Source organism: Pseudoflavitalea sp. G-6-1-2, assembly GCF_012927185.1.
Lineage (GTDB): Bacteria > Bacteroidota > Bacteroidia > Chitinophagales > Chitinophagaceae > Pseudobacter.
In genome coordinates, this window is the sequence record NZ_JABBGB010000003.1 from 230,687 (window position 1) to 288,357 (window position 57,671).

General features: G+C 46.0%; 49 protein-coding genes and 5 tRNA genes (2 of these 54 running past the window's edge). 34 read left to right on the top strand and 20 right to left on the bottom strand.

What is annotated here, in order from left to right; translation table 11 throughout:
* Positions 1-123 carry the beginning of an alpha/beta hydrolase gene (locus HHL16_RS18180; RefSeq protein ID WP_169426777.1) on the bottom strand. The gene continues 804 nt to the left of window position 1, outside the view, so the window shows 123 of its 927 coding nt (coding positions 1-123); the start codon lies at positions 121-123; its stop codon lies beyond the left edge, outside the window.
* A 180-nt stretch (positions 124-303) separates the two neighbouring features.
* On the opposite strand from HHL16_RS18180, the gene HHL16_RS18185 reads away from it, so the two are divergent.
* Positions 304-729: a hypothetical protein gene (locus HHL16_RS18185; RefSeq protein WP_169426778.1), complete on the top strand. Its 426-nt coding sequence runs from the start codon at positions 304-306 to the stop codon at positions 727-729.
* A 290-nt stretch (positions 730-1,019) separates the two neighbouring features.
* Here HHL16_RS18185 and HHL16_RS18190 read toward each other — a convergent pair whose 3' ends face one another.
* The gene (locus HHL16_RS18190) at positions 1,020-2,153 is read right to left on the bottom strand and encodes a glycosyltransferase family 4 protein (RefSeq protein ID WP_169426779.1); all 1,134 of its coding nucleotides are present in this window, start codon (positions 2,151-2,153) and stop codon (positions 1,020-1,022) included.
* A gap of 117 nt (positions 2,154-2,270) precedes the next feature.
* Positions 2,271-3,320 carry a tRNA preQ1(34) S-adenosylmethionine ribosyltransferase-isomerase QueA gene (queA, locus tag HHL16_RS18195; protein WP_169426780.1) on the bottom strand — a complete coding sequence of 350 codons (1,050 nt, stop codon included), beginning with the start codon at positions 3,318-3,320 and terminating at the stop codon, positions 2,271-2,273.
* Positions 3,321-3,608: 288 nt separating this feature from the next.
* Here queA and HHL16_RS18200 point away from each other — a divergent pair, with 288 nt between their 5' ends.
* Positions 3,609-7,526 (top strand): TraB/GumN family protein, encoded by a 3,918-nt coding sequence (locus HHL16_RS18200; protein ID WP_169426781.1) that lies wholly within the window; start codon positions 3,609-3,611, stop codon positions 7,524-7,526.
* A gap of 53 nt (positions 7,527-7,579) precedes the next feature.
* Here the strand turns inward: HHL16_RS18200 and HHL16_RS18205 are convergent, their stop codons facing one another.
* Positions 7,580-9,292, bottom strand: a complete 1,713-nt coding sequence (locus HHL16_RS18205) for an ABC transporter ATP-binding protein (protein ID WP_169426782.1) — start codon at positions 9,290-9,292, stop codon at positions 7,580-7,582.
* 10 nt (positions 9,293-9,302) lie between these two features.
* The gene (locus tag HHL16_RS18210) at positions 9,303-10,073 is read right to left on the bottom strand and encodes an AMP nucleosidase (protein ID WP_169426783.1); all 771 of its coding nucleotides are present in this window, start codon (positions 10,071-10,073) and stop codon (positions 9,303-9,305) included.
* A gap of 70 nt (positions 10,074-10,143) precedes the next feature.
* Here HHL16_RS18210 and HHL16_RS18215 point away from each other — a divergent pair, with 70 nt between their 5' ends.
* Together HHL16_RS18215 and HHL16_RS18220 are read left to right on the top strand one after the other, a co-directional pair.
* A complete protein-coding gene (locus HHL16_RS18215) occupies positions 10,144-10,581 on the top strand; it encodes a type I restriction enzyme HsdR N-terminal domain-containing protein (RefSeq protein ID WP_169426784.1) in 438 nt (145 codons plus the stop codon).
* A gap of 58 nt (positions 10,582-10,639) precedes the next feature.
* Entirely contained in the window at positions 10,640-13,021 is a 2,382-nt protein-coding gene (locus HHL16_RS18220; RefSeq protein ID WP_169426785.1) for a DUF2339 domain-containing protein, read from the top strand.
* On the opposite strand, the gene HHL16_RS18225 is transcribed toward HHL16_RS18220, so the two are convergent.
* Together HHL16_RS18225 and HHL16_RS18230 are read right to left on the bottom strand one after the other, a co-directional pair.
* Positions 13,022-13,513 carry a GNAT family N-acetyltransferase gene (locus HHL16_RS18225; protein WP_169426786.1) on the bottom strand — a complete coding sequence of 164 codons (492 nt, stop codon included), beginning with the start codon at positions 13,511-13,513 and terminating at the stop codon, positions 13,022-13,024. It lies immediately after the preceding gene.
* Between the two features lie 3 nt (positions 13,514-13,516).
* Complete coding sequence (locus tag HHL16_RS18230) at positions 13,517-13,939, bottom strand: GNAT family N-acetyltransferase (protein WP_169426787.1); 423 nt, start codon at positions 13,937-13,939, stop codon at positions 13,517-13,519.
* Positions 13,940-14,129: 190 nt separating this feature from the next.
* On the opposite strand from HHL16_RS18230, the gene HHL16_RS18235 reads away from it, so the two are divergent.
* On the top strand, positions 14,130-15,890 hold the full coding sequence (locus HHL16_RS18235) for an NACHT domain-containing protein (RefSeq protein WP_169426788.1): 1,761 nt from the start codon (positions 14,130-14,132) through the stop codon (positions 15,888-15,890).
* A gap of 70 nt (positions 15,891-15,960) precedes the next feature.
* Here the strand turns inward: HHL16_RS18235 and HHL16_RS18240 are convergent, their stop codons facing one another.
* The 4 genes from HHL16_RS18240 to HHL16_RS18255 form a co-directional block, all read right to left on the bottom strand.
* A complete protein-coding gene (locus HHL16_RS18240) occupies positions 15,961-17,370 on the bottom strand; it encodes a Glu/Leu/Phe/Val dehydrogenase (RefSeq protein WP_169426789.1) in 1,410 nt (469 codons plus the stop codon).
* Positions 17,371-17,424: 54 nt separating this feature from the next.
* Complete coding sequence (locus HHL16_RS18245) at positions 17,425-17,643, bottom strand: CcmD family protein (RefSeq protein ID WP_169426790.1); 219 nt, start codon at positions 17,641-17,643, stop codon at positions 17,425-17,427.
* A gap of 6 nt (positions 17,644-17,649) precedes the next feature.
* The gene (gene ccsA, locus HHL16_RS18250; protein ID WP_169426791.1) at positions 17,650-18,321 is read right to left on the bottom strand and encodes a cytochrome c biogenesis protein CcsA; all 672 of its coding nucleotides are present in this window, start codon (positions 18,319-18,321) and stop codon (positions 17,650-17,652) included.
* 267 nt (positions 18,322-18,588) lie between these two features.
* Positions 18,589-19,281: a heme exporter protein CcmB gene (locus tag HHL16_RS18255; RefSeq protein WP_169427921.1), complete on the bottom strand. Its 693-nt coding sequence runs from the start codon at positions 19,279-19,281 to the stop codon at positions 18,589-18,591.
* Between the two features lie 54 nt (positions 19,282-19,335).
* Here HHL16_RS18255 and HHL16_RS18260 point away from each other — a divergent pair, with 54 nt between their 5' ends.
* From HHL16_RS18260 to HHL16_RS18270, 3 genes are all read left to right on the top strand, one after another.
* Positions 19,336-20,250: a DUF6263 family protein gene (locus HHL16_RS18260; RefSeq protein ID WP_169426792.1), complete on the top strand. Its 915-nt coding sequence runs from the start codon at positions 19,336-19,338 to the stop codon at positions 20,248-20,250.
* Positions 20,251-20,364: 114 nt separating this feature from the next.
* A complete protein-coding gene (locus tag HHL16_RS18265; RefSeq protein WP_169426793.1) occupies positions 20,365-21,234 on the top strand; it encodes a DUF6263 family protein in 870 nt (289 codons plus the stop codon).
* Positions 21,235-21,426: 192 nt separating this feature from the next.
* Positions 21,427-23,490, top strand: a complete 2,064-nt coding sequence (locus HHL16_RS18270) for a hypothetical protein (protein ID WP_169426794.1) — start codon at positions 21,427-21,429, stop codon at positions 23,488-23,490.
* A gap of 13 nt (positions 23,491-23,503) precedes the next feature.
* Here the strand turns inward: HHL16_RS18270 and HHL16_RS18275 are convergent, their stop codons facing one another.
* Entirely contained in the window at positions 23,504-24,076 is a 573-nt protein-coding gene (locus tag HHL16_RS18275) for a thymidine kinase (protein WP_169426795.1), read from the bottom strand.
* A 74-nt stretch (positions 24,077-24,150) separates the two neighbouring features.
* Here HHL16_RS18275 and HHL16_RS18280 point away from each other — a divergent pair, with 74 nt between their 5' ends.
* Positions 24,151-24,954: a hypothetical protein gene (locus HHL16_RS18280; RefSeq protein WP_169426796.1), complete on the top strand. Its 804-nt coding sequence runs from the start codon at positions 24,151-24,153 to the stop codon at positions 24,952-24,954.
* On the opposite strand, the gene HHL16_RS18285 is transcribed toward HHL16_RS18280, so the two are convergent.
* Complete coding sequence (locus HHL16_RS18285) at positions 24,951-26,156, bottom strand: glycosyltransferase N-terminal domain-containing protein (RefSeq protein ID WP_240966265.1); 1,206 nt, start codon at positions 26,154-26,156, stop codon at positions 24,951-24,953. The two genes, HHL16_RS18280 and HHL16_RS18285, sit on opposite strands and share 4 nt — an antisense overlap.
* Positions 26,157-26,339: 183 nt before the next feature.
* On the opposite strand from HHL16_RS18285, the gene HHL16_RS18290 reads away from it, so the two are divergent.
* The 8 genes from HHL16_RS18290 to HHL16_RS18325 all read left to right on the top strand — a co-directional run bounded on the left by HHL16_RS18290 (position 26,340) and on the right by HHL16_RS18325 (position 35,079).
* Positions 26,340-27,473, top strand: a complete 1,134-nt coding sequence (locus HHL16_RS18290; RefSeq protein WP_169426798.1) for a DegT/DnrJ/EryC1/StrS family aminotransferase — start codon at positions 26,340-26,342, stop codon at positions 27,471-27,473.
* 137 nt (positions 27,474-27,610) lie between these two features.
* Positions 27,611-28,942: a UDP-glucose/GDP-mannose dehydrogenase family protein gene (locus HHL16_RS18295; RefSeq protein ID WP_169426799.1), complete on the top strand. Its 1,332-nt coding sequence runs from the start codon at positions 27,611-27,613 to the stop codon at positions 28,940-28,942.
* A gap of 6 nt (positions 28,943-28,948) precedes the next feature.
* Positions 28,949-29,932, top strand: coding sequence for a UDP-glucuronic acid decarboxylase family protein (locus tag HHL16_RS18300; protein WP_169426800.1), 984 nt, complete (start codon positions 28,949-28,951; stop codon positions 29,930-29,932).
* 110 nt (positions 29,933-30,042) lie between these two features.
* Complete coding sequence (locus tag HHL16_RS18305) at positions 30,043-31,323, top strand: nucleotide sugar dehydrogenase (protein ID WP_169426801.1); 1,281 nt, start codon at positions 30,043-30,045, stop codon at positions 31,321-31,323.
* 8 nt (positions 31,324-31,331) lie between these two features.
* Positions 31,332-32,396: a dTDP-glucose 4,6-dehydratase gene (gene rfbB, locus HHL16_RS18310; protein WP_169426802.1), complete on the top strand. Its 1,065-nt coding sequence runs from the start codon at positions 31,332-31,334 to the stop codon at positions 32,394-32,396.
* A gap of 29 nt (positions 32,397-32,425) precedes the next feature.
* Entirely contained in the window at positions 32,426-32,983 is a 558-nt protein-coding gene (gene rfbC, locus HHL16_RS18315; protein WP_169426803.1) for a dTDP-4-dehydrorhamnose 3,5-epimerase, read from the top strand.
* 10 nt (positions 32,984-32,993) lie between these two features.
* The gene (gene rfbD, locus HHL16_RS18320) at positions 32,994-33,863 is read left to right on the top strand and encodes a dTDP-4-dehydrorhamnose reductase (RefSeq protein WP_169426804.1); all 870 of its coding nucleotides are present in this window, start codon (positions 32,994-32,996) and stop codon (positions 33,861-33,863) included.
* 1 nt (position 33,864) lies between these two features.
* On the top strand, positions 33,865-35,079 hold the full coding sequence (locus HHL16_RS18325) for a glycosyltransferase (RefSeq protein ID WP_169426805.1): 1,215 nt from the start codon (positions 33,865-33,867) through the stop codon (positions 35,077-35,079).
* Here HHL16_RS18325 and HHL16_RS18330 read toward each other — a convergent pair whose 3' ends face one another.
* The 3 genes from HHL16_RS18330 to HHL16_RS18340 are packed head-to-tail and all read right to left on the bottom strand — an operon-like array spanning position 35,080 to position 36,579.
* Positions 35,080-35,601 (bottom strand): hypothetical protein, encoded by a 522-nt coding sequence (locus HHL16_RS18330; protein ID WP_169426806.1) that lies wholly within the window; start codon positions 35,599-35,601, stop codon positions 35,080-35,082.
* Positions 35,598-35,933, bottom strand: a complete 336-nt coding sequence (locus HHL16_RS18335; RefSeq protein WP_169426807.1) for a hypothetical protein — start codon at positions 35,931-35,933, stop codon at positions 35,598-35,600. The genes HHL16_RS18330 and HHL16_RS18335 overlap by 4 nt, the downstream gene beginning before the upstream one ends.
* Positions 35,934-35,988: 55 nt before the next feature.
* Positions 35,989-36,579, bottom strand: coding sequence for an RNA polymerase sigma factor (locus HHL16_RS18340; RefSeq protein ID WP_206022490.1), 591 nt, complete (start codon positions 36,577-36,579; stop codon positions 35,989-35,991).
* A 270-nt stretch (positions 36,580-36,849) separates the two neighbouring features.
* On the opposite strand from HHL16_RS18340, the gene HHL16_RS18345 reads away from it, so the two are divergent.
* Positions 36,850-37,236, top strand: a complete 387-nt coding sequence (locus HHL16_RS18345) for a LytTR family DNA-binding domain-containing protein (protein ID WP_169426808.1) — start codon at positions 36,850-36,852, stop codon at positions 37,234-37,236.
* A gap of 321 nt (positions 37,237-37,557) precedes the next feature.
* Here HHL16_RS18345 and HHL16_RS18350 read toward each other — a convergent pair whose 3' ends face one another.
* Complete coding sequence (locus HHL16_RS18350) at positions 37,558-37,986, bottom strand: VOC family protein (RefSeq protein ID WP_169426809.1); 429 nt, start codon at positions 37,984-37,986, stop codon at positions 37,558-37,560.
* A gap of 276 nt (positions 37,987-38,262) precedes the next feature.
* On the opposite strand from HHL16_RS18350, the gene HHL16_RS18355 reads away from it, so the two are divergent.
* Positions 38,263-39,018, top strand: a complete 756-nt coding sequence (locus HHL16_RS18355) for an arylamine N-acetyltransferase (RefSeq protein WP_169426810.1) — start codon at positions 38,263-38,265, stop codon at positions 39,016-39,018.
* A 1,366-nt stretch (positions 39,019-40,384) separates the two neighbouring features.
* Here the strand turns inward: HHL16_RS18355 and HHL16_RS18360 are convergent.
* Both HHL16_RS18360 and tyrS read right to left on the bottom strand, forming a co-directional pair.
* A tRNA-Gln gene (locus tag HHL16_RS18360) sits at positions 40,385-40,455 on the bottom strand.
* Between the two features lie 113 nt (positions 40,456-40,568).
* Positions 40,569-41,846 (bottom strand): tyrosine--tRNA ligase, encoded by a 1,278-nt coding sequence (tyrS, locus tag HHL16_RS18365; protein WP_169426811.1) that lies wholly within the window; start codon positions 41,844-41,846, stop codon positions 40,569-40,571.
* A 263-nt stretch (positions 41,847-42,109) separates the two neighbouring features.
* Between tyrS and HHL16_RS18370 the strand changes: the two genes are divergently transcribed.
* From HHL16_RS18370 to HHL16_RS18400, 7 genes are all read left to right on the top strand, one after another.
* Positions 42,110-43,219: a PorV/PorQ family protein gene (locus tag HHL16_RS18370; RefSeq protein ID WP_169426812.1), complete on the top strand. Its 1,110-nt coding sequence runs from the start codon at positions 42,110-42,112 to the stop codon at positions 43,217-43,219.
* A 44-nt stretch (positions 43,220-43,263) separates the two neighbouring features.
* Entirely contained in the window at positions 43,264-48,333 is a 5,070-nt protein-coding gene (locus HHL16_RS18375; protein ID WP_169426813.1) for a C25 family cysteine peptidase, read from the top strand.
* Positions 48,334-48,527: 194 nt separating this feature from the next.
* On the top strand, positions 48,528-50,393 hold the full coding sequence (locus tag HHL16_RS18380; protein WP_169426814.1) for a carbamoyltransferase: 1,866 nt from the start codon (positions 48,528-48,530) through the stop codon (positions 50,391-50,393).
* 19 nt (positions 50,394-50,412) lie between these two features.
* The gene (locus tag HHL16_RS18385) at positions 50,413-50,562 is read left to right on the top strand and encodes a DUF5989 family protein (protein ID WP_169426815.1); all 150 of its coding nucleotides are present in this window, start codon (positions 50,413-50,415) and stop codon (positions 50,560-50,562) included.
* A gap of 4 nt (positions 50,563-50,566) precedes the next feature.
* Positions 50,567-50,944, top strand: coding sequence for an SxtJ family membrane protein (locus HHL16_RS18390; protein ID WP_169426816.1), 378 nt, complete (start codon positions 50,567-50,569; stop codon positions 50,942-50,944).
* Positions 50,945-50,968: 24 nt separating this feature from the next.
* Positions 50,969-52,192: a hypothetical protein gene (locus tag HHL16_RS18395; RefSeq protein ID WP_169426817.1), complete on the top strand. Its 1,224-nt coding sequence runs from the start codon at positions 50,969-50,971 to the stop codon at positions 52,190-52,192.
* A gap of 33 nt (positions 52,193-52,225) precedes the next feature.
* Positions 52,226-53,902 carry a hypothetical protein gene (locus tag HHL16_RS18400; RefSeq protein WP_169426818.1) on the top strand — a complete coding sequence of 559 codons (1,677 nt, stop codon included), beginning with the start codon at positions 52,226-52,228 and terminating at the stop codon, positions 53,900-53,902.
* Here the strand turns inward: HHL16_RS18400 and HHL16_RS18405 are convergent.
* Complete coding sequence (locus HHL16_RS18405; protein ID WP_169426819.1) at positions 53,896-54,492, bottom strand: riboflavin synthase; 597 nt, start codon at positions 54,490-54,492, stop codon at positions 53,896-53,898. The two genes, HHL16_RS18400 and HHL16_RS18405, sit on opposite strands and share 7 nt — an antisense overlap.
* Before the next feature lie 104 nt (positions 54,493-54,596).
* Between HHL16_RS18405 and rpsU the strand changes: the two genes are divergently transcribed.
* From rpsU to tuf, 8 genes are all read left to right on the top strand, one after another.
* Positions 54,597-54,794 (top strand): 30S ribosomal protein S21, encoded by a 198-nt coding sequence (gene rpsU / locus HHL16_RS18410; protein WP_169426820.1) that lies wholly within the window; start codon positions 54,597-54,599, stop codon positions 54,792-54,794.
* Positions 54,795-54,871: 77 nt separating this feature from the next.
* Positions 54,872-55,927: a tyrosine-type recombinase/integrase gene (locus tag HHL16_RS18415; RefSeq protein WP_169426821.1), complete on the top strand. Its 1,056-nt coding sequence runs from the start codon at positions 54,872-54,874 to the stop codon at positions 55,925-55,927.
* 157 nt (positions 55,928-56,084) lie between these two features.
* Positions 56,085-56,384 carry an HPF/RaiA family ribosome-associated protein gene (locus HHL16_RS18420; protein ID WP_169426822.1) on the top strand — a complete coding sequence of 100 codons (300 nt, stop codon included), beginning with the start codon at positions 56,085-56,087 and terminating at the stop codon, positions 56,382-56,384.
* Between the two features lie 573 nt (positions 56,385-56,957).
* Positions 56,958-57,030: transfer RNA gene (locus HHL16_RS18425), tRNA-Thr, on the top strand.
* Between the two features lie 26 nt (positions 57,031-57,056).
* Positions 57,057-57,139, top strand: a tRNA-Tyr gene (locus HHL16_RS18430).
* Positions 57,140-57,211: 72 nt separating this feature from the next.
* Positions 57,212-57,284: transfer RNA gene (locus tag HHL16_RS18435), tRNA-Gly, on the top strand.
* Positions 57,285-57,357: 73 nt separating this feature from the next.
* Positions 57,358-57,429 (top strand) — tRNA-Thr (locus HHL16_RS18440).
* Between the two features lie 181 nt (positions 57,430-57,610).
* A protein-coding gene (tuf, locus tag HHL16_RS18445) for an elongation factor Tu (protein ID WP_169426823.1) crosses the window boundary here: on the top strand, positions 57,611-57,671 show its beginning. Its footprint extends 1,127 nt past the window's final position; 61 of the gene's 1,188 nt are visible here — the first part of the coding sequence; its start codon is at positions 57,611-57,613; its stop codon lies beyond the right edge, outside the window.

Here is a 57,671-nt window from a genome sequence, read left to right on the forward strand (position 1 = left end):
AACGGATTTTTCTTCATTCACGCCGGGTATGGAATTGGGTATCGTTTTGTAAAGTGGAATTTCTGTTTGTGCGTGTGCCGATAAAGCAGCGCTGCTGAACAGTGCAAGTGTGAAAGATTTCATAATCGATTAAGCTAAAACGTTACAAAATAGCCGCCCGGCAAGGGCTTCTTCAAAAATAATGGCTGCTTTCGTCTTTACCAAAAGGGCTTTCACAGAATATTAAGTTAAATGGATCTGAATATCGATAAGTTCTGTAACAAAGGCATCCCTTTTGAACGTCTAACTATCAAACGACAGTTTATGAAATACTTATACTCCTTCTCTTTACTCGTAGCAGTAACACTCATCTTCACCAGTTGCAGTAAAGATGTATTCAGACCTTATGAAGACAGAATCGAAGGTACCTGGGAACTCACCGATGTAGATAAGTTCGGTCCCGGAAGCTCTTACATTGCATTCGACGGTGGTTTGTTTACCTTCTACGGTTCAGGCCGATTGGCATATCAGGATGGCTATGGCGGTTACTACGAAGGCGACTGGGATGTGCGCCGTATCAACACAAACGACGGAACTATCAAAACCCTCAAAGTAAGTTGTGTTGACTATCACACAAAAGATCAGCTCTCTGAATATTTCGATGAAATGATCTTCACCAGCACCAACCGTTTCAAAGCCTTCATCTACGACGGCCCCAGAACGTATACCTTCTATTTCAGCAGACGTTAAACTCGCTGCGAATATTAGTGAAGAAGTATTGCGATCAACATAAATCAACAGCATAACAAAAGCCGCAGCGATGCGGCTTTTGTGTTTTCAACAAGTTCGTAAAACCTGCAAAAATAACCTGCAGTGTTGCGACGAGGGGATACGCAAATCTGGCCTTAAAATGTGTTGCGCAAAACCTCAAAAATATTCCACCCCTCAATCCTGCGCACAAAAGTTCATCTGTGATTCTATACTGGCCGGCACATTTTTCAGCTAATTTGTGTATCCCCCGCGCAACACGGTATAATCAATTAAGTATTCTGCCCTAACAATTTCAAATAGATCGCTTCAATCTCCCTCGTCATATTCGCCGCACTATATGTTGCACTGATTGTCGCCTGTGCAGCGGCACCCAACTTCTCGCGAAGCGATACATCTTCAGCAAGCACTCCGAGAGCCGCAGCCAGATTAACTTCCAGCCCATCCGTTGAAATCAGCAATCCGTTGTGTTCGTGCCTGATCACTTCCGATGTTCCATCTACCTGCGTTCCGATAATGGCCTTACCCATTGCCATCGCTTCGAGTAATCCGATCGGTAATCCTTCCCAGAGCGAAGGCAATACAAAAATATCCGCAGCTGCCAGCACATCCGGTACATCCTGACGGAAGGGTTGAAATATCACTTTGTCTTCGATGCCGAGTTCGCGTACCAGTTGCAATGCAGCTGGTTTCTCATCGCCATCACCCACCATCAGCAACTGCAGCTGAGGGTGATGAGGCAATGCCTTTGCAAATGCCTCCAGCAATTTCAGCGGCTGCTTCTGATGAATAAAACGTGCTACAAACAGCACCAGCACTGCATTATCAGCGATACCCAATTCCTGTCTGATATTCTTGAACGATCGGCCCGGATCGAACTTACGCTGATCGATTCCGTTGTTCACCACTACCGAGTTGAAATTATTGAAGTATCGTTTTCCTGTCTGCTGATTGGAAGCAGACACCGAAATATTTACGTCTGATTTTTTCGTGAGCAGCTGTTCTCCCATCACGCGCACTTTGCGAAGCAGCGCCTGCTGATCGTCGTGAAAGCTCCATCCGTGAATGGTGTATACCAGCGGCAGTTTCAGTTTACGCGTAGCCCAGAATACGTTTGAATTGGCGCGTGTACCATGTGCATGCACCAATTGTATCTGCTGTTGTTGTATGAACTGCTTTACACGTTTCCACTTGCTTATGTCGAAAGGCTTTTCGGTATAGATCACTTCGGTGGTGATGCCCATTTGTTTGAGACGATCTACCATCGGACCATCCGTAAAGCTGAGCACTACCGGCTCAAAGCGGCTCCTGTCGAGGTTTTCAACGAGACTCAATAAATGACTTTCTCCGCCACCGATCTGTCCCTGACGGATTGTTTCCAGTATCCTGAACTTTTGATTGCTCATTGTTTTATTGTACGCGGGTTAATGAAATACGGATACCGGATCGAGTGGTGCTTCAATAAAAAACTCCGCGATGGGCGGAGTTTCTATAGGGATTTTGAATTGTATGGATGGTTGTACTTAGATCACCAGCATGGCATCGCCATAGCTGAAGAAACGGTACTTGTCTTTGATCGCTTTCTTGTACGCTTCCATCGCCAGTTCATAACCGGCAAATGCGCAGGTCATAATCAGAAGGCTTGTTTTAGGAAGGTGCAGGTTAGTGATCAGGCTATCAGCGATGTTGAACTGATAAGGAGGGTGGATGAAAATATTCGTCCAGCCTTCAGATGGTTTCAACAGTTTCTCTGCAGTGTAAGAAGATTCCAGTGCACGCATAGTAGTGGTACCAACAGAGCAGATGCGGTTGCCCTTCTCGATGGCTTTGTTCACGATCTTGCAGGCAGTGTCTTCGATCTTGTAATACTCAGCATCCATTTTGTGTTTGCTGAGATCTTCCACTTCGATAGGGCGGAAGGTACCGAGGCCGGTATGCAGCGTTACTTCTGCAAAGCGGATACCTTTGATCTCAAGGCGTTTTATCAGCTCGATGCTGAAGTGCAGGCCCGCAGTTGGAGCGGCTACCGCGCCTTCGTGCTTTGCATAAACGGTTTGGTATCTTTCTTTGTCTTCTGCTTCAGGCTTGCGCTTGATATATTTTGGAAGTGGCGTTTCGCCGAGGAATTCGAGCATCTGGCGGAACTCTTCGTCGGTTCCGTCCCAGAGGAAACGGATGGTACGGCCGCGGGAAGTAGTGTTGTCGATTACTTCTGCTACCAGTTCATCATTCTCTCCGAAATACAATTTGTTACCTACGCGGATCTTACGGGCAGGATCAACGATCACGTCCCAGAGACGGTTTGGCTTGTTCAGCTCACGCAGCAGGAAAACTTCGATTTTTGCACCGGTTTTCTCTTTGCGGCCATACATGCGCGCGGGAAACACTTTGGTATTATTCACTACAAATACATCCTTGTCGTCGAAGTATTCCATTACATCACGGAAATACCTGTTCTCAATCTGGCCTGTCTTTCTGTGAACCACCATCAAACGGGCATCTTCACGTTTCTTCGTAGGATGTTGTGCAATAAGGTTGAGCGGTAGATCAAATCTGAACTGTGAAAGTTTCATGCAGCTGATTAAATTATTTTATTTGAGCACCACATGGTACAAACGAGGAGGGGGGTAAGAAACGGGTACATCGGGGGGGACCGGTACAAACGAGGTCTTACGGCACCAGGTTTGAAATCATGTTTTGCGTCATTTTCAAGCGGGCAAAGGTATAAAAAAATTGGTACAAAGAAAAAAATTATGTAAAGTGGAACCCTGCGGGTGCCCGCATCTAATGGGCTAAAACGCCCTTGCGTGCTTTATCAGTAAGCGTATCTTTGATTCACAAATCCCCTTCAGTACTTATTTATGAAAAGAATCCTGTACGTTCCTCTTCTCTGTATGCTGCTCTCCTCCCAGCTCATAGGGCAGTCTGGCAAACCCACTTCAACCAAACCTGTGTCCAAACCGGCTACTGCCATCGGATTCGCTGCCGGTAAGAAATACCCCAGCCTCCTTTGGGAGATCAGTGGTAACGGACTAAAGAAGTCCAGCTGGTTATTTGGTACCATGCACGTGAGCAATAAACTGGCCTTCAAACTCGGCGATCCCTTTTACAATGCTATCCGGAGCGCTGATGTTGTAGCATTGGAAACCAACCCTGAGACCTGGCAGGACGATTACAGCCGCAGTGCAGAATACCGCGGATCTTATTCCTCAGACCCTGATTTAATGCCATCCCGTTTCAGTTACAGCAGTTATGGCATGCCCCGCCAGAACATGAGCATCACTTCGTTTGCCATAGACAGTTATGAAGAGCTGGCCAGGGCATCCCTTGCCATCGAACCATCACTCATCAACGGCATGCTCTATCGCACCTACGGATCTGCTACCAACGATTTTGAAGAGAATACATTCCTCGACATGCATATTTTTCAGGTAGGCAGAAAACTCGGCAAAAGAGTGAGTGGAGTGGAGAATTTTGAAGAGAGTGAACGACTGGTGGCCGAAGCTTATCACGATGCGAGTAAAGACAAGAACAAAAAGAAGAAAAGCTATAGCTACGATGGCGTATTCCAGAGTCCTAAAAAACTGGAAGACGCTTACCGGGACGGGGATCTCGATCTGCTCGATTCCATCGAAATGCAGAATGTACAATCAGATGCATTTCAGGAGAAGTTCATGTTCAGAAGAAACGAGATACAGGCAAAATCGATAGACAGCATCATACGTAAGGCATCCCTGTTTGTTGGAGTGGGAGCAGCGCATCTGCCCGGCAACCGTGGTGTGATAGAATTGTTGCGTAAGATGGGCTATACGCTTCGTCCCGTAAACATGGGAGCGCGCAGTAGCGAACAGAAAGAGCAGCTGGAGAAGATGCGCGTGGAGCACAGCTTTCAGCAACAAACATCTTCTGATGGCTTTTACAAAGTAAGCATCCCCGGAAAGAAATTCTATGAGTTCGGAAAAACCGGTGGCATCAACGTGGTACAGTTTGCCGATCTGGTGAACGGTGCCTACTATCTCGTAACCAGAGTGAAAACAAACAGCTCTGTATGGGGAGATGATCTTACCAAAACAGCAGAAAAGATCGATGCAGGTCTCTACGAAAATGTTCCCGGCAAGATCATTAAGAAAACTGCCATCACAAAGAACGGCTATCCTGGTTTTGATGTAACCACACGCACGCGTCGTGGCGACCTGCAGCGTTATCAGGTATTCGTTACTCCATTTGAGATGATCTTCTTCAAAATGAGTGGTAATGGCGATTACGTGGGCACCGGAACGGATGCTTCAAAATTCTTCAGTTCCATTTCGTTCAAAGAATACATTCCCACCCCTGAATGGAGCACCTGGCAACCAGCAACAGGAGGGTTCAGTGTGCTGATGCCATATGCGCCCAGCATGCTGAAAGATGAAATGTGGGGCAACAACCGGCTTGAATATGCAGCCACCGAAAAGAATGGCAACAGTTATCTGGTGATGAAGGGCAACCTGCAGAACTACACGGCGTTTGCCGAAGACAGTTTTGAACTGAACCTGATGGATGAAAGCTATCAGTACTCAGGCTTCATCGAAAAACAAACCAGCAGAAAGCTCGGATCACTCAAAGGTTATCCTATGCTGGATGCCACTTACAATCACAAAGATGGCAGCCACAGTACAGCGAGGTTCCTCATTCAGGGGCCCAACTACTACGTGGTGCTTGCGCGATACAAACAGGAAACCCCTGCAGTGAAGAAGTTCATCAACTCCTTCAGCATTACACCTTTTATTTATCCGGCGGCAACTGTGCAGACAGATACTGCCATGCATTACACTGTAAAGAGCCCTGTGCCGCTGAACCATATTGACTCTGCATCGGCTGCTATGCGTGCCTTTCTGCAGAATCTGAAAAAAGACGAAGAGGACGATCCGGATAGTGAAGGGTTGAATTTCAGCTCATCTTTCATCGGCAATGATACACTGGGTGAAAAGATCTTTGTTAACTGGATGCAGATCAGCCGTAAATCTTACAGCAAAGACAGTATCGATCTAGCTAAGAAAATTGCAGGTGAGCGGATAGACGACGACAGTATGCTGATCTACCGTTCAAGATCATTCAAACGTCTTCCGAACGGAGCTGATCAATACGATTTCACTATTTCCGATACCGGCAGCAGCCGCATGGTGATCTCCCGAATGGTCTACAGAGATGGGCATCTGTTCTCTCTCAGTGCTCTTACTGATACCATCACCCGAAAAAGTGCTTTGCTTGAAAACTTCTTCGATACCTTTACACCTGCAGATACACTCAAAGCCAGTGCATTTCTCAACAAAATGGCCGGTGAATACGTAAATGAACTCTTCAGCAAAGATTCTGTGATCGCCAAACGCGGAGCAAAGAAGATACAGCAGGCCGAATTCGATTCAACAGATGTGCCGCTGCTGAAGCGATCCATCGAAGCCATCAACTGGAATGTGCGGAATTATCTTTCCAACAAAGAATATTTTATTGGTGAACTGGGTAAATTGAAAGATCCATCCATCACGGGCTACCTCACCGATCTGTACTGGAAAGTAAAAGATACATCCGACCTGCAGCGCGCTATACTCGAAGCGCTGCTCGATCAGAAAACGGCGGCTTCCTTCAAATCGTTCAAAGACCTGATCTTACAGGAACCTCCGATTCTGGAAATAAGCAGTACAGATTATTCGCGGCAGGTAAGAAGAGTTACCAGGGGATTTGAGCCTCCTGTCATTACCGGCGGAGTAGCCGATTATGAATTCTCAGAAGATTTCAGTTCTTCCGGCGGAACCTGGAGCCAGCTCTACGATACACTCGCTCTCACCAAAACGCTGTTCCCCGATATGCTGCAGTTTCTCAATATCGATGATTTCAAAAGCGAAACCCTCGATCTGCTGCACACACTCATAGACAGCGGTTATCTCAAAGGGGCAGACTACGAATCCCAGCTCAGCAAATTATATCTCGATGGAAGAATGCTGCTGAAGAAACAGATCGCCAAAGAGAATAAAGTGAAGATGGCAAAAGTGGCAAAGAAAGATATGTCTACGCTGTACAGCAACAATAGTGATGATGATGAGAAAGAAGATGAAGACCTCAATAACGGCAACATCGCCGTAGATCAGTATTCCGTACTGCTGCTGCCTTTCCGCGATAAACATCCCGGCATACAGAACTACTTCAAACAACTGATGACCACCACCGACACAAGATTGCTCTACAACAGTTTCATTCTGTTGCTGCGCAACAATCAGCCGGTGGCTGATTCCCTCTTCACCAAATTTGCTTCTTCAGACAAATACAGATATGAGTTCTATACCGATCTCAAAAAAATAAAGAAACTGGATAAATTTCCAGATGCAGAAAAGAAACCTGAGCTATTGGCAAGAAGTTTTCTGCTGGATCAGTTAGGCAGTTATTCCAAACCCGATACACTCGTGTATCTCAAGGCCCTTGCTGCTACCCATAAACAGAAAGAAAGTTTCATCTACTTTTTCAAGTACAAGAAAATGCGTGACGATGATAACTGGGCGCTTGCTACCTGCGGCATTCAGTCTGCCAATAAAGATTCGTTGGTGATCAGCAGATCGGGCTTCACGAAGGTTGCCGGCCGTACACTCGAAAATGATAAACCCGAAGGTGAGCAGCTGGAAAAGATCAAACGCGAGATGGTTATCACTACAAATCCCATTGCTTACAGCTTCTACGAAGCAAGGCAATTCGCCAATTACAAAAGCATGTTATCTGAGATGGTGAAACGCAGAAGATACCAGGATTAAGCAATATGTTTACAGATATGCGAACGGGGCTGTTAGGGCCCCGTTTGTTTTTATCAGACCATTGCTTTCGGAATACTCGCAATCAGCTGTCTGGTGTATTCGCTTTTCGGATGCAGATATACCTGTTCTGCATCACCCATTTCTTCGATGCTGCCTTTGTTCATCACCATAATGCGGTCGCTGATATAACGAACCACCGACAGATCGTGTGAAATGAAAATAGTGGTGAATCCGAATTCGCGCTTGAGATCGTTGAGCAGGTTGAGCACCTGTGCCTGTACGCTCACGTCGAGTGCAGAAACAGATTCGTCGCAGACGATGAATTCGGGGCCGAGAGAAAGCGCGCGTGCAATTACGATGCGTTGTCTTTGTCCACCGGAGAACTCATGCGGATAACGATAGAAATGTTCGGGTTTGAGATCTACTTTCTCCAGCAGTTCCATCACCCTTTCTTTTCGCTGCGAAGCAGTTGGCAGGATGCCGTGAACGCGCATGGGTTCTGCAATGGCATGTCCAATGGTGATGCGCGGATTGAGTGAAGAATAAGGATCCTGAAATACGATCTGAATATCTTTTCTGAGTTGTTTCAGATTGTCGCGTTTGGTAGCGGTGAGATCCATTCCATTGTAAAGAATGGATCCGCCGGTTGGCTCGATGAGCCGGAGCAGGCTTCGGCCCAGCGTGGTTTTGCCGCATCCCGATTCGCCTACAAGGCCGAGCGTTTCACCTTTGTACACTTCAAAGCTTACATCGTTTACAGCCTTTGTGTAATCGAGTGTTTTGCCGAAGAAAGTTTTATGGGATGGAAACCAAACCCTGAGATTCTTTACACTGATGAGTGTTTCAGAATGGTTGGCGGTTGGTTGCTCATTTTTTACTGAGTTGCTGGAAACCGCTGCAGGCGCTTGTTCCGGCTTGTTCAGAAAATCGCTCACTACCGGCAGTCTTGTTCCTTTCGGATGCAGAATGGGTCTGCAGGCCAGCAATCCTTTTGTGTAAGGATGTTGCGGATTTCTGAATAATTCGGTTGTGCTGCCCTGTTCAACGATGGCTCCTTTGTACATCACAATAGCCCGGTCGGCTACTTCTGCCACTACGCCAAGGTCGTGAGTGATGAAGATCACGCCCATCTGTTCTGTCTCCTGCAATGAGCGGATCAGTTGAAGGATGGTTTTCTGAACGGATACATCGAGTGCGGTGGTTGGTTCGTCGCAGATGAGCAGGCTGGGATTGCAGCTCATGGCCATTGCGATCATCACGCGTTGTTTTTGTCCTCCGCTGAGCTGATGCGGATAGCGATCCATCAGCAGTTCCGGATTGGGCAGTTTAACTTTTTGAAACAGTTCGAGGGTACGTGCCTTCGCTTCGGTTTTGGATACACGTTGGTGTTGGAGAATGGCTTCCATTACCTGATCGCCGCAGGTGAATACGGGGTTGAGGCTGGTCATCGGTTCCTGAAAGATCATGGCAATGCGGTGTCCACGCAAAGCGCGCAACTGATCGGCGGACTGATGCAGCATATCAACCTGTGATGATCCATCGGCAGAGAAGAGGATGGATCCTGTAACGTATCGTGCGGGAGGGGAGGGCAGCAGTTGCAGAATGCTGAGCGAGGTAACGGATTTTCCTGATCCTGATTCGCCCACGATGGCTACAATCTCGCCGCGGTTCACGTGCAGTGAAATGCCTTTCACGGCAGTGGCAGAGCCGATTTCGTTCACGAAATCGACCTGCAGATCCCTGATCTGTAATAAGGGGTATGCCATGTTTGGAGAATCAGAATTTCAGGTGGCGAACGGTGAGGCCATCATTGATCAGTTGCTTCAGTGAGTCGATGCCGATCTTGATATGCCTTTCCACGAAATTGGTGGTCACTTTTTTGTCGCTCTCTTCCGTTTTCACTCCTTCGGGTACCATCGGAGAATCGGATACCAGCAGCAGCGCTCCGGTGGGGATCTTGTTGTAGAATCCTACGGAGAAGATGGTAGCTGTTTCCATGTCGATGGCATAGGCGCGGATGCGCTGGAGGTACTCCTTGAAAGTTTCATCGTGTTCCCACACGCGGCGGTTGGTGGTGTACACGGTGCCCGTCCAGTAATCCACTCCATAATCACGGATGGTGGTGGATACCGCTTTCTGCAATGCGAATGCAGGCAGGGCAGGCACTTCGGGAGGGAAGTAATCATTGGAGGTACCCTCTCCGCGGATGGCCGCGATCGGCAGAATGAGGTCGCCGATATTGTTGCGCTTTTTCAGTCCTCCGCATTTGCCGAGAAAGAGTACGGCGCTCGGCTCGATGGCGGTGAGCAAATCCATTATGGTGGCCGCACCCGGACTGCCCATACCGAAATTGATGATGGTGATATTCTCAGCCGTTGCACATTGCATGGGCCTTCCTTCACCAATAACGGGTACGTTGTTCCATTGAGCAAAGAGTGTTACATAATTACTGAAATTGGTAAGCAGAATGTACTTGCCGAAATTCTCCAGCTTTTCCCCGGTGTAGCGGGGCAGCCAGTTTTTAACGATGTCTTCTTTGGTCTTCATAATTTATAAATTTCGTGTATTTATTGCAAATCAGGAGAAAATTATGGCGGCAGGAGTGTAGATTTGGCGCATGCTGCGCATAGAGTTTCCCGAACATCCGTTCCGTTTCAAAAAGGTGGAAGAGAAAGAATTCATCTTCGATGAGTTCAGAAAGGCCTGGGTACGCCTCACCCCGGAAGAATGGGTGCGTCAGAATTTTCTGCAATACCTGTTGCAGCGCATGCAATATCCCGCATCGATGATCGCAGTGGAGCGCGAACTGAAACTGGGCGAACTGAAAAAGCGGTTCGACATACTGGTGTACGACCGTCAGCACAAACCATGGCTGATGGTGGAATGCAAAGCCATGGGCGTTCCGCTCGAAGAAGCAGTGCTGATGCAGGTGCTTCGGTACAATATCGCTATCCCCGTTCCTTATCTGGTGATCACCAATGGCGAGTTCTCTGCGGGTTTCGTTAAAAATGAACAGACATTGAATCCGTTGGTCGAATTACCGCCATTCATCTGAGGCCTTACTCGCTTATTCCGGTTTTTTATTGTTTCTTTAGTTGAATTAACTGCATTCTATGAATAGCATACAGGAGCAAATTGCCTTGCTTACCGTGCGCATCCAGGATCTGGCTGCGCAGCAGGATGTTTTCAAAGCAAAGCTGATGGAACTGAACCGCGAACTGGATCAGCTGAAGGCGAAGGCCGCAGCGGAGAACCTGAAACCGGTACAGGAAAACATCATACAACCGGTTGCGGAAGAAAAACAACCGGTTACGCCTGTAACCGCTGTTAAGGAAGTGCAACCTCCTGTAATACCTTTGATCACTGCGCCGCAGGCTGAAGAGAAAAGAATTTTCGTTCCTCCCAAAAGAGCGGAAAAACCTGCCAGTGAAAAATCCGGTGGACTCGAAGAATTCCTCGGAAAGAATCTTGCCAGCAAAGTTGGGATACTGGTTACCGTTATCGGCATCTTTATCGGAGCCAAATACGCATTAGAGCACGATCTCATCAGTGAGAAGGTGCGCATCATACTGGGCTATCTTTGCGGAGCCACGCTGATTGGCCTTGCATACAGACTGAAAAATAAATATGCCGGTTACAGTGCAGTGCTGATGGGAGGCGGATTATGCGTACTGTACTTCATCACCTATATCGCATGGTCTTATTACAATCTCTTCCCAAGAATGGTGGCATTCGGGGTTATGGTGGGTGTTACGGTAGCCACAGTGTATGCAGCAACGATGTACAATCGCGTGATCATTGCACACCTGGCATTGATAGGAGCGTATGCGATTCCGTTTTTGCTGAGCAATAATTCCGGGAACTATATTGCGCTCTTCTCTTATATCGCCATCATCAATGCAGGCATTGTGGTAGTAGCGTTTTTGCGAAACTGGAAATCGCTTACCTGGGCTGCGTTTGTGATCACCTGGTTCATCTTTGCTTTCTGGGCGCTGCTGGTGCACGATGAGCCGAACTTCAAAACCATCGCATGGATTTTCCTGAGCATATTTGCTGCGCTCTTTTATGTGGCACTGCTGGCTTACAAACTGGTAAGGAAAGAAGTATTTCAGCTGGCTGATACTCTGCTGTTCTTCCCCAACTCTTTTATTTTCTATATCGGAGGCATGCAATTGCTCGATGCAGCCAATGCACCAGACTGGAAAAAAGGATGTTTCACTTTACTGAATGCAGCGATCCATTTTGCAGTAGCAGTTGTTGTAAAGAAAATGGTGGGATCAGCTACTCCGTTGTTTCAAATACTCAAAGGGATGGTGATCAGTTTTCTGGCGATCGCTGTGCCGGTGTTCTTCGATAGTTACGCTATTCCGCTGGTGTGGATGGCACAGGCAATGATACTGTATGTGATGGCTAGAAGCCAGAAAATAAGGCTCTATCTGCATTTCAGCATGATACTGACCTTGCTGGTTTGGATGAATCTCTTTGGACTTTATTCCGGCATTCTGAGTGACGCCTATAATCAGAGCGACTTTACAGCTGCATTTGCCAACAAAAGATTTCTCACTGTAATGGTTGTACTGGCAGCTGCTGCAGTTATGCTCTGGCTGAATCGCAACAAATATCAGCAGGAAGCAAAACATGATATTGGCATAGTGGAGTTCTTCTATAAGCCCTTCTTGCCTGCATTGGTAATTTTTACATTGTATGGCAGTATTTTTTGGGAGATCTGGCGTTGGTTCGACAATATTTCAACAGTACTGAGAAAATCAGATGGCAGTTTCGGTCTCTGGTTAGACGAAGTAGAACTCACTGGCTATGTAACATTGCTGTTGTACACATTTGCATTTCTGTTAGCCCTGGTGCTGGTGAATCAACGTCGCTTCAAAATGCAGACGCTTCATTGGATATTGCTGGTTACTTTTATATTGACAGCACTGGTTTGGATGATCAGCGGATTGCAGGTGCTCAATTACCTCGCAAAGAATTATTTCGACAAAGGCAGAACAGGCGTGTATTTCGGCGCAAGGGGATTTCTGAGCCGTTATGTGATTGCTGCGGTGATCACTGCACTGATGCTCCGCTTCCAACCGAAATTCAGTGATGAGGCCAACAGAGAAACCATGAAAACGCTTTGGTCGATATTGCTGGTGTTGCTGATGGTGGTATTCCTCAGTTTCGAATACCTGCTCTGGACTTCGGTAAGCGGCGCCAACCGGCAATACACGTATGGGCTTAGTGTGGTATGGGGATTGTTTGCATTGGCACTCATCATCTATGGCATCTGGAAGAAACACCGCATATTCCGCATTACAGCCATGATATTACTGGTAGTAACACTGATAAAGCTGGTGTTCTTCGATCTCAGCCATGCCAATACATTAACGCGCACCATCACGTATATCGCGCTGGGAGGAATTCTGCTGTTGATCTCCTATCTCTACAACAGATATAAAGAGCTGCTCTTCGGTGAAGATCAGAAACCGGAGGCGGATTGATTATTTCAGTTTTTTGCCGAGTATCAGTACGCCTCTGTGCACCCCGTCGAGTATGCATACATCGGGGAGGGTGCCCCATACTTCAAATCCGAATTTCTCAAAGAGGCGGATGCTGGGTTCGTTGTGAGCAAAGATCTTTCCCAGCAGTACTTCAATGCCGAGATCGGGGGCCTGCTTCACGCCGTGCAGCATCATGATATTGCCTAACCCCTGGCCGCGATGTGCTGCATCGATATAAATGCTGATCTCCGCCGTGATATCATAGGCGGCCCTTTCGGAGAAATTGGAAAAGCTCATCCATGCAATTACCTGTCCACCGTTTATCACCACCCATAATGGCCTGCGTGCAGGAGTATGATCGTTGAACCAGGCCAGTTTCTTTTCAACAGTAACCGGTTCGAGATCGGCGGTGGCCAGCCGCGTAGGAATGGTGGAATTGTAAATGGATACAATGGCCGGCAGATCTTCTAAAGTGGCGTCGCGGATTACCATATGCTAGAGTTTTTTATGGAAGTGAAAACCGAGGATTTTGTATCCCTGATTGATCCAGAACCGGATGCCTTTATCATTGATTACATAGGCATTGAGTTCGGAGGCGATGCATCCCTGTGAGCGGCCGTAATCGTGCACCCAATTCATCATCAGCTCGCCGATCTTCTGGCTGCGGTATTCGGGCAGTACCATCACATTGTCTGGTTCAATATGTTTGCCGTTGTAGAATTTGTTGAGTATCCAGATGCCGGTGATGCCGATGAGTTTCTCACCGTCGTATACGCCGATGCATTTGTAGGAGTGGTTTTTCATTTCATCGAGGCGCTCCTGCAGCACTTCCATGGAGATAGTATGATTATTCAGAATATCTAGCAAAGGAAGTATCGACTGCCATTCCTCAGGTGGTATGAACCTAATATCGTACATAATTATGGGTATTTAGGAGGAATAACGGAACCGAAGACCGTTTGGTTGATAAATTTAAAAAGAATGAATGGGATTGGATAATTTTTGTAATAACTTCGGCTACCCGGCCAAATCGATTGCCCAGCTCACTTCAGGCAATGCAGTTACACGAGAAATCTACCGTTGAAACTTTAATAAAAACGATGCTGTCATGTTGGAAAAAGCCACTATGTCTACGCTGCTGGGCGATAGGATGAAAGATCTGTTCAGCGGATTTGTAAAAGAGTTCAATGCAGAGGTGCTGCACCTTGTAAAAAATCAATTGCTCGAATATCAGGTAGAGGAATATAACCGGAATGCGATGGTGAAAACCTTGTTGCATCGGGTGCATCCGATGAGGTTGAAAGATATTTATCAGCCTTTGTTTATTCAAAGAGGAAGGAAAGAACTGTACAGTATTTCCGACATACCCAAAATTGAAAGACGGATCGATACGGAGCATGCCAAAGAGCTGTTTCTGTATTCACAATGCATTACACTTATCGGAGATGCAGGCTGCGGCAAAAGTACCATCGTGCGCCACCTGTTTCTGGATTGCATCGATGCCTCTTTCAAAATTCCCATTAAGATAGAACTCCGGTACCTGAACGATTTTGAAGGAAGCCTGATCGACTACATCAAAGAAAAGGTTTTCAGGTTTCAGAAACTGGCTACCAATGAACGGATCATCGAACGATTGATGAGTTCTGGTGATTTTGTGTTTTTCCTTGATGGATTCGACGAAATAAAAAGCAGCATCAGGGAAAAAGCTTCCAAAGAAATAGATGATCTGGTGAAGCTGTACAGCAAGAATTGCTTCCTGCTCACAACAAGGCCGTACACCAATGTTGAAATGATGCCCATGTTCATCAATTTCGACGTTTGCGAAATGCAGGGAGATGAGATCATCACCTTCATCAGAAAGCAATTTCCGGTTGCGGAAAGTGAGTTGGCTGAACGTATCATCGAAACAGTGAAACAAAGGGATAAGGCAGCTTATACCAGTTTTCTCAGCAATCCTTTACTGCTTTCCATGTTCATTCTTTCGTATCAATCCAATGCAGAGATCCCCAACAGGAAAAGTGGGTTTTACAATCAGGTATTTGATACGTTATATTCCATGCACGATAGTCTCAGTAAGCTAGGATACGTAAGAGAAAAGGAAAGTGAGCTCTCGAAAGACCAGATTGTTGAAGTACTGAAATTGTTCTCTTTTCTGAGTTACAATGATGAGAAGTTTCTGTTCAGTGTACTGTATGCGAATGGAAGGTTGAATTTCATCAAAGAAAAGAAAGACAGTCTTGCATTCGATAACAGCAAACTGTTGTATGATCTGCAGGTAAATCTCGGAATTCTGAAGGCAGAAGGAGTGGATCTTGCTTTTCCGCACAGAGCATTGCAGGAATATTTTTCGGCATTGTATATTGCTTCGCTCCTCGAACCCAACAAGCAGCGCATCTATGAAAAACTGCAGGAGAAATACAACGATTGGGGCTTGCTGCCTGCACATGCCAATTACTACGAACTCCTGTATGAGCTGGATCAGAAATGCTTTCTGGAGTATCTTGCCATACCGGTTTTTGAAAAGCTTCAACAGATGCTGGAGCCCGATCAGGCACTACTGCTGTTATCTGATGGTGCACTCAGGGAAGAATTTTATTCGGTGATAATGAAAGTAGCTTTTGAGCTTCATCATATTATTACCATTCCTGCTTATCTGACCATTACCAAACTGAGAACACTGGTTACACAGGGAGCGCAAATAAATCCGGAGGATGTGAGTCATCATAAGTTAATGAGGAAAGCTTTCGATGTGGAATTAAACAGGTCGAGAGAGGCGTTGAATGAGCGATTGCAGTTCTTCCGTGATTTCATCGAAACAGAAAAGCAAACCGAATCAGCCATTGTTTCCTATATGGATATTCCAGGTTGAGCCTGAACTAAAAAAAGAACGTCCCGATGTGCATCGGGACGTTCTTCTATTGTAAAACAAGCATAAACAACTATGGGAAGATACCCAGTTCAGCATAGCTGGTTCCTACCTTGTTGATCGCAACCAGGTAAGCGGCAGTACGCATATCAGGAATCTCCGGATTTGCTTTCCATGCGTCCATGATCTCGCGGGTAGCGGTGATCATAGTTTCTTCCAGACCGCTGCGAACGAGGTCAACCTCTTCTGGTCCGTGCATGATCAGCTCTTTTTCACGGTCACCTACTTTCTTACCAGTGAGACCTTCGATTTGTCCGAGGATCTGTCCGTTCAGGTTTTCAGTGAAACGTTTTTCCATACGTCCGTAACGAACGTGGCTGAGGTTTTTCAACCATTCGAAGTAAGATACAGTTACGCCACCTGCATTGAGGTACATATCCGGAACAACCAGTGCACCTTTCTTAGCGAGGATCTCATCCGCTTCGGGAGTGAGAGGTCCGTTGGCAGCTTCACCGATGATCTTTGCTTTTACGCGTGGAGCATTCTCTCCGTTGATCACGTTCTCGAGTGCAGCAGGGATCAGGAGATCACACTCCATTTCCAGTGCATCTGTATTTTTAGCGAAGTTGGTAGCGCCGGGGAAGTTGAGGATAGAACCGGTTTTTTTACGGTGTTCAACTACTGCGTCTACATCGAGGCCATCATTGTTGAAGATAGCGCCTTCGTATTCTGCGAGGGCAACCACTTTAGAACCTGCTTCGGTGAAGAATTTAGCAGTGTGGTAGCCTACGTTACCGAGACCTTGCACTACTACTTTTTTACCTTCAACGCCGGTTGTTAAACCGAGTCTGTCCATTACGTCTTTCATGTTGCACACTTCGCGCAGACCATAGAAAACACCGAGACCGGTAGCTTCACGACGACCGCGAACACCACCCTGTGTTACGGGTTTACCGGTTACGCAACCAAGTGCATCGATTTCACCAGGACGCATGCTCTGGTAAGTATCAACGATCCATGCCATCTCACGCTCGCCTGTACCGTAGTCAGGAGCAGGAACGTCGATGCCAGGTCCGATGAAGTTCTTCTTGATCAGCTCAGACGTATAACGACGGGTGATCTTCTCTAATTCGTATGGAGTGTATTTTTTCGGGTCGATTGTGATACCACCTTTTGCGCCTGCGAATGGTACGTTCACGATGGCACATTTGTAGGTCATGAGCGCTGCGAGTGCCATTACCTCATCGAGGTTAACGCTCATAGCGAAACGGATACCACCTTTACAAGGCAGTTTGTGATGTGAGTGCTGAACGCGGTAAGCTTTAACAACCTCGATCTTGTCTCCGATTTTCACGGGAAAGTGCATACGGTAAACTGCGTTACACTGTTTGATCTGTTCAAGGATACCTGGATCCCATTTTGTGAACTTAGCGGCTTTGTCAAAACTTTTCTCCACCGCTCCAAAAAAACTGTACTCTGACATGATTAAGCTATTTAAAAGTGAATGGGTGAATGTGGATGCAATAACGCAATCTTGCTACGAATGTTTTTCGAGCTTCGAAATCTTCCTGTCTAACCGTATGATGTATACGTACAGACCGAGAAGAATGGTTACTATCACAGCCACAACCACATATATTTTTCCATCGGCCCGCAATCCGGTAGACTGAGCGGTTGCCGTATCGTTAGCAGTATCCTGTGCTGTGGCGATAAACACCAGCAGCATGGACAACAAGGTTGTGATAAATTTCTTCATGAGTAATTAGCTGAAATGTTTTTTGTCTTCGAGGGTTTTAATGCGCACATTCAATGTGCTGATCCAGGTTCCAAGGAGGGTCCAGCCCAATACTGCAGGCCAGAATACCACACGCATGGTGGGATCGAGTGAGTCGCCGCCGAAGCCGGGATTGCCTTCTACGCCTTTACCGCCTGGATGCAGTGATTCTACCATGCGCGGCAATACCATGATCATTGGTATGTAAATGAAATACGCGAAAATATTGTACACTGCTGCAACACGACCTCTCTTATCCAGATCGGTCATCGAATTGCGCAGCACGAAATAGGCTAAATAGATCAGCAGTGCGATGGCTGCACCCAGCTGTTTGGGATCGTTGTTCCATGGCGCTCCCCAGGTGTAGTTGGCCCAGATCATTCCGGTTATCAATCCCAGTACACCCATTACAGAACCGGTTCTTGCAAACTCGGTAGCCATAATATCATAATGAGGTTTTGGCTTGCGGAGGTACATAATAGAATATACCAGCGACACTGTTACCAGTATCAGCTGACCAAACCACATGGGTACATGGAAGAACAGGTTGCGGATGGTTTCATACAAATTACCAATGGTTGGCACTTTGATGAGAAGACCTGCAATGAAAGTGTAGAGCAGTAAAACGATACTTAGTATTTTCCACCAGTACTGGCGCATAGATTCCGGTTCAATTAGAATTATCGGATCGTTGGCCATTGTGCATCATATACGCGTTTAGGGTAATCGCCAACTACCTGATTAGGTGGGGCAAAATTAGGGGATGAGATAGTAAATGCGAAATAATGACTGCTAAAACACGAAAAATGAACAAACCGGCTGATTTTGGGAAAATGATTGACGATAAACCCTGTAAATGCCGGATTTGCTGAACGATAAGTTCAAAAAGTTGAAAAAAATTGAATGGAATCGAGTGTAAAGAATACGCTAATCTTTCCAGAGGAAGGGGAAAAGTATCACTGCAAGCACAATTACCAGCACATCCAGGCCCGTCAGCAGCATTATTAATTGGCCGAGTCCGGACTGAATTACATCTGCAAACGCCACCGAAGAGATCTTCATCAGCAGCATCAGTTGCGGAATGATGAGGGGAAAACCCATGATGGCCATCATCGCTGCATTCTGCTGCGCCCTCGCGGCAATGGCTGCGAGAAAGGTAAAAACCAGGCTGATGCTGAATCCGCCGAGGCAAACGATACCGGTAAATCTCCAGGGGTTGGAAATGGGGTTACCCAGCAGTAAAAAGAAAAGGCCCATGCTCACGAGGCTCATCACAATCATCAGTACCGCATTGAAAAGGAGTTTGGAAAGCACAAAGTCGCGCGCGCCTGCGATGGTGTAGAAGTAGAGCATCCTTCCGCGGCTCTCTGCCAGAAAGCTTTTGGCTACTGCATTTACGCAGATGAAAAGCTGAATCATCCAGAAAAGGCCGTTCCAGACTTTATCTTCCGGGTGTTCCATGGCCAGGTTCAGTACAAAGATGGTGCTGGCCACGTAAAGGATCACTCCATAAAAAGTGTATTGCTGCCTTACTTCGAGCAGCAGGTCTTTTTTGAAGAGGGTGAGTATGGAATGCAATGAGTTGATAACCGACAGATTGATGTTGCGCGAAATTAACATTAAAGCGGTCAACTGCTGATTATTTCCTTACTTTATTGGATAAACTTCACTGGTATGAAGCCATTATCCTGTATTGCCGCAATTCCGTTGTTATTGATTCTTCTTATTGCAGGCTCCTGCAAACAGGAGGCAGTTTCACTTCGCTTTATTCCCGAAAACAATGCCCGGTACGAATTGGAATACGAGCTCAGCGGTGTAGGAACCAAAGAGTCGAGACCATTCAACCAAACCAAAAGGGTGGTGCTGGATCTGACAGTGAAGCCAGATTCCGGAGGTACGGATATAAAGGCTACGTACAAACGCTTTCAATTCTCTCTTGTTTCACCAACCGATAGTTCCTATACTGATACCGACCATCCCATTGCTGATTCCATGGCCATGCGCAATCCAAAGTTGCTGGCGCCCTGGGTGTGGCAGGGCGTAAACGGACTCTCTTTCAATTTCCGCATCGGTTCTTCAGGCCGCATCGATACTATGGATACTTTCCTTCCGCTGCTTACCAATCTCGCCATGAAAGTGCTGCACCAGCCCGATTCTTCGGTTACAGGAAATGAGTTATACAGTCAGGTCTGGAATACCGGTTCTCAACAGTTCTCCTCAGCATCGGCCAAAGCCATGCTGCAGGCAGTTTTCCCTGAGTATCCGGCAAGGGAACTGAAAAAAGGAGATACATTGGGAAGAACCTATCAATATTATGATCGCTATCCCATTACAATGGTACAGGTGATCAAAGTAGCAGAAGTAGATGAAGCTACCGTTACCTTCCTCATCGGAGGTTCAGGATTTACAACGGCCACCATTGAAGGAGACCTGAAAGTTGAACAACAGGGAAAGATCATTGTTGACCGCAGCACTGGGGTGCTATTGTCGGCTTATATTGAAAACCTGGTACGCGGAAAAGAATACACCACTTCCATCGATAACAAATCAGTGATCAGGGCCAACTGCAAAAAAATACTCCCCCGGTAAAACAGAAGAACCGAATTAACGTTGATGCATGCAGTTGTTGATTAATTTCGTACAGCATTGAATTACACAAAAGATACATCACCCATGTTTCAACGTTCCCTTTCAAAAGCTGCTATGCTGCTTGTATGCGCAGCAGTTTTTCTCGCTTCCTGCAAAGAACAGAAAGCAGACCTGCGTTTCGTTCCCGGTAAATCAGCTAACTACGAAATGGTATTCGACATAGCTTCCGGCGGCCTCAACAATGGAAGAAAAACCGATTACAAACAAGGCGCAACCCTGCTGCTGCAAATGACTGAAGACAGTGGCCGCACCAACGTGAATGCCACATACAAACGCTTCTGGGCCAACTTTCATACTATCGGCGACAGCATGAAAGTGGATACAGATAAACCCCAGACCTGGGATCTCAAAAATGATGCACAGGCAATGCCGGCCATTTATCAGGCAGTAAAAGATGAATCGTTCAGCTTCCGGATAAATACACTTGGCAAGATAGAAGCGATGCCGCCATTTACACCCATGCTTACTTCCATCACACGCAAAGTGCTGCCTGCAGAACATGCGGATAATATCAAAGCTTATAGCCAGATCTATGATATCGCATCCGGATTCTTTTCGCCCGGTTCCATGAAAATGCTGCTGGTGCCCGTATTTCAGGAGTTTCCCGGCAAAGAACTGAAAGTGGGGGATACGCTCGGACGCAATTATCAGATTGAAGACGGACTTCCCATTACCATTGTTCAGGTAGTAAAGGTTGCTGAAATCACCGATGAAGCGGTAACCCTGCTGATTGGCGGATCAGGATTCTCTTCGGCAAGCATCGAAAGTGATTTGAAACTGGAGCAGCAGGGCAGGCTTACAGTGAACAGAAAAACAGGTGTGATGCAATTGGCTTATATCGAAAACATCGTTAAAGGGAAACTGGGGGATGTTGATCTCGATTCAAGAATGATCATCAACGCCACCTGCAAAAAGCTTCCCTGATCTTCAAATACTTCTTTCAATCATATCACATTATTGCAGCCCGGCATTTGCCGGGCTGTTGATTTTACAGGAAAACGTGAAAAACACCCTTTCTTTTTACGTGCATTATGAATAATCTTGATCTGACGGATATCGGGCCGCAATCCTGCCCACCACTACGGTTATTTCAATCAGCCAATCAAGAAAAAATTTATGAAGCCAATTTTAACTGTTGTATTGTTATTCATTGCTATGAATTGTTTTGCGCAGGCAGATACCAAAGTGCTGGGCACGTTTTCAGCCGGTTGCAAAGTGTTCAACTACGATTTCAGAAAATCAACCAAAGGGATCTATACTTTCAAAGTGGATCTGGTTGATGAAGAAGAGGGCAGAATTTATTTCGACAAAGACTCTTTAACGCAGTTAAAGAATAACTTACAGAAGATAGTGGACAGCCTCGATGTACTCGACTCCCTGCTCCATGAAGAAAGAACTCTTTCTGATGGAATAAAGGATACCATTAAGAATGTTGTTGCTTCCTACCAGAAAATTGTCGACTCCATTTATAATGATCATGCCGATCTCGCATACTGGAAAGCGCAGCAGGGGCCGCTCAGAGCCATGCTGCAACTGGCTTCCAAACTCGAACTCAATAAATATGATTCACTGCTGGGGAGATACGGAGATATTGCCGTGATGTCGAAATTCAATCAGGCGACAGGAGTGATTTTAAATTCGATCAATGGCCTTTCTGAAACAAGATCATACACGCTCAACGAATTTAAACAGGAATCGTTTATTCCGCTGGCGAATGCAATCATCAACAAAAAGAAAGCGCTGTTTCTGCCTGAATGTGCTACTGAAACCAATCCGAACACGATTGCGCTGAACCTGTTCTACGAAATAAAAGCCCGCCTTGATTTCAAAGATGATGAACCCATTACTGCCTACCTGAAACTAAGGAGCTCCAATATTAAGTGCTATTACAACAAGAGCGGGAAACTGAACAGAGTACTTAAAAAAGATTCGAGCATATTGCCATTGGCAAACAAATTCAGTATCGATAATGTAAGTGTGGAGTTTGAAGATGGGGCTATCAAGAACCTGTTTGCAGATCTGCTGGTTCTGGATGAAAAAGGGCAGCCAATTGTAGAATTCCCTGTCAGATTCAAAAACCCGACCCCCATTTCAATCTCAGCCAGAAATGATAAAGACAAGATCGGAGATAAACTGATGTACGCATTAGACCTCGGAAAATTAAGGGAAAAGCTGATTCCTGAAAGAGTGCAGTCAGGGAATAAGATTTCTTTGCGATTTGTGGTGAAAGATAGTTTTAGTACAGAAATTACTGTTGAAAAGAAATTCGATTATTCGAACATTTGTTTCCCCTTGTCTGAACTGCTTGAATATGCTGATGTGCTTGAGATCGATAAAGAAGACTACAGTCCGGTCAATTCCGTTGTAAATCTGAGTCCCAAAAGTCCGGTAGTAGAATTGAAGAAAGAAAAGCGAAGCAAAATTCTCACAGTAAAAACATTTACTGATCTGGTAGGAGTGCAGGGAGATCAACCAAATGGATTGATACAAATTGAAGCTTCGAGAAAGTTCAATCTATGGACAGCCCGCATTGGCTCAAAGTATTTCTATTACGGAGCGCTTACCTATCTGGAGCCAAGGGCAGTAATGTCTAAAATTGAGCAGAATAAAAGAGATTTTATATTGACAGCTGAAAATATAGATCAGGATGAGCTTGCAAGATCAGGCAAGAAAAAATTCAATATGAGGGCTATCGATTTATTCAAATATCAGAGCTTCGCTTTTGATGTAGACCTCAATCTGGGAAAGGTGAATATGCCCAACGTGAAATCGAACATTCAGGTAAATATGAATGCAGGCATTCTCCGTACCAATGTATCAGACACACTGGATGTGCTGAACGGCGCCCTGGTGAAGGCTGCTGCTCCGATACATAAAATTCTCAACACCTTCAGGTGGGGTTTCTCTCTTTTGTATGAACTGAAGCCAGACACCAGGTATGGATTGGTGCTGGGATACGATTACAGAAAATACAGCCTGCTGAGTGAAGATTACTTTCTGATCGATTCCAAAAATGATGTGATTCATTCCATCTGGGCAGATGCACACCTTAAAACAAACGACAACAGCAAACTCTTCTTCCGTTTCAAAACTTCGGTAGCAACACCGGCAAAAAAACAAAACTTCGTACAGATACAATTAGGGTATCTGCTGGATATCTTCAAAGTATCATCAAAATAAACAGCAACGAAAATCAGGGGCGACCCTCAAAATAACATTTGCGGCACCGGGGCTCGTAGAGATCCTTTTCTCCCAGCAATACCTGTGTGGGAGTGGCCACTTTGCGATAGGAGTAATTGGCAATATTGCCGCACTGCACACAGATGGCATGGAGCTTGGTGATGAAGTCTGCCTTGGCCAGCAGTTTGGGCATTTGCCCGAATGGTTTGGTGGAATAATCCATGTCGAGGCCCGCAATGATAACACGGATGCCGCGAAGCGCCAGCTGATCGCACACATCGGGCAACTGATCGTCGAAGAACTGGGCTTCATCGATACCAATCACATCTACATCGCTGGCGAGCAGCAGTATGGTTTGTGCACTTTCGATAGGAGTGCTTACAATGGCATTTTCATCGTGCGAAACAATCTGTTGTTCGTGATATCGCGTATCTATCTTAGGCTTGAATATCTCCACGCGGAGATTGGCGATCCGCGCGCGTTTCAATCGTCTTATCAGTTCTTCTGTTTTACCTGAGAACATAGATCCGCAGATCACTTCAATAAATCCACGCCGTTCCCCTGATATATTTGGTTCTATGAACATCTTAACGGAAATAGGTATAATAATTGTTAACTTTAGGATACGAAGTCTTAACCCACAAAAGTACCCATCAGATTATGGAGCGTTTAGCACAATTGATCGGCAAATTAAATGAACAATTTGAACAAAATGCTGATCCTTCACAACTATTGGCGACCACTCAGCAAATTGAGTTGGAGCTGGTACAATTGTCTGCCGCAGTGAGGAAGGTACCGGGAACCTCAAAAGTGGCTGTGGTGATGCCGAGCAGCAGGCCTGTTATGGTAGCTGCAGCGCCTGCGCCTGTGGTTCATCAGCCTGAACCTGAACCAGTAAGAAACGTTGCGGTGGAAGAACCTGCAGTGGAAGAACAGGAAACCATCACCTATACAGAAACACCTGTCAGCGATCCTGTTGACGAAGAAATTCCTGTTGTTGCAACAGTTCGGGTGGAAGAAGAAATTCCTGTAGCGGAAGAAATAATTCCTGTGCTGAATGGTCACTCCAACGGATACCATTATGATCCGCTGAAAGAAATTCCAACGCTCGCTCAACAGCCTGTTACCAAAGAAATCAATGAAAGTATCGGATATGGCACCCAATCTTCTCTTAATGATAAGTTAAAAGAAGAGGTGGTGGAAGTAGGGCATCGCCTCAACGATTCTCCTGTACGCGATCTTAAACGTGCCATTGGAGTGAACGATCGTTTCGTATTCATCAGCGAGCTGTTCCGCGGCGATGAAGTGATGTATGAAAGAAGCATCAAAACCATCAATGGATTCCGCATACTCCCTGAAGCGGAATACTGGATAGAGCGTGAACTGAAAGTAAAGCTGGGGTGGGACGAAACCAAACCCATCACACGTCATTTCTATCAACTGGTGAAGCGCCGCTTTTCTTAGAGCAGCTTTTCTTCTCCGATAAAATCCATTACTGCCTTTGTTGCACCGGTTTTGCCGGCAACATACCGAGCCGCTGCTGAAGCGGCTTTTGCATGCAATTGCGGATCGTTCAGAAATTCGTTGAATACGTGTTCGAGTTCGAGTGCGGTTTCGATGGAGAATCCTCCGCCTGCATCAACCAGTTCCTCTGCTTCGATGAACTTGTCGTACACTGGTCCAAATACCACAGGTTTGCCGTACACAGCGGCTTCCAGCACATTGTGCACGCCATCTTTTCCGAAACCTCCTCCGATATAAGTGATATGCGCATAGCGATAAAGCCTGCTGAGCATACCTATATTATCAATGATGAGTGTATTGGTGTTTTCCGGCGCCTGCAATGTTTTGGACCATTCAGAAAACCGGATGGTGTGTTTGAATAGTTTTTCGATATCGTGCAGATGGGGCGCATCGATCTCGTGCGGAGCAATAATGAAGCGTATCTCAGGGTGAGTATTGGCGTAATGGTCCAGCTCTTCTTCGTCCGTATCCCAGGTGCTGCCTGCTACAATCACCGGATGATTGCCGCAGAATGCTTCGATGGCCGGAATGGCCGTGAAGCCTGCCGCTATTTCGGCCACCCGGTCGAACCGCGTATCTCCGTTGACCGTTACCTTTTTGAAGCCGATGCCATTCAGCAGCTCACGCGAGGCTTCGTTCTGTACAAAAAGGCGTGAAAAGCTTTCGAGCATGTATTGATGAAGGCGGCCATACCATTTGAAAAACGGTTGTTCCTTTCTGAAGATGCCTGAGATCAGCAAAACGGGAACCTGCCTTTTGCGGAGGGTGGTGAGGTAATGATACCAATATTCATATTTCACCCATACAACGAGTTGTGGTTTTACCATGTCAATGAATTTCATGGCATTAGGTTTGCTATCCATCGGCAAGTATGCAATAAGGTCTGCTCCTTTATAGTCTTTACGTACTTCGTACCCGGAGGGGGAGAAGAAGGTGAGAAGCAGTTTATGAGCTGGATATTGCTGCCTGATGGCTTCGAGCACGGGCCTTCCCTGTTCAAATTCGCCGAGGGAGGCGCAGTGCATCCAGACCCATCGTTGGGTGGTATCGCTGAAATGGGGGTGAAGTTGTTCAAACCAGTTGCGGCGGCCGCTTACCCATCGGCGGGCTTTGGGGTTCCAGAGGGCTACGAGCCGGATCATGGCTCGGTAGAGCCAGCAAAACATATTATAGAAAAAAAGATGCACGGGTTACCAAATTATGGACAAATGTAGGGGAACTAGTCAGGATGTTTGCAACCTCTTTGATTTTACCCGCTTTATGTGATTGCTGAAACCGTTTTTTTGTACTAGGTTTGTGCCCGCTTAAAAAAGAAAATTCCAAGTATGCGGACGATTCAAATGGTTGATTTAAAGCAGCAATATGCGAAGATCAAAACGGAAGTAGATACAGCTATCCACGAAGTGATCGACAATGCTGCCTTTATTCAGGGCAAGGCAGTTACTGATTTTGCCGCCAGTCTTACCGCCTACATGGGTGCTAAACACGTGATCCCCTGTGCAAACGGAACGGATGCATTGCAGATAGCAGCGATGGCGCTCGGTCTGCAGCCCGGAGATGAAGTGATCACCCCCAGCTTTACCTATGTAGCTACTACTGAAATAATTGCGTTGCTGCGCCTGCAGCCGGTTTTTGTGGAAGTAGATCAGCAGAGTTTCTGCGTTGATCCTGCAGCGATCGAAAAAGCCATCACTCCCAAAACCAAAGCAATAGTGCCTGTTCATATGTTTGGTCAGTCGGCCAACATGGAGGCGATCATGGATATTGCTCAAAGACATAATCTCTACGTTATTGAAGATACAGCCCAGGCAATCGGATGCGACTATCAGTTCAAAGATGGCAGCACCAAAAAGGCCGGAACCATCGGTACCATTGGAACCACTTCGTTCTTCCCATCAAAAAATCTGGGATGTTACGGAGATGGCGGAGCAATATTCACCAATGACGATGCGTTAGCAGTCAAGTTGAAAATGATTGCCAATCACGGGCAAAGTAAGCGCTACTACCACGATGTAGTGGGCTGCAACAGCCGTTTAGACTCTATTCAGGCTGCTGTACTCAACTGCAAACTGCCTCACCTCGATGAGTATGCGGCAGCACGCAGAAGCGCGGCTGATTATTACGATAAGGCATTTGCCAACCATCCTAAGATCAAGACCCCTTACCGTTCCCCGTATTGCAATCATGTTTTCCACCAATACACCCTTGTGCTGGAAGGCGTTGACCGCGACGGACTGAATGCATTTCTTGCCGAGAACGGAATCCCTTCCATGATTTACTATCCAGTACCCGCTCACCGTCAAAAAATGTTTGATGCGTTTGGCGGAGCAGCATTTGATCTGAAAATTACCGACTGGCTTACAGAACGGGTGATCTCGCTGCCTATGCATACCGAATTGGATGATGAACAACTCAGTTTCATCACCAGTAAAGTTTTGGAGTTTATTAATAAAGGGTAACGAAAGGTTTTCGGAAGAATAGCCGTTTTTGCCAGGTTGCGCCATACATTGCAGTACCGGATCTTCCGGAACGCAGCGGCCTGAGCATAACGTCTGTATTAAACTTTCTGACCTCAACCCAGTAAAACACATTCAATATGAAAATTGCTGTAGTAGGTACCGGATACGTAGGATTGGTAACTGGTACTTGTTTTGCCGAAACCGGTAATGATGTTACATGCGTGGATATTGACAAAGTGAAGGTAGACAAACTGACCAACGGTCAGATAACCATCTATGAACCTGGCCTTGAAAAATTATTCCTCCGCAATCTCAAAGAAGAAAGACTTCGTTTCACCACCAACCTCGAAGAAGGTATCAAGGATGCTGAAATCATTTTTCTGGCACTCCCAACACCTCCCGGTGAAGACGGATCAGCCGATCTCAAATACGTTCTTGGCGTAGCCGATCATCTCGGAAAGATCATGACCGACTACAAGGTGATTGTCGACAAAAGCACCGTACCTGTTGGCACAGCCGAGAAAGTGCATGCTGCTGTTGCAAAGAACTTCAAAGGCGAATTCGATGTGGTATCCAACCCCGAATTCCTCCGCGAAGGCGTAGCTGTAGACGATTTCATGAAACCGGACCGCGTAGTGATCGGAGCAGGTTCCGACCGTGCGCGCAAACTGATGGGCGACCTGTATGCTCCATTCGTTCGTTCCGGCAACCCTGTGATCTATATGGATGTTCGCTCAGCAGAGCTCACCAAATATGCCGCCAACTCATTCCTCGCCACCAAGATCTCTTTCATGAACGAGATCGCTCAGCTCTGCGAAAGGCTCGACGCCGATGTAGACATGGTGCGCAAAGGTATCGGCAGCGACGACCGCATTGGTAAACGCTTCCTCTTCCCCGGTATCGGATATGGTGGCAGCTGCTTCCCTAAAGATGTGCAGGCACTGGTGAAATCGTCCAACGAAGTATCTTACGATTTTCGCATATTGAACGCCGTTATGGAAGTGAACGAAGCGCAGAAACTGCATCTGCTTCCCAAGATCAACAAGTTCTTCAACAACGATCTGAAAGGAAAGAAGTTCGCCATCTGGGGCCTTGCATTCAAACCAAACACAGATGATATCCGCGAAGCTCCGGCCTTATACATGATCGACGAACTGCTGAAAGCAGGTGCAAAGATCAGCGTATTCGATCCCGAAGCAATGCCCAATGTGAAAGCAGTGGTGGGAGATACCATCGAGTATTCAGAAAATCAATACGATTGTCTGGAAGGTGCAGATGCGCTGATCATTGCCACAGAATGGAACGAATTCCGCACGCCCAACTTCCTCAAAATAGTTACTGCGCTGAAGAATAAAGTGATCTTCGACGGCCGTAACCTCTTCGAAGGAAACGCTGTGAAAGAGTTAGGATTCTATTACGAAAGCGTGGGAAGAGCAACTGCAGTACCCACAAACGGCACACACAAATAAATTATTATGGGAAAAAAGCGCGTACTCATCACCGGTGCTGCCGGCTTTCTGGGTTCACATCTCTGCGACCGGTTTATCAAAGAAGGATTTCATGTGATCGGGATGGATAATCTCATCACCGGAGACCTCCGCAATATCGAGCATCTCTTCAAACTGGAGCAGTTTGAATTCTATCATCATGATGTATCGAAGTTCATCCATGTTCCGGGTGAGCTGCATTATATTCTGCATTTCGCTTCACCGGCCAGCCCTATCGATTACCTCAAGATCCCTATTCAGACACTGAAAGTAGGATCACTGGGAACGCATAACTGTCTAGGTTTGGCGAAGGCAAAAAAAGCCCGCATTCTCGTAGCTTCCACTTCGGAGATCTACGGCGATCCGCTGGTACATCCGCAAAACGAAGAATACTGGGGAAATGTAAACCCGGTAGGACCACGTGGTGTTTATGACGAAGCAAAACGTTTTCAGGAAGCAATGACCATGGCCTATCATACATTCCATGGTGTTGAAACCAGGATCGTTCGCATCTTCAATACCTACGGCCCACGCATGCGACTCAACGACGGCCGTGCACTGCCCGCATTCATCGGACAGGCGCTCCGTGGCGAGGACCTCACCGTATTTGGAGATGGATCGCAAACACGCAGCTTCTGTTATGTAGACGATCTCGTTGAAGGCATCTACCGCCTGCTGATGAGCGAGTATGCACAACCCGTGAACGTAGGAAACCCTGATGAGATCTCTTTGAAAGACTTTGCAGAGGAAGTGATCAAACTTACCGGCACCAACCAGAAAATAGTGTACAAGCCATTGCCGGTAGACGACCCCAAACAAAGACAGCCGGATATTACCCGCGCCAAAGAGATCCTCGGATGGACCCCCAAAGTAAACAGGGCAGAAGGTTTGAAAGTTACCTACGAGTACTTCAAAAACCTGCCTTCAGAAGAATGGTTCAAACAACCAAAAGAATTCAATAGTACCAAATAGGAACCGAAAGGTTCCTTTTGCTGCTTTTTAGCATAAGCTCATAATCCCAGACTGTAGATAAAGTTGGAAAAAATCCACCTTCATTATTTACACAGAAAATTCCGTTGAAAATGTACCAGGAACTATTAGATAAGAAAGCAAAGCTGGCAGTAGTAGGGTTAGGTTATGTAGGGTTGCCGATAGCATTGGAGTTCGCAAAGAAAATACCGGTAATTGGTTTTGATATCAACAGCCGCCGTATTGAAATGATGCGCAAAGGCATCGATCCGAGCAAAGAAGTAGAAGCAGATGGCTTCAACGGATGTGACATCATATTCACAGATGATGAAGAAGTGCTGAAGACTGCCAATGTATTCATCGTTGCAGTTCCAACGCCCGTAGACAAATACAATGTACCCGATCTGAAGCCGCTGATCGGCGCATCCGGAACGGTAGGCAGAGTACTGAAGCCAGGAGATTACGTGGTATATGAATCCACCACTTATCCTGGTTGCACCGAAGAAGATTGCCTTCCTGTTCTCGAAAAGATATCCGGACTGAAAATGGGTACCGATTTCAAACTCGGTTACTCTCCCGAACGCATCAATCCGGGCGATAAGAAGAACACGCTGAAAACTGTTGTGAAAGTGGTTTCCGGCTGTGATGCCGAATCGCTCGACCAGATCGCAAAGATCTATGAACTGGTGGTAGATGCAGGCGTACACAGAGCTTCTTCGATAAAAGTGGCGGAAGCTTCCAAGATCGTAGAGAACACACAGCGCGATCTCAACATCGCACTGATGAACGAACTCAGCCTCATCTTCGATCGAATGGGTGTAAACACATTCGAAGTGATCGAAGCGGCAGGAACCAAATGGAACTTCCTGAAATTCCATCCCGGCCTTGTTGGTGGTCACTGTATCGGAGTTGATCCATACTACCTCACCTACAAAGCCGCTTCTCTGGGATATGAGAGCAAAGTGATCACAGCCAGCCGTTTCATCAACGATGATATGGCAAAGTATGTGGCAAGAAAAATAATCACTTACGTACTCAGAAACTCCAATGAACCCAAAGTGCTGGTGAAGGGAGTAACATTCAAAGAGAACGTAAGCGATATACGCAACTCGAAGATCATCGACACGGTGAAAGAATTGCTGGCCTTCAATTTCCATGTGGATGTAGAAGATCCATATGCAGAAACGGACGAAGTGCACGAAGAATACGGACTGCACCTCACCCGCAAGCTGGCCAATGATTACGATGCCGTGATTGTAACAGTACCGCATGCACCTTATGTAAGTCTCGGCGATGAAGACTTCGCCAGCATTACCAGGCCGCATGCACTGATTGCAGACCTGAAAGGAATATACAAGAACAAGATCTCCAGCAGAAATTACTGGAGTTTATAAATCAGATAATGGCAAACTATTCAAAAAAGATCATGATCACCGGTGGAGCCGGTTTCATTGGTTCGCATGTAGTGCGACTGTTTGTAAACAAGTATCCTTCTTACCTCATCGTAAACCTCGATGCGCTCACGTATGCGGGCAATCTGGAGAACCTCAAAGATGTGGAAGGAAAAGCGAATTATGTGTTTGAGAAAGGTGATATACTTGATGAACAACGCATCACCGAACTGTTTGAGAAATATGATTTCGATGGGGTGATACATCTCGCTGCCGAAAGCCATGTAGACCGCTCCATCAAAGATCCGCTGGCCTTTGTTCGTACCAATGTACTGGGCACTGTGAATATGCTCAACGTGAGCAAACAGTACTGGAGCAAAAAAGGTATGGAAGGGAAGCGCTTCTATCATGTATCAACAGACGAAGTGTATGGGTCGCTGGGCGAAACAGGTTTCTTTACCGAGACTACCCCTTATGATCCGCGTTCTCCGTACTCGGCTTCGAAAGCATCCTCAGATCATTTTGTATTTGCCTATCATCATACTTACGGATTGCCTGTTGTGATGAGCAACTGCTCCAACAACTACGGCTCCAATCACTTCCCTGAGAAGCTGATCCCTTTAATGATCAACAATATCGTGAACAATAAGCCGCTGCCTGTTTATGGCAAAGGCGATAATGTGCGCGACTGGCTCTTTGTAGAAGATCATGCTACTGCTATCGATACCATCTATCACAACGGTGAAAACGGTGGCAAGTACAATGTCGGCGGATTCAACGAGTGGAAGAACATCGATATCGTTCACCTGCTCTGCGGCATCATGGACAGGAAACTGAATCGTCCTGCAGGTGAATCTGCAAAGCTGATCACGTTTGTGAAAGATCGCCCTGGTCACGATCACCGTTATGCGATCGATGCCTCCAAACTCAATACTGAACTGGGATGGAAGCCATCACTTCAGTTTGAAGAAGGGCTGGAGAAAACAGTAGACTGGTATCTTTCCAACGAAGAATGGATAAAACATGTAACCTCCGGCGACTATCAGCATTACTACGAGGAGCAGTACAAGAAATAAACCACTAATTCAACAGCAAATTTTATAGAATGCCTTTTTTTGACACAGCATTTCCCGGCCTGATCACTTTTGAACCAGCCGTTTTTGAAGATGACCGCGGATTCTTCTTTGAATCGTACAACGACAAGGTTTTTGAAGAGCAGGAGATTGGTCCGTTTTTGCAGGACAATCAGTCGCACTCCAAATATGGTGTGATCCGCGGACTGCACTATCAGCTCGATCCTCATGCGCAGGCGAAGCTGGTACGTGTACTTTCCGGAAAGATCCTCGATGTGGCGGTTGATCTCCGTAAAGGTTCACCTACATTCGGCAAAGTGTTCAAAATAGAACTGTCTGGTGAGAACAAAAAGCAGCTGTATATCCCCGGCGGATTTGCCCATGGTTTCTCCGTACTCAGCGAAACTGCCGATGTACTGTACAAATGCGATGCATTCTACAATAAGGAATCGGAAGGCGGCATCATCTACAATGATCCCGAACTGAATATCGACTGGAAGATTCCTGCAGACCAGGTGATCGTTTCAGCCAAGGATCTGAAGAATCCATCTTTTGCCGATTGCAGAAATAATTTCGAGTTCAACAAGTAATAGCGTCCTCATGTCTCAACCCCTTATTCTGATAACAGGAGGCCATGGCCAGTTGGGCAGCGAGCTGCAAGCCTTGCTGAAGTTGCATCCTGAATTTCGTTTTGCTGCAACCGATAAAGAAGATCTCTCTATCGATGATGAAGCGGCAGTAGAAGCCTGGTTTGCGGCCAATAAACCCGCTTACTGCATCAATGCAGCAGCATACACCGCAGTAGACAAAGCAGAGACCGATACGGAACTGGCTTATCTGATCAATGCAACAGCTACCGGAATACTGGCAGCTGCCTGCAAAAAACATGGAACCCGTTTTGTGCATGTATCTACCGATTATGTTTTCGATGGAACTTCTTCGGAGCCTTACACAGAGGAGCATCCCACAGATCCTATCAATGCATATGGTGCATCCAAAGAAAGAGGAGAGGAGTTGTGCATGCAGGAGAATGAGGAGAGCATCATCATCCGTACAGCATGGGTGTATTCTTCATACGGCAATAACTTCGTTAAAACCATGCAGCGCCTGATGAAGGAGCGCGACTCGCTGAATGTGGTGAGCGATCAGATCGGCGCGCCAACATATGCGGCAGATCTCGCAGCTGCAATAGTGCATATCATCAGCAAAGGTCTTTGGGTTGCGGGCATTTATCATTACAGCAATCAGGGACGTATCAGCTGGTACGACTTTGCTGTGGCAATCAGAGATCAGAGCGGGCTGCAATGTGATGTGCATCCTATTTCATCATCGCAATATCCTACACCAGCAAAGCGCCCGGCATTTTCGTTGCTGAACACAGCAAAGATCCGCAGCACTTTCGGTATCGAAATTCCTGAATGGCAGCATAGTCTGCAACGGTGCATCGATCAATTAAATCTTAACCGCTGATATGAACAGGAACTGCGATATCATTTGCTTCAGTCTGAGCAGATGGGATTCAGAAATTTCTTCTCCCGCTTTAAGTCTGGCTAAAGAGTTCGCACGCAATAACAGGGTGTTCTACATAGATCATCCTTTTTCCTGGAAGGATTATTATCAGCTGAAACATACGCCGCAGATACAGCAAAGGAAAGAAGCGCTGCTGCATGGACGCAATCCGTACAGCAATCCGCCATCGCTTCCTTCGAATATTACGGTGGTTACAACGCAGCTCACCTGGCCGATCAACTTTCTTCCTCCTAGATTTTTATACAACCGGATGGCGAAGTGGAATGATGCCATTGTGCTGCGCACCATCCGTCAACTGATTAAAGATTATCAGCTGAAAGACTTCGTGTATCTCAATTTCTTTGATCCATACTTTGTTCAAAAATTACCGGAGGATATCAAGTCGCTGACTGCTGCATCCGTGTATCAGTCGATGGATGATATTTCGCAGGTAGCTTATTCTCACAGGCATGGCACGAGGCTCGAAGAGCAGATAGTGCACAATTTCGATTACACGCTTTGTACATCGAAGGAACTCACGAGACTGAAATCTCCTTTTTCCAACAATGTGTTCTTTCATCCTAATGCGGCTGATACCGATATTTTCAAAACGGCTGTAACGCAGATCCTGCCTAAGCCGGAGGCATTGCAGGGGATCGATAAAAAGATCATCGGTTATACGGGAAGCATCGAGTATCGTTCAGATTTTGAATTGCTGAAGAAAATTGCAACGCATCATTCAGATAAGATACTCTTCTTTGTGGGACCCATTCAGGGTAATGAAGTGCAAGAGTTCGGTCTCGATCAGTTGCCCAATGTGATCTTTGCTGGTCCGCGCAAGATCACCGAGCTGCCTGCGTTTTTGCAGTACTTCGATTGTGTGATCATTCCTTTCAAAAAAAATACGCTTACCAAAAGCATCTATCCGCTCAAGATCAATGAATACCTGGCTGCCGGCAAACCGGTGATAGCTACGCATTTCTCCGAAGATATTTACACGTTCAAAGATGTGGCGTACATCGCGGACAGTGATGATGAATTTCTTCAATTGATCGATACAGCCATCAATTCCAACAACGCCACATTGCAGCAGCAACGCATCGATGTAGCCGGGCAGAATACCTGGACGGCACGTGTGGAGCGCTTCTGGGAGATCGTCAGCGGAAACGGGAAATAATTACTTTGTTTTAGTGGAATCAGTTTTGCCTGAGCCGGATCTTCGTGGCGAAGTCATGCGGTTAACAATCTCTGCAATAACGGTATCGAACTTCACCAGTTGTTCGTCGGTGCAGAGGGCGCGCACTTTTTCGAAGTGGTGCATGGTGATGAGATCGAGCTGGCGTTGCAGCGTTGTTACATCATTTCCTCGGGCAAGGATGAGAGAATCGTATTCGGCTCCATGCTGCATTTTGAGCAGGTCGAAATATCGTTTTTTGGAACTGCGGATCGAATCCATCACCGGGCGTTGCGCCATGATGAGTGTATCGCGGAGTTTCCAGTAGATGGCTTCCTGATCGGGGGAGAATTTCAGTTCGTTCACCATAAACTGGCCCATGCGTTTTTCCTTATCTGCGAAGCTGGCAGCCTGACCATGCGTTGGTTTTTCTTTCAGCCAGTAAAAGGAGAGGGTGAGAATATTCGTCAGCAATAAAATGACCACCAGCCAGAGAAGCCATTTTTGTTGGGGGTATTTCTTCATGGTTCACCTGGGGTTTCGTCGTATACGGTATAGGTAGCAATGGTATAGTCGGCCACTACGATGGGAGCTGAATCGGATTTGGGAGGCGTGCTTTTGTTCCACATCTCCATAATGGTAGTGATATTCAGCAGCACAATGAAAGCTGCCAGTCCGATAGACAATGCAGGTTTGGTAAGCAGGCGTGCGAACCAGCCGGAATCGGCATGGGTGAGCTCCTGCTCCATTCTGGCGCGGAGCCTGGCATAAAAGAATTCAGGAGCCGCGGCGCGTTTCATTCCCTGAAGGCTGTTCAGGATCTCTTCCTGTTCTTTATTATTCATCTCAGGTGACATACTGGTGAATTTTAAAACTACTACGTTTGACGTTAATATTTGAGAAAACATGCGACTATTTCGGCTGTTGCTGGCCCTTCGGTTTTATGGTCTGGGTCTCCAGCAATTTCCGGAGGTTTTGTCTGGCTCTGAAAAGCAGCGATTCCACTGCAGAAACGGACAACTCCATCACCTGAGCGATCTCCTGATAGCTCAGTTCTTCGGACTTCAGTAAAATAAAGGCTGTTTTCTGGTTTTCGGGCAGCTGATCGATCAGCCGGAAAAGTTCGGCGGCCTGCTCTTTCTGGTCCAGCTCTACCCCCGGATGATGAAAATTCACGGGGTCGTGCAGGATCTCGTTATTCGGACCGAACAGACTGGTTACGAAGGCAAAGCGTTTTTTGCGTTTGCGGCTGCGGATGAGGTCGAGACTCTTGGTTACCGTGATGCGGTAGATCCAGGTACTCAAACGACTGTCGCCTTTAAACTGATCGATGGAGCGGTATACCTGTATGAATACTTCCTGCGCCACATCTTCTGCATCGGCGGCATGCTGCACAATGCTGAGGGCCGTATTGTAAACCATATCCTGGTTATCTTCCACCAACTGTTTAAAAGCCAGTTCGTTCCCCTTCCGGAGTTGTTGTATCATTTCCAGTTCTGTCAAAGCAAACGGCCTTTTACATTTGAGCCTACAACTTACGAAAACCTTCTGATTTGCAAACATTGTACGAGCTACACGAAGAAGATTCTGAGCAGGCAATCGATTGAAGGATCCGGTACTGAATTGCCAAAATCTGTTAAAACATAAAAATTTCGTGGTAAGAGTAGTCCTATTCTCTCCTTTGTGTGTCTATATATAGATTGTGTAGCTGACAATCCTTTGTGGAAGTGCAGCCCGTAAACAAATTCATCAGTCTCCAGAACCCTAGTGCTTATGCAAACATTTTTTTTCGTTAAAGAACAGGGGCGCTATGTGCGCGTTGATTTTGCCTCCATTCTTTTTATTGAGGCAAGAAGCAATTACGTGCAGATCGTTACAGGGTCACGGGTATTCATGTGCCTGGTATCGATGCGCCAGATTGAAAAGTTACTGCCGGCAGATAGCTTCTGCCGTGTTCACCGCTCTTACATTGTGGGTATCTCCAGCATCCAGAGCTTCGATAAAGAGAGGATCTATCTGGACGACAGAATGATTCCGATCGGAGATCGTTATCGCAGTGCGCTGCATCGCAGTGTAACGATGGTGCGTTGCAAGAATGGCGACTCAGTACTGATGGGCGAAGAGGATGAGTCTTTCGTACTTATGGACGACGAAGATTAATCCTGCTTACATCAATTGACCACTCATCATTTTTTATTCCTTCCTTCACCTTTCCTGCGAAATTTATTGATAGCGTACATTACCGGTAGCGCCGGTATAACATTGTATGGTGCTGCTTTTGCAATAACAGTGAAAGCTGTGCAGCAAACACGAAATGCCCAGATCTGCGAATATTACATCGATGCAGGTCCGGGCATTTTTATGTAAAAAAATGCCCGCCAATGGATGCTGGCGGGCGATTGTGCTGTAGATTAATACTTGCCGGAAAATAGTCCGGATGAAATGAATGAAAGGCTGATTATTTTAAGGTAGTACTATCGGTTATGAGCGGGGCAGATCGTAGTTCACCATCCATTGAATGCCGAATTTATCGGTGAACATTCCGAAATAAGCGCCCCAGAATGTTTTCTCCAGCGGCATGATTATATGTCCTCCTGCAGATAATCCGTTGAACAGTTTTTCTGTTTCTTCCAGAGAAGTGGCATTGATGGCCAGCGACACGTTGTTCCCTTTGTTCAGTTGTTGTCCCATCGATTCGAGGGTATCTGTTCCCATCAGAATTACATCGTTGCTGATAGGAAGAGCTACGTGCATGATCATGTTCTTTTCATTCTCCGGAACATTGGCTGTTTCTGCCTGATCTTTGAATCTGCTTAAAGTTAAGAACTCGCCTCCGAACACAGATTTGTAGAAATTGAACGCCTCTTCTGTGTTGCCCATGAAGTTAAGGTAAGGACTGATAGTAGCCATAATAAATTATTTAATGGTATTGCAATGTTGATTTGAAAGTCAAAGATAAACCGCCGTTGGGAAACAGAACTGGTGCAATCACGACAAAAGCAGAGGGGGAACACGGCAATGGCGCTCCATTCTGTAAGACAACCGGGTATATATCCGGCAAATTTTTTGCTTTCTCAAATCTGGAAAAAATGCAGACGGAGTGCCGGTTTCAGAAATGTAGAATTCATTTCCCATTCAGTATTTCTTTACAAAACAGCAATCATAAAGTAATTATTTTTCAGCAGTATGAATGTACCAGCTTACCTCAGGAGGATCGGTTATCAGGGCAGCCTGGTTCCAACACTGGAGACGCTTGCCGCATTGCAGCGTGCGCATCTGCTGGCGGTGCCATTCGAGAATCTTGATATCCATATGAACATACCTATTTATATAGATCCCGATGCGATTTACCGGAAAGTGGTGGAACGCAGGCGGGGCGGCTTCTGTTATGAACTGAACAGCCTGTTCAGGCAGTTGCTGGAAACCATAGGGTATGATACCATACTTGTTTCCGCGAAAGTGTACAGTTTTGATCGCGGCAGTTTCGGTCCGGAGTTCGACCATATGGCAATAATAGTGGAAGTAGGGAAGGAGATCTATCTGGTGGATGTAGGTTTTGGCGAGTTTGCCTTTTCGCCGCTGGTGCTGGATTTTCAGATAGATCAGGAAGATGAGCGGGGCGTGTACAGGATGCGAACGCATGAGTTCGAGTATCTGCTGATATCAAGGATGGATGGTTATTCGGAGAAGCCGTTGTATGTGTTTACGATAATACCGCGGAGGCTGAAGGAGTTCGAGGGCATGTGCAAATATCATCAAACAAGTCCTGGGTCTAGCTTTACGCGGAAGCGAATGATTTCGTTACCAACGTTGAACGGTAGAAAGACGTTGAGTGGGAACAGGTTTAAGATAACGCATGGAAAGGGCGAGATAGAAGTTGATATGGAAACGGAGGAGGATGTGAAGGGATTGCTGAAGCGGGAGTTTGGGGTGGAGATCTGAGGTAACTATTGGGATGCATGAATCGGTAGCCGAAGAAATTATGATTGACTTTTATCGAGGCTGTTCCCAAAAATCAGCAGGTGTTTTCCCTTTCTCTTCAACATGATTTTTTTCCTATACATTGCCACAAGAAATGGTTGTCTCGATTATCTCCCGAAATAGAAGTGCCAACCAGTTATAACTTAGTTTTCGATTTCTTTCACTGTGATAAAGATCAGATTCTGCTCAACCCTTAGCAGTTAAATACCAGCCTTGTAGTGGTGTCTCACAAAGAGATCAGCAAGCTTCTTCACTTCGGCTGACAAAATTTTTTTCCTTTTTTTCAAATTATTTTTCTTTAAACAAGGTACGGATAATTCTGTCGTCCGTTTTATCTACAGTAATCCGGGAAATTGTTATGATGCGTGTCGTCTGGAAAAGAATGGCATGCCGCTTCATTTATAATAGTTCTTTCTTTATGTGCTTACCTCTTCTTGTTTCGGGCATCTAGCAGGCTGGTAAAAATCAGTTATTCCCAATTTTAATCCAGGTTGCTTCTACATCCTTGTCTTCTGAAAAAACTGGCTGTAAGCTTTCTCATATGATTAGTAATGACGTAAGTACCAATGAGAGTAATTACGGGATCCAATTTCCATTAATCATTTACTTGTATTGAGCGTATCATTCAGTACGGTCTCTGTGATATAATTAGTAATTGTGTGATGGGGAGGTAATGTGCCCGCTGATTTCGCCATAATATGTTCATCCGGCCATTAAACATATCCTATGGATGATTATTCAGCAGTTCTCGTTGCCTGATTCGCAATAGGGCATAGCACTGCAAAAATGTGAGATGGAAGCCAAAAGCTTAAAGTCCTTCCAGTAACACGACGACTATACTATTGGAATAAAATTCTATCAGGAATGAAAATAATCATCAAACGGGAGCATCACCTGAAAAGATCTCGCCTTTTAATACGCATAACATGAAAAAGAAACCTGAGAAGTTAACGATAACAGTAGTGCTGAGTCGCATTCCTCGTTACATTGTTGAATTTGCGCTCATATTTTCTCTAATGAATTCCGGAGTCGAAAATGGAAACGTACATCCTTCATTGCAAATCTGGATTTCTTATTCTGGTTGAATTGCAGCATCAATACTACCGGCATAAATTTCATAGGAATATGATGAATGATATTTTCGTGGAATTAGAGACAGGGAGATGACAACTTAGAGAGAACCTAAAAACTGAAGGTGGTGATAAGCTTGTCTGATAATGGCTCCGGAAATAAACAGGAGAAATTTTGATTTTCAGGGAAGTCAATTCTGCACTGCTCTCCACTTAGACAATAAAAAAAGACGAGATTTCTCAATCTCGTCTTTCTGTTGCCCGACCTGGATTCGAACCAAGACAAACTGAACCAAAATCAGTTGTACTACCATTATACTATCGGGCAATCATCGGTAACTTTCTGTAGATTTCTCTAGATCATCACCGAAAGGAGTGCAAAAGTAATGCTTCAATTAATTCCTTCCAAAACTTCTGCAAACTTTTTTAAAAAATTGATACTTAGGCTACTACCACCAGATAATAATTCTTCTTGCCCTTCTGAGCCAGAATATACTTTCCATGCAGTAACAGACTGCTGTCTACCTTCATACCTATATCTTCTACTTTCTTGCGATTTACAGTCACACCGCCGCCTTGTACAGTCTTTCGGGCTTCGCCTTTGCTAGGGAAGATGCCCGTCTCTGCGAGAAAACTCACTACATCGATGCCTTCAGAGAGTTTAGCAAGTTCATAGTCAAACCGAACCACGCCGTCCATTGCTTCGATGTCTTCCACACTCAGGCTTTCCGCAGAAGCATTCTGATTAGCGAAAAGTTTCTCCGTTGTTTCTACTGCTTTATTGTATTCCTCTTCTCCATGCACAAAAGTAGTTACCTCTTTTGCGAGCGCACGTTGCAATTCACGGGCACCGGGATTTGTCGCATGTTTAGCGAGCAGATCCTCTACCACTTCGCGGCTCAGGAACGTAAATATCTTGATCCATTTTTCAGCATCAGTATCCGACGCATTCAGCCAGAACTGATAAAACTGATATGGAGTAGTCTTCGTCGGATCCAACCAAACATTACCCCCTTCGGTCTTTCCGAATTTGCCGCCATCGGCTTTGGTGATAAGAGGGCAGGTAAATGCGAATGCTTCGCCGCCGGCTTTCCGGCGGATCAGCTCCGTTCCGGTAGTGATATTTCCCCACTGGTCTGAACCGCCCATCTGGAGTTTCACGCCTTTCTTTGTGTAGAGATGATAAAAATCAAATCCCTGCATCAGCTGGTAAGCGAACTCTGTGTAGCTGATACCTGTATCGCCTTCGATGCGTTTTTTCACGCTGTCTTTGGCCATCATATAATTCACGGTGAGGTGTTTGCCTACATCGCGGAGGAAAGTGATGAAACTGATATCTTTGAACCAATCATAATTATTGGCCATTTCGGCTGCATTGGGAAGGGCAGGGTCGAAGTTCAGGAATTTCGCCAGCTGATTATGTACGCCGGTGATATTGCGCTGCAGCTGCTCTTCGTTCAGCAGGTTGCGTTCTTCGGATTTGCCGGTGGGATCACCGATCATACCGGTGGCGCCGCCAACGAGTGCGATGGGTTTATGGCCATTCTTTTGAAGGTGCACCAGCAACAGTATGGGAACCAGGCTGCCGATATGCAGGCTGTCTGCCGTGGGATCGAACCCGATATAGGCTGTGGTCATTTCTTTTTCAAGCTGTTCTGCGGTTCCGGGCATAATATCCTGTATCATGCCTCTCCATCGTAGATCTTCTATCCAGGTCATGTTGTAAATCGTTGTCTTTTAATTTAACGTATCTAATAATACCCCAATCGGTTCACGGCAGCATTATCAATTAGGGCAAAGGTAAGAATTGTAGTAAGTTTCCCTATAGATGCAATATTTTCGCCATGGAAATCGTTTTTTTACGTTGAACCCAACCTGAAGTCCCATGCCAAGAAGGTTGTTGGCCGGCAGACCTCCGGCGCAGCCATTGTCCCTGTGTAGTGGTCATAACTTGTAAATTGCTTATTTCGAAAATTGGATCAATGAAGAGAACCCTTTTTGCAATTGCACTGGTAGGTGGTGTCCTATCATTCCAGTATTCCCATGCGCAGTTCCGAAAATATTCCAACGAGTTCCTGAACATAGGAGCGGGGGCCAGAGGTTTGTCCATGGGCGGCGCTCAGGTGGCTTCTGTAACCGATGGAACCTCGGCTTACTGGAACCCGGCAGGGCTCGTGAATGTGAAAGACAATCCGCAGCTCAACCTGATGCATGCCGAATATTTTGCAGGGATCGGCAAATACGACTACGGTACCCTGGTACTTCCATTGAAAGATAACAAGCGGGTGATCGGTATCTCCCTGCTTCGTTTTGCCGTTGACGATATCCCCAATACCATCTTTCTGGTGGAGTCCGATGGAACCATCAATTTCAGCAATATCCAAACCTTTTCTTCTGCGGATTATGCGTTCATGTTCTCCATGGCGCAGACCATCAAGATGAAGGGCGACCGCCAGATCAATATCGGTGGTAATGCAAAAGTGATTCACCGCAAAGCCGGTGATTTTGCGTCTGCATGGGGCTTTGGTTTCGATGCAGGGTTGCAGATCATCGATAAGCGCTGGCGCCTCGGTGTGATGGCCCGTGATGTAACCACCACCTTCAATGCCTGGAGTTTCAGTCTCAACGAAAAAATGCGTGAAGTGTTCTACGTAACGCAGAACGAAATTCCGGTGAAGTCTACCGAGCTCACAGCTCCCAAACTGATAGTGGGCGGCGCCTATTACTTCAATCTCAGCAAGAGCCTGAAACTGATGACCGAAGCCAATCTCGATCTCACTTTCGATGGCCGCAGAAATACCGTTATCTCAACCGATGCCGTGAGTGTTGATCCCCGTGTAGGTCTCGAACTCAGTTACAGAGATGTATTCTTTGTACGTGGTGGTATCAACAATTTCCAGCGTGCACTCGATGATAACGATGAAACCAATAAAAAGAAGATCTGGATCTACCAGCCCGGTGCCGGTGCCGGTTTCAAAATAAATACTGTGCAGATCGACTACGCTTTTACCAACCTGGCCAATCAGTCGAACCCTTTGTACACCCATGTATTTTCTCTTAAAGTGGATCTGAAGAAAAAACAGAAGAAGTAACCCTTCTGTTGCTGTCCCTATTTGAGAACCCAGAAAATAACTATATGAGGAATTTTTTTACACTGTTGTTAGTGCTGGCGGGTTTCAACCTGGCTGCTCAGACTTACAACAATGAATGGATCGATTACAACAAAACTTACCAGAAGTTCATGATCGGCCGTACAGCCATGTACCGGATACCGCAATCGGCATTGGCTGCAGCCGGACTCGACAATACACCTGTTGAGAATCTGCAGTTATGGCGTGAAGGGGTGCAGGTTCATTACTTTGCTTCTGTGAACGCAGGGATTCTTCCTGCAAACGGATACATTGAGTTTTACGGCGAAAAACTCGATGGCAAAGCAGATAAGCAATTGTATCTCGATCCTAATTCGCAGCTTACAGACAAAGCTAGTCTGATGGGAGATTCCGTTGCCTATTACCTCACATCGGGTAATACCGCAAATCCTTTCCAGACGCAGCCGGCAGTAAACAATGCAGCTTCCAGTTCGCTTACTCTGGAGCCCTTTCTGATGTACACTTTCCGTCAGTATTTCACCAATAAGTTCAATCCGGGTAAAGCTAATGTGCTGCCTGAATATGTATACCTTTCTTCTTATGATGAAGGAGAGTTCCGTTCATCATTGGACATTACACCCACGGTGCCCAGAGGTACCACTATACCCAATATGTTTCCGGCTGTCAATTCGGGGCCTGCATCCAGCAGCATTACTTTTAGTGCAGCCGGCAACGCACCGAATGAACGTACCATCAAGACATTTGTAAATAATCAATTGGTAACCGAACAGGTGATGAATTATTTCAAAGCCCAAAAGTTTACCGTTTCGTTCCCCACCAGTTATCTCAATGCAACTTCAGTTCCTGTAAGATGGGAGAACGGATCAGCAATTAGTACCGACCGTTATGTAGCTGGTTTTGTTGAGATCAATTATCCCAGAGAATTCAATTTTGCTAACCAGACAAATTTCGAATTCGTATGGCCGGCGAAGGGATCACCATCGCTGATTGAGGTGACCGGTTTCAACAACGGAGGAGTAACACCTGTACTCATCGACCTCGATCGTGGTTTAAGATATACTGCTCATGTGGTGGCAGGTAAATTCCGGTTCGAATTACCTGCTTCGGGTACGGATACGCGTTATGTAATGGCAAGTACTGCCGCTGCCAGCTTTGTACAGGTTAATACTCTCCTGAGAAGAAACTTCATAAATTACGTGTCTGGTAACCCCAACGCAAACTATATTATCATTTCCAATGCATATTTGTATGGAGGCACCAACGGAAACAATCCTATTGAAGATTACAAAGCATACCGCGAAACTTCGGCAGGCGGTGGTTTCAAAGTACTCAATGCAGAAATTGAACAGCTGGTAGATCAGTTTGCATATGGCATCAAGAAAAATCCGCTTTCGATAAGAAACTTCCTCGAATACGCACGCACTCACTTGTCTGCACCGCCTAAGTATGCGTTCCTGATCGGAAAAGGAGTGGTGTATAATGAGTATGTTCTGATGGGCGCAAACGCCAATCCGGAAAGGCTCAACCTGATCCCCACATGGGGACATCCCGGATCAGACAACCTGCTGGCAGTAGGTTTTACCGGTAAACCTATTGCACAAATGCCTATCGGAAGGCTTTCTGCCATTTATCCCAAAGAAGTAGAGGATTATCTGGAAAAGATCAAAGATTATGATGCTACCCAGAGAAACTCACCCAATACACTGGCAGGAAGAGAATGGATGAAAAATGTGGTACACGTTACCGGTTCCAGTGAACCGCATCTCGGCTCTGTTTTGTGCAACTACATGGGTACATACAGGGATATTATCAAGGATACGCTCTTTGGAGGCAAGGTAACAACCTTCTGTAAAGTATCCACCAATTCTGTTGAACAGCTTACTTCAGACAAGCTGGTAGATCTCTTTAATGAAGGGATCAGTCTCCTCACTTATTTCGGACACTCTTCTTCTTCAACACTTGAATTCAACATAGATGATCCATACTCCTATAGCAACCAGGGTAAATATCCGGTGTTCTGCGTAAATGGATGTAATGCAGGTAACTTCTTCTCCAGTTCTTCGGGAAGGTTTACAACCAATGAAACCATCACTGAAAAGTTTCTGCTCGCTAAAAACCGCGGCGCTATAGGTTTTATCGCCAGCACCCACCTGGGTATTGTGAGTTACCTGAATCTTTTCCTCGATCATTTCTACTCGGAGATTGCAAAGAAAGATTATGGCAAATCTCTGGGACAGATACTTTCAGATGGATTAGGGGATCTCGTTACAGCATCCGGCCCCGACGATTTCTATGCGCGCATGCACGCAGAACAGATCACTCTTCATGGCGATCCTGCTGTGTTCCTCAATGGAGCAGCCAAACCCGATTATGTGATGGAAGAGTCTGGTATCAAAATTAATCCTGCCTTCATTTCTGTGGCTGAAAGTTCTTTCAAGCTGAAAGTAAGGATGGTGAATATCGGCCGTGCAACCGCCGACTCCATAACTGTTGAAATAAAGCGTCAGTTCCCGGACAATAGCTTCGGAATTATTTACAAGAAGAAGATCAGAGGTATCATGTGGTCCGATTCTCTTTCGTTTGATATACCTATTGTTTCTACCAGAGACAAAGGCCGCAACAGAATCTATGTAACGCTCGATAGTGAAAATGCGATCGATGAGGAGGCCGAATCGAACAATACTGCATTCAGGGAGTTTGTGATCTTCGATGAAGAAGCAAGACCAACATCGCCCTATAATCTCAGTATCATTAATGAGCCTGTTACAAAATTCTATGCTTCCACTGCAAACCCCTTCAGTAACATGCGGGACTATGTAATGGAATTAGATACAACACTGCAATTCAATTCTTCTTTAAAAGTAACAGCTTCGACTTCTTCAAAAGGTGGTATTCTTGAATTCTCTCCATCTGTTGTTTATAAAGACAGCGCAGTGTATTACTGGAGAGTAGCCACAGTGCCGCCTCCTGGAGAAACACATTATCAGTGGAATACTGCATCGTTTACATATATGGCGGGATCGAATATCGGTTCCGGACAAGACCATTTCTTCCAGCATCAGGCAACTGAAGGAGTAAAAATCACCCTGGACAGCGACAGAAAGTGGCGCCTCACACATACTGATCATCTGATCGAGATCAATACCGGGGTATTCCCATGGGCAGGTAACACTGCGAACAATTACTCTGTATCCATCGATGGGGTTGAAAGAATGAACACCGGCTGTATAGGAAAATCTATCGTATTTCAGATTATCGATCCTAAAACTTTCCAGCCATGGTTGAATGTAGGGCCGGGCAATACCAATCTCAACATAGGCGGCAGTGCAGATGCCAATTGTGAAGGTAAACACCAATACAATATTGAATTCTCCTATGAGTCGGCCGCTACCAGAAAAAAAGCGATGGACTTCATAGATGCCATCCCCGATGGTTACTGGGTAATCGCAAGAAGCCTCGATACTGTACCTATCAAATCATTACCTGCAACCTGGAGAGCTGACACAGCATTGTATGGTTCAGGTAAATCGCTTTATCATAAATTACTGCAACACGGATTCTGGCAGATAGATACCATTAAGAATTATGTTTCGTGGACAGGTATTTTCAAAAAGAATGATCCCGCTTTTACGCCATTATGGAAAGTGAGCATCAGCACAAAAGGGCAACTTAAACTGAATACCAAACTCCCCAGTCCGGATTCAGTAGGCATTATGAGTTCTCCGCTTTTTGGTCCCGCACAACAATGGTCTAAAGTAATGTGGCGTGGAGCGCCGGACATTAATCCATCTCACGCAAAAGTGGGTGTGCAGGTGGTGGGTGTAAACCTCTCCGGAACGGAAACAACATTGTTCGATCTGAATGAGAGTGAACAGGACTTCGATATTTCTTCGGTAGATCCCAAATTATATCCTTTCATCCGTCTGAGAATGCGCAATGCCGACTCAGTAGATTTCAAACCTTATCAGCTGCGATACTGGAATGTGTTCTATTCTCCGGTACCCGAAGGTATGCTGGCACCAAACCTCGCATTCAACGGACCGAAAGACACACTCGAAATAGGAGACATCTATCAGTTTGCAATTCCTTTCAAGAATATCAGTAAAACCAAATTTGCAGACAGCATTGCTGTTAAGCTGAATGTTACCAATCGGAACAATGTTACCAAAACCATCTTTGTTCCGAAACAGAAAGATCTTCAGCCGAATGATACAGCCATGGTGCGTGTTGCTATCGATACTAAGGATTTCCCCGGAGAGAATACGGTGTATCTCGATATGAATCCTGATAATGCACAACCAGAACAATATCACTTCAACAACTTCCTCTTCAGAGATATGTTTGTGAAGCCGGATTACGTGAATCCGTTGCTGGACGTTACTTTCGATGGTGTAAGAATCATCAACCGTGATATCGTTTCTGCTAAACCGCATATTCAGATCAAACTGAAAGACGATGCCAAATTCATGTTGCTGAACGATACATCCATCGGATCAGTAACAGTGAGATATCCTGACAACAGCATCAGGGAATATCATTTCGATAACGATACACTGCGCTTTACACCAGCTACCAGCGGTGCAAACAATACGGCCACCATCGACTTTACTCCGGCATTCACCTCCACCAACAACAGTGAAGGGGATGAATACGAGCTGGCCATCAAAGCAAAAGATAAGAGTGGCAACAGAGCAGGTACCCTGGAATATCGCATCGCTTTCCGCGTGATCACAAAATCGATGATCTCTAACCTGCTCAACTATCCGAATCCATTCAGTACTTCCACTGCCTTTGTGTTTACACTCACCGGCAGCGAGATACCAACAAATATCAAAATCCAGATTCTCACCATCACCGGTAAGATCGTTCGCGAGATCACCAAAGACGAACTGGGACCCATCCATATCGGAAGAAATATCACCGAATTCAAGTGGAATGGAACAGACCAGTACGGTCAAAAGCTCGGAAACGGCGTTTACCTCTACCGAGTAGTAACCACCATGAACGGGAAGGCGATGGAGAAATACAGGTCCGAAGGCGATAATACCGATCGTTACTTCACCAATGGATACGGTAAAATGTACCTCATGAGGTAATCCGGATATAAAGTTTTACAGAAGAGCGGCTAAGCTATTGCATGAACAGAAAAAATGTAATAGTTTAGCCGCTCGTTTATTCCCTACCCGGTCATTACGTTTTTGACAATCCTCCAATCTTTTTAAGGAAAACCGGCCGGCCATAGCCTTCTCTCTCATGGCTGATCCATATATCCCCTAAATCGAAAACAAATATGACAATCTTAGGAATTTCCGCGTTTTACCACGACTCGGCCGCGGCCATTATCCAGGATGGGGAAGTGATCGCCGCCGCACAGGAAGAAAGATTTACCAGAAAGAAGCATGATCCCGCATTTCCGGTCAATGCTGCCAGATTCTGCCTTGAATATGCAGGCAGATCCATCAACGACATCGATGCAGTGGTGTTCTACGACAAACCCCTTCTGAAGTTTGAACGTTTGCTCGAAACTTATTATGCCTATGCCCCCAAAGGCGTCCGCTCGTTTATGATGAGTATGCCCGTATGGATCAAAGAGAAACTGTTTCTCAAAAAAATGATCTGGGAAGCATTGGACAGTATCGAAAAAGTGGACAGAAAGAAAGTGAAGCTGCTCTTCCCGGAGCACCATCTTTCCCATGCTGCCAGTGCATTCTATCCTTCTTCCTACAATCGTGCAGCAGTGCTCACCATCGATGGAGTAGGAGAATGGGCAACGGCCAGCATCTGTTTGGGCGAAGGCAACAAACTCACTATTCTCAAAGAACTCGATTTCCCGCATTCGCTCGGTCTGCTGTATTCGGCTTTTACGTATTTCTGCGGATTTAAAGTGAACTCCGGCGAATACAAACTGATGGGGCTTGCGCCGTACGGTAATCATGGTTCACCAGAAGTGAAGAAGTACATAGACATCATCAAGAAACATCTGGTAGATCTGAAAGAAGATGGTTCCATCTTCCTCGATCAGCAATATTTCAATTACGCTACCGGACTCCGGATGGTGTACGATGATAAATGGGAAAAGCTCTTCGGCTTTCCACGCCGCAAATCCGAATCGAATCTCGAACAGCATCACTGCGATCTCGCACTGGCCATTCAGGAAGTAACGGAAGAAGCCGTGCTGAACCTCGCGCGCGAAGCGAAAAAACTCACCGGTGCAGATTATCTCTGCATGGCAGGTGGTGTGGCGCTCAACTGCGTAGCCAATGGCAAACTCGACGATGCGAAGATCTTCAAACAGGTATTTGTGCAGCCGGCTGCCGGTGATGCAGGAGGTGCGCTGGGTGCAGCTTACGCCGCCAATTACATTTACTTTGGCAATGAACGCAAAGTGGATCCGAATAAAATGGATGCACTCAAAGGTTCTTATCTCGGTACAGAAACCAACGATCAGGATGTGCTGGTAACTGCGCGCAAATACGGCGCGAAATTCGAGCAGTTCGCATCAGAAGAAGCGATGCTGGAGAAAGTTGCTGCACTTATTGCATCGGGTAATGTAATCGGATGGCATCAGGGAAGAATGGAATTCGGTCCACGTGCATTGGGCGCAAGAAGCATCATTGCAGATGCGCGCAACCCTGAGATGCAGAAAAAGCTCAACCTCAAGATCAAGTACAGAGAGGGCTTCCGTCCGTTTGCACCGGTGGTGCCGGCAGAAGATGTGTCTGACTATTTCGAGCATGCAGATATTTCTCCTTACATGCTGATGGTAAAACCGGTGAAAGAAAAACGCCGGATACCATATCCTGCATCATTCGAAGGAAAGAACCTGCTCGATAAATTATATTTCCTCCGCAGCGATATTCCTGCCATTACGCATATCGATTACTCTGCGCGTATCCAGACGGTTCATGAAGAAACCAATCCGCGCTTCTACAAATTGCTGCAGGCATTCAAAAGACAAACGGGTTATTCCGTAATGGTGAATACCAGCTTCAATGTACGGGGCGAGCCTATTGTGAACACACCGGAAGATTCTTATCGCTGCTTCATGCGTACGGATATGGATTATCTGGTAGTAGGCAATTTCCTTTTCGATAAAACCGCTCAGCCTGAGTGGAAAGAAAAGGATGATTGGAAAAATGAATTCACGCTTGATTAACGAATTAAACTAACTGAATATGGACTTCTTAAAAGACCTCTGGAAATTTCTGAAAGCAAGAAAGAAATGGTGGCTTGCACCTCTGATTGTAATCCTGCTGCTGCTGGGCATCCTGCTGGTGCTGGGAGGCGGATCTGCTATCGCTCCATTCATTTACACTTTATTCTAACGCTATGAGTACTATAGATAACAGTAAACAAAAAAGCCTGGAGACCATGCTGGTGCTTGTTGTGGCATGCGTGGTGTTCAACTGGCTTACACACAATAAATACCTGCTGATTGCCGCGATGGTGCTGGGCGCCATCGGCATCTTCATTCCATGGCTGGCCGGTAAGATACATTGGGCATGGATGAAGCTTGCGCATGCCATGGGCTATGTAATGAGCAAAGTGGTGCTGAGCATTGTGTTCTTCGTTTTTATGATACCGATAGCTGCGCTCAGCAGACTGTTCACAAAAAACAAGTCTGTTCAGATGAAGGCGGGCGCAACTTCCTATTTCAAGGAAAGGAATTTTACGTACGACAAGGAGAGTCTGGAAAATGTGTGGTAATCGTTTCATCCATCAACTATTCCCATGATTAAGAAACTGGTGCAGCGGCTCTTTGTAGTAATCATCATCGTACTGGCGGTGAAAGTACTCGGAGCTGTACTGCTTAAAATGAATCCCAACTCAGTACTCTATACCAGTAGTCTGATAACCGTGATCACCACACTCACCATTGCATGGTATGTGGTGGCACTGATACTGGATATCATTTTCATCAAAAGCAAAAAGCCACGCTCTGCAGGCTGGATCGGATTGGGCGTACTTGCTGTGATCGTAACTATCGGAGAATTGTTCTCTGCTTCGTGGATCAAACATCCGGAGAAGATCCCGAATGGTTTTCAGACCGGATTCAAATGGCTGTATGCACATAATTACGGACAGGTGATTCAGATTGTGCCTGAGTGCAGCCGCTACGACAGCGCCTTCTACTACAATCTCATTCCCAACAATACCTGCACATTTGAGAATGTGGAGTTCTCCAACAAGTTCACTGCAAACAGCAGAGGATTCAGGGATGATGATTCTTCGCTGGTGAAACCGGAGATCATTTGCCTGGGAGATTCGTATATGATGGGATGGGGAGTAGATCAGGATCAGTCTGTACCGGCGGTACTCGAAAAGCTCAGTGGCAAACGAACACTGAATGCTGCGATGAGCAGTTTCGGCACCCCGCGCGAACTGATGCGATACAGAACATTGGATACATCTGCCGTGAAGTACCTGGTGATTCAGTATTGCTCCAACGACAATGAAGAGAATACCGCTTATCTCGGCAACAACCATCACCTCAAAATTTCTTCGGAAGCCTCTTACGATTCGCTTCGTTTCAAAAACGAGTGGAACAAGAAATATTTTCCGGGCAAATACTTTGTGCTGGCTTCGAGATACGGACTGAAAGAAAAAATAAAATCGATGCTCGGCAAACCGCCTTCCAATATTGGTCTTCCGGTGGAATATCCGAAGGATGCGAAAATGTTCCTCGATATTCTGAAAGACTTCCCGCTTGATTTTTCCAAAACAAAAGTGCTGGTATACGAAGGCATCGATGTAAGCCATCGCAACAACGATTTCAAAAATGCCGTAGAGAAACTATTGCAGGAGGCAGGTTACAAAAACCATTTCGGCAACAGCGTGAAAGTGGTGGATGTTGCCAGCCTTCTTCAGCCTGAGGATTTCTACATACTCGACGGGCATTTCAGAGCGAATGCACATCAGAAAGTGGCGCAGGCGCTGGCGAAGGAGTTACAATAAATATGACTATCTTCAGCCATATTTTATTTTTTGATGCGCAGATCGCAAGGCGAAGAAAATCCTATCAAATCCTGGTTCAGCATTGACGGATTTACGGCAATGAAATGGTACTGGCAATGGGCCTGCTTTGCAGCCATTGCACTGGTGCTGTATATTCCCATACTCGGCAATGGATTTGTGAATGATGATCATCTGGTAATCTGGAAGGTTTGCGTGGAGAACGAACTGAATGTGGATGGATTCTTTCGTCCGCTTTCAGATATCACCATCTGGATCACTTATCAGTTTGCGAAACTAACTCCCTGGCCGTACTATACTTTTTCTATTCTCTTGCATGCATTAACTGCTGTATTGCTGTTGCAGTACTGCAAAAAAATGCTGCTGGATAAAATGCAGCTGCCAAATGCTTCATTGGTAGTGTTGCTTGCTGCGGTATTTTTTCTGATCTATCCTTACCACAATGAAGCGATCGTGTGGATACTGGCGCGTTGTTCTCTGATGGCCGGCACACTCGCCATTGCCTCCCTGCTGATATTGGTGAGCAGCTGGAGCGAGACCCGCAAAATGATCGGCATTTCCCTTTGTTATTTTGTTGGCCTGGCGTCTTATGAAAGCATCATGATACTGCCGGCGATGTTGCTGGCCCAGCTGCTGATCTCACGGGCGCCGTTTTCGCTGGTGGTTCGCTATGCGGTGGTACTGCTGGTTACTTTCGCATTGCATTGCTGGCTGAGGATAACGGTATCCGGTGTTTTCATTGGAGGATATGGCAAAGGATTTTTTGAAAACGACCTGATGAGCAGGTTCACCGGCATGCTCAAAACTGCCGGAAGAATTATTCTGCCACCGTCGGACAACAGTCAGATGCTGGTAGTGAACTTTGCAGTAGTGGCAGTATTGGCCATCATTGCAGCTGTGCTGGTTTGGAGAAAAACAAAAAAACAGGTTGTACTGTCCCGGTTCTTTCTTATTCAGCTTGCCTGCTTTGCGTTTGCGATGCTGATGCCGTTATGGCTTGGAGTGAGCACGCGCACATCGGAGAGTGATCGTTTCTTCTATCTTCCTGCGTTCTTCTTTTGTACGATACTGGCTTTTATGGTGGTGTATCTTTTCAACAGTGAAAAGGTGAGGGCATTGGTGGTGCTGGTACTGCTGGCAAGCGGAGTATATCTGCTGGAGCAGAACAATATGAACTGGAAGCGGGCGTCGGACAGTGTGAAATCGCTGATGGCGCAGGTACGTAACTCCAAGGAGAAACTGTGGGTGGTGAATCTTCCTGCAGAGATCGATGGGGCCTATGTTTTCAGGATCGGCTTCAGTGATGCGCTTCGGTTATACGGCGTCGATAGCAGCAGGGTGAAAGTGGTGAGCGGTCTTACGCGCGATCAGGAATTGTTGCTTCCCGAAGTGATAGTACCGAAAACAGCAGAAAGCATCAGCTGGATCGCTCCGGCAACCCTGGTGCTGGAGAATGGCATGCCGGGAGGCGCTGCCATTGCGCATACAGGCAAAGCACTCAAAGCGCTTACAGATTCGATAATGCAGCAGGAGCGCAATTTCAATTTTGCAGATGCTGCCTACAGCAATCAGATACAGCAATTTCTTCTTCGTAATCCTGTTCCGGCGGAAGAGCTGCGCATAGCAGTACCTGAGCCCGGAAGCAGGCTCCTCTTCTGGAACAGAAAATCCTGGATCAGGTTATCTTACTGAGCCCTTTGCAGGGAGAGGTAGCGCGTGATGTATTTCCCTACCATATCAAACTCAATGTTCACGGCAGTGCCGGGAGTTACCTGGCTGATATTGGTATGCTCCAGTGTGTAGGGGATGATGGCTACAGAAAACTCATCGCCGGTTACGTCGAAAACAGTAAGGCTGATGCCATTGATGCTGGCAGATCCTTTTTCGATGATGAGCGATGCGAAGTTTTGCGGAAAGCGGAAACGGAATTCGCGGCTTCCTTCCATATCCTTAACAGCAACGCAGGTGGCAGTGGCGTCTACATGGCCTTGTACAATATGTCCGTCTAGACGGCCATTCATGGGCATGCATCTTTCGAGGTTCACGCGGTGGCCGGGTTGCCACTGGTGCAGGTTGGATTTCTGCAGGGTTTCGGCGATAGCAGTGATTTTGTACCGCTGACCGTTTATTTCCTCTACTGTGAGGCATACGCCGTCGTGTGAAATACTCTGATCTATCTTAAATTCGTGGGTGATGGGGGAGGTGATCCAGTAACTTTTATTGGTGCCGGATACCAGTACTTCCTCCACTTGTCCGAGTGATTCGATAATTCCGGTAAACATGGATCAAATGTCGGGATTTCGAACTAATTTGAAAAGACTGTGTCTGAAATCAAAAAATCCATTATCTTTGCTGCCCTTAAAAGCATTAAAGGAGGTATCAAACTATGCTGATCATCGACTCAAAAGATTGCGAAAACATCGACAAGGCACTCAAAAAGTATAAAAAGAAATTTGAGAAGGCGAAAACTCTGTTACAACTGAGAGAGCGTCAATCGTATACGAAGCCATCGATCAAACATCGCACGAAGGTGTTGAAAGCAATCTACAAGCAACAGATTGCGAGCGGAGCCATCGAAGCTTAATCGTTCACGCTGAACTGAATATATTAAGATAGCTGCAAAGTTCCTTAACTTTGTGGCTATCTTTTTTTGTTTCAACTATGGCCGATTCAGCGGAAAATAAGCCGGTAAGTCATCCTGCCATCGGGCAGTTTCTCACCTATCTGGAAAAGGAGAAGCGTAAAAGCGGGCATACCGTAGAAGCCTATCGCAACGATCTCAACGATTTCTTCAATTATCTTCAGGAGAAATCTTACACAAAACTAAATAAGGAGCGCTTTGAAGTTACCCGTGAGGGCATGCACTTCAGCGGGGTGAGCCTGCAGTCTATCCAGTCGGACAATGTAAGGTCCTGGCTGGCACGCCTGAAAGGGGAGGAGAAGTATTCGGCGCGAACCATCAACCGTAAAATATCCAGCCTCAAATCTTTCTTCAAATATTTCCTGCGTATGGGAGAGATCACCAAATGGCCCATGGACAAGGTGGTTTTTCAGAAACTGCCGAAGCGGTTGCCTGTTTATCTGGAGGAGGACAGTACAAAGTTGCTGTTCGAAAACCTCCATTTCAGTCAGAAAGATCAATCCGGGGTGGGGAAAAAGGAAGGAAAAGAGCCAACGCCTGCCGAGCTCTGGAGGGCGGCCACGGAAAGGCTGATCCTCTTCATTTTATACCAGACGGGTATCCGGAGGGCTGAGCTGATTGGGTTGGAAGCAGCAAAGATCGATAGCGATAGAAATACCGTGAAAGTAAGGGGGAAGGGCGATAAGGAAAGGATCATTCCGGTGCACAAGGCGCTGGTGGATGCCATGCTTGAATATCATGAGGCCAAGAGCAGGGTTTTTGATGCAGCCGTCAGAGAAAAAGTAAGTTATGCGGGCAATAAAAACCTGCTGATCAGGGAAGACGGAACGGAGCTTACGCCGTCGATAGTGTATACTGCAGTAAAGAAGAATCTGAAAGAGGTAACTACCCTCGAAAAGAAGAGTCCGCACGTGCTCCGGCATACCTTCGCCACGCATCTTACCTATAATGGTGCGGAGCTGAATGCGGTGAAAGAATTACTGGGTCATGCGAGCCTTGCAGCTACCCAGATTTATACCCATAATACTATAGAAAAGTTAAAAGAAATACATGCCAGAGCGCATCCTAAGGCGTAGGCTGAAACCCGCTCCAATACTCAGATTTTTAGCTAATTAAAATTTGGAAAAACATTGATGATGTATTAACTTCATAGTGAACAAATACCCGAGCCTATGTAACCACTATTTACCCCAAAGTTCTTTATATATTGTTCACAGTTAAAATGCGATTGTTATGAACGTTAACATTCAGACCGTGCGGTTTAACGCAGATGAAAAGCTTGTAGAGTATGTTGATAAGAAACTGCAGAAAATAAGTACTTTTCACGACCGCATAATCAAAGTAGATGTGTTTTTAAAACTGGATAATGTAGTACATGCCATTAAAGACAAAATCGCAGAGATAAGAGTCCAGGTGCCCCATCATCAATTTTTTGTAAAAGCAACCTCGAAATCATTTGAAGAGTCCTTTGACAGTGCGCTTGACTCTCTTGTTAATCAGATAAAACGTAAAAAAGAAAAGTTAGCAGCCTGATAAGTAAAGAAATTTGAAAGGCCGTCTCTCCGGAGACGGCCTTTTTTCGTTTATGGGTGTTTGGTGCGGGTGAAGGGGAAAGGTGGAAGGAGCTGAATGGATTTTTTTGACCGGGAAGTGATTGATGGGGAGTTGAAATGTAACCGATATTGGGTTGTTGATGGGCGGGGTTGAGGCAAAACCGGAGGAAGAAACGGGCAGGCATAGCCGCAAGAAAGGAGAGGTTGGAGAGATAAAACGGGGGGAGACGCCCGTTTTTGTGATTGAAAACTGAAATGAGCAGAAAAAAATAATCAGCTGATTTGCTGTCTCAGACTGCATTTGCGCGAATTAATCATTTGATCTTCATCTTTTTTTCAATCAATTTTTTGCAGTGAATTTACTTTTCATTTCCTTTGCAGCCGCTCAGGCAGGTAGTACGGATGCAAAGCCTTGAAAACAAGCAAAAAAAATCCGCTACAAAGTTTTGGGATTAAACAATTTCAGTTACCTTTGCCTTCCCAAAAAATAAGAGTGTACGAAAAGTGAGGTTGGGTAGTTCTTTAGAATGTTGAATTTCAACAAAAAATATTCGCCACTTTAGCTCAGCTGGTAGAGCAACTGATTTGTAATCAGTAGGTCGTTGGTTCGATTCCGACAAGTGGCTCAGGAAGGGTACGATGTTACCAATCCGGGCAGGTTCCAGAGCGGCCAAATGGGGCGGACTGTAAATCCGCTGTCTTTCGACTTCAGAGGTTCGAATCCTCTCCTGCCCACAGGCTTCCGCCAGGTAAACTAACGAATACCGAAGCGGTTTCAGTATCGATAACAGATCTTTGTTCATATAAGCGGGAGTAGCTCATTTGGTAGAGCGATAGCCTTCCAAGCTATAGGTGGCGAGTTCGAGCCTCGTCTCCCGCTCATTTTTTCAGTTGACCGGTAATGGTATGGCACTATTGCCAGTCCATTAGGAAGACCGCTCACTGAGTCATCAGCCGTTGTAGCTCAGTGGTAGAGCACTTCCTTGGTAGGGAAGAGGTCGTGAGTTCGATTCTCACTAACGGCTCAACAATTTTTGGATCATCCGGATCAGCGATTGTAAGATGACTAAAAATACGTGTCGATAGAAAATCGCTGAATACATGATACCATCTCTGACTCCTTAAAATTCACTACGGTGAAAGAATAATGGGGCAGGGATATTTTCAGATAAATATTTGTAAAACCACAACTAAAAACAGATAACGATGTCAAAAGAGACTTTTAAGAGGGACAAACCTCACGTTAACGTTGGTACTATCGGTCACG

Excerpts from the sequence above, each read along its gene's own strand:
- HHL16_RS18205 (WP_169426782.1), bottom strand. The coding sequence starts at position 9,292 with ATGGCATACCCCTTATTACAGATCAGGGATCTGCAGGTCGATTTCGTG.
- HHL16_RS18395 (WP_169426817.1), top strand. The coding sequence starts at position 50,969 with ATGATTAAGAAACTGGTGCAGCGGCTCTTTGTAGTAATCATCATCGTA.
- HHL16_RS18240 (WP_169426789.1), bottom strand. The coding sequence starts at position 17,370 with ATGTCAGAGTACAGTTTTTTTGGAGCGGTGGAGAAAAGTTTTGACAAA.
- HHL16_RS18190 (WP_169426779.1), bottom strand. The coding sequence starts at position 2,153 with ATGAGCAATCAAAAGTTCAGGATACTGGAAACAATCCGTCAGGGACAG.
- HHL16_RS18235 (WP_169426788.1), top strand. The coding sequence starts at position 14,130 with ATGTTGGAAAAAGCCACTATGTCTACGCTGCTGGGCGATAGGATGAAA.
- HHL16_RS18280 (WP_169426796.1), top strand. The coding sequence starts at position 24,151 with ATGGAGCGTTTAGCACAATTGATCGGCAAATTAAATGAACAATTTGAA.
- HHL16_RS18370 (WP_169426812.1), top strand. The coding sequence starts at position 42,110 with ATGAAGAGAACCCTTTTTGCAATTGCACTGGTAGGTGGTGTCCTATCA.
- HHL16_RS18335 (WP_169426807.1), bottom strand. The coding sequence starts at position 35,933 with ATGTCACCTGAGATGAATAATAAAGAACAGGAAGAGATCCTGAACAGC.
- HHL16_RS18330 (WP_169426806.1), bottom strand. The coding sequence starts at position 35,601 with ATGAAGAAATACCCCCAACAAAAATGGCTTCTCTGGCTGGTGGTCATT.
- HHL16_RS18255 (WP_169427921.1), bottom strand. The coding sequence starts at position 19,281 with ATGTTAATTTCGCGCAACATCAATCTGTCGGTTATCAACTCATTGCAT.
- HHL16_RS18275 (WP_169426795.1), bottom strand. The coding sequence starts at position 24,076 with ATGTTCATAGAACCAAATATATCAGGGGAACGGCGTGGATTTATTGAA.
- HHL16_RS18270 (WP_169426794.1), top strand. The coding sequence starts at position 21,427 with ATGAAGCCAATTTTAACTGTTGTATTGTTATTCATTGCTATGAATTGT.
- HHL16_RS18300 (WP_169426800.1), top strand. The coding sequence starts at position 28,949 with ATGGGAAAAAAGCGCGTACTCATCACCGGTGCTGCCGGCTTTCTGGGT.
- HHL16_RS18290 (WP_169426798.1), top strand. The coding sequence starts at position 26,340 with ATGCGGACGATTCAAATGGTTGATTTAAAGCAGCAATATGCGAAGATC.
- rfbD (WP_169426804.1), top strand. The coding sequence starts at position 32,994 with ATGTCTCAACCCCTTATTCTGATAACAGGAGGCCATGGCCAGTTGGGC.
- HHL16_RS18415 (WP_169426821.1), top strand. The coding sequence starts at position 54,872 with ATGGCCGATTCAGCGGAAAATAAGCCGGTAAGTCATCCTGCCATCGGG.
- HHL16_RS18390 (WP_169426816.1), top strand. The coding sequence starts at position 50,567 with ATGAGTACTATAGATAACAGTAAACAAAAAAGCCTGGAGACCATGCTG.
- HHL16_RS18260 (WP_169426792.1), top strand. The coding sequence starts at position 19,336 with ATGAAGCCATTATCCTGTATTGCCGCAATTCCGTTGTTATTGATTCTT.
- rpsU (WP_169426820.1), top strand. The coding sequence starts at position 54,597 with ATGCTGATCATCGACTCAAAAGATTGCGAAAACATCGACAAGGCACTC.
- tyrS (WP_169426811.1), bottom strand. The coding sequence starts at position 41,846 with ATGACCTGGATAGAAGATCTACGATGGAGAGGCATGATACAGGATATT.
- HHL16_RS18305 (WP_169426801.1), top strand. The coding sequence starts at position 30,043 with ATGTACCAGGAACTATTAGATAAGAAAGCAAAGCTGGCAGTAGTAGGG.
- HHL16_RS18220 (WP_169426785.1), top strand. The coding sequence starts at position 10,640 with ATGAATAGCATACAGGAGCAAATTGCCTTGCTTACCGTGCGCATCCAG.
- HHL16_RS18325 (WP_169426805.1), top strand. The coding sequence starts at position 33,865 with ATGAACAGGAACTGCGATATCATTTGCTTCAGTCTGAGCAGATGGGAT.
- ccsA (WP_169426791.1), bottom strand. The coding sequence starts at position 18,321 with ATGCGCCAGTACTGGTGGAAAATACTAAGTATCGTTTTACTGCTCTAC.
- HHL16_RS18245 (WP_169426790.1), bottom strand. The coding sequence starts at position 17,643 with ATGAAGAAATTTATCACAACCTTGTTGTCCATGCTGCTGGTGTTTATC.
- HHL16_RS18385 (WP_169426815.1), top strand. The coding sequence starts at position 50,413 with ATGGACTTCTTAAAAGACCTCTGGAAATTTCTGAAAGCAAGAAAGAAA.
- HHL16_RS18215 (WP_169426784.1), top strand. The coding sequence starts at position 10,144 with ATGCTGCGCATAGAGTTTCCCGAACATCCGTTCCGTTTCAAAAAGGTG.
- HHL16_RS18375 (WP_169426813.1), top strand. The coding sequence starts at position 43,264 with ATGAGGAATTTTTTTACACTGTTGTTAGTGCTGGCGGGTTTCAACCTG.
- HHL16_RS18210 (WP_169426783.1), bottom strand. The coding sequence starts at position 10,073 with ATGAAGACCAAAGAAGACATCGTTAAAAACTGGCTGCCCCGCTACACC.
- HHL16_RS18225 (WP_169426786.1), bottom strand. The coding sequence starts at position 13,513 with ATGGTAATCCGCGACGCCACTTTAGAAGATCTGCCGGCCATTGTATCC.
- HHL16_RS18285 (WP_240966265.1), bottom strand. The coding sequence starts at position 26,156 with ATGATCCGGCTCGTAGCCCTCTGGAACCCCAAAGCCCGCCGATGGGTA.
- HHL16_RS18350 (WP_169426809.1), bottom strand. The coding sequence starts at position 37,986 with ATGGCTACTATCAGTCCTTACCTTAACTTCATGGGCAACACAGAAGAG.
- HHL16_RS18380 (WP_169426814.1), top strand. The coding sequence starts at position 48,528 with ATGACAATCTTAGGAATTTCCGCGTTTTACCACGACTCGGCCGCGGCC.
- HHL16_RS18265 (WP_169426793.1), top strand. The coding sequence starts at position 20,365 with ATGCTGCTTGTATGCGCAGCAGTTTTTCTCGCTTCCTGCAAAGAACAG.
- queA (WP_169426780.1), bottom strand. The coding sequence starts at position 3,320 with ATGAAACTTTCACAGTTCAGATTTGATCTACCGCTCAACCTTATTGCA.
- HHL16_RS18420 (WP_169426822.1), top strand. The coding sequence starts at position 56,085 with ATGAACGTTAACATTCAGACCGTGCGGTTTAACGCAGATGAAAAGCTT.
- HHL16_RS18200 (WP_169426781.1), top strand. The coding sequence starts at position 3,609 with ATGAAAAGAATCCTGTACGTTCCTCTTCTCTGTATGCTGCTCTCCTCC.
- rfbC (WP_169426803.1), top strand. The coding sequence starts at position 32,426 with ATGCCTTTTTTTGACACAGCATTTCCCGGCCTGATCACTTTTGAACCA.
- rfbB (WP_169426802.1), top strand. The coding sequence starts at position 31,332 with ATGGCAAACTATTCAAAAAAGATCATGATCACCGGTGGAGCCGGTTTC.
- HHL16_RS18345 (WP_169426808.1), top strand. The coding sequence starts at position 36,850 with ATGCAAACATTTTTTTTCGTTAAAGAACAGGGGCGCTATGTGCGCGTT.
- HHL16_RS18295 (WP_169426799.1), top strand. The coding sequence starts at position 27,611 with ATGAAAATTGCTGTAGTAGGTACCGGATACGTAGGATTGGTAACTGGT.
- HHL16_RS18355 (WP_169426810.1), top strand. The coding sequence starts at position 38,263 with ATGAATGTACCAGCTTACCTCAGGAGGATCGGTTATCAGGGCAGCCTG.
- HHL16_RS18400 (WP_169426818.1), top strand. The coding sequence starts at position 52,226 with ATGCGCAGATCGCAAGGCGAAGAAAATCCTATCAAATCCTGGTTCAGC.
- HHL16_RS18185 (WP_169426778.1), top strand. The coding sequence starts at position 304 with ATGAAATACTTATACTCCTTCTCTTTACTCGTAGCAGTAACACTCATC.
- HHL16_RS18405 (WP_169426819.1), bottom strand. The coding sequence starts at position 54,492 with ATGTTTACCGGAATTATCGAATCACTCGGACAAGTGGAGGAAGTACTG.
- HHL16_RS18230 (WP_169426787.1), bottom strand. The coding sequence starts at position 13,939 with ATGTACGATATTAGGTTCATACCACCTGAGGAATGGCAGTCGATACTT.